The sequence below is a fragment of the Pseudomonas mangiferae genome (assembly GCF_007109405.1).
In the GTDB taxonomy this organism is placed as follows: Bacteria; Pseudomonadota; Gammaproteobacteria; order Pseudomonadales; family Pseudomonadaceae; genus Pseudomonas_T; species Pseudomonas_T mangiferae.
Genome location: NZ_VJOY01000010.1, coordinates 169,021 through 217,961, shown reverse-complemented (window position 1 = coordinate 217,961; position 48,941 = coordinate 169,021). Strand labels below are relative to the sequence as shown.

The 48,941-nt window shown below is 67.8% G+C and carries 40 protein-coding genes (1 of these 40 running past the window's edge); 30 read left to right on the top strand and 10 right to left on the bottom strand.

Annotation, left to right across the window (positions count from 1 at the left end):
* From FM069_RS21715 to FM069_RS15145, 19 genes are all read left to right on the top strand, one after another.
* On the top strand, positions 1 to 524 hold a 524-nt coding region (locus tag FM069_RS21715), incomplete at its 5' end, for a hypothetical protein (protein ID WP_218570304.1).
* A 130-nt stretch (positions 525 to 654) separates the two neighbouring features.
* Positions 655 to 1,500, top strand: a complete 846-nt coding sequence (locus tag FM069_RS15230) for a foldase protein PrsA (RefSeq protein WP_143489220.1) — start codon at positions 655 to 657, stop codon at positions 1,498 to 1,500.
* Positions 1,501 to 1,538: 38 nt separating this feature from the next.
* On the top strand, positions 1,539 to 2,465 hold the full coding sequence (locus tag FM069_RS15225) for an LpxL/LpxP family acyltransferase (RefSeq protein WP_143489219.1): 927 nt from the start codon (positions 1,539 to 1,541) through the stop codon (positions 2,463 to 2,465).
* A 42-nt stretch (positions 2,466 to 2,507) separates the two neighbouring features.
* Positions 2,508 to 3,284, top strand: a complete 777-nt coding sequence (locus tag FM069_RS15220; RefSeq protein WP_143489218.1) for an ABC transporter permease — start codon at positions 2,508 to 2,510, stop codon at positions 3,282 to 3,284.
* Entirely contained in the window at positions 3,274 to 4,533 is a 1,260-nt protein-coding gene (locus FM069_RS15215; protein WP_143489217.1) for an ABC transporter ATP-binding protein, read from the top strand. Before FM069_RS15220 ends, FM069_RS15215 begins: the two co-directional genes overlap by 11 nt.
* A gap of 125 nt (positions 4,534 to 4,658) precedes the next feature.
* Positions 4,659 to 7,988: a class I SAM-dependent methyltransferase gene (locus tag FM069_RS15210; protein ID WP_178106766.1), complete on the top strand. Its 3,330-nt coding sequence runs from the start codon at positions 4,659 to 4,661 to the stop codon at positions 7,986 to 7,988.
* A gap of 37 nt (positions 7,989 to 8,025) precedes the next feature.
* Complete coding sequence (gene gspE, locus FM069_RS15205) at positions 8,026 to 9,714, top strand: type II secretion system ATPase GspE (protein WP_143489215.1); 1,689 nt, start codon at positions 8,026 to 8,028, stop codon at positions 9,712 to 9,714.
* A gap of 15 nt (positions 9,715 to 9,729) precedes the next feature.
* Positions 9,730 to 10,956 (top strand): type II secretion system F family protein, encoded by a 1,227-nt coding sequence (locus FM069_RS15200; protein ID WP_143489214.1) that lies wholly within the window; start codon positions 9,730 to 9,732, stop codon positions 10,954 to 10,956.
* A 104-nt stretch (positions 10,957 to 11,060) separates the two neighbouring features.
* Complete coding sequence (gspG, locus tag FM069_RS15195; RefSeq protein ID WP_143489213.1) at positions 11,061 to 11,489, top strand: type II secretion system major pseudopilin GspG; 429 nt, start codon at positions 11,061 to 11,063, stop codon at positions 11,487 to 11,489.
* A gap of 1 nt (position 11,490) precedes the next feature.
* Positions 11,491 to 11,940, top strand: coding sequence for a GspH/FimT family pseudopilin (locus FM069_RS15190; RefSeq protein ID WP_143489212.1), 450 nt, complete (start codon positions 11,491 to 11,493; stop codon positions 11,938 to 11,940).
* On the top strand, positions 11,937 to 12,380 hold the full coding sequence (locus tag FM069_RS15185) for a prepilin-type N-terminal cleavage/methylation domain-containing protein (protein WP_143489211.1): 444 nt from the start codon (positions 11,937 to 11,939) through the stop codon (positions 12,378 to 12,380). The genes FM069_RS15190 and FM069_RS15185 overlap by 4 nt, the downstream gene beginning before the upstream one ends.
* Positions 12,377 to 12,991, top strand: coding sequence for a prepilin-type N-terminal cleavage/methylation domain-containing protein (locus FM069_RS15180; protein WP_178106764.1), 615 nt, complete (start codon positions 12,377 to 12,379; stop codon positions 12,989 to 12,991). The genes FM069_RS15185 and FM069_RS15180 overlap by 4 nt, the downstream gene beginning before the upstream one ends.
* A gap of 22 nt (positions 12,992 to 13,013) precedes the next feature.
* Positions 13,014 to 13,847 (top strand): type II secretion system protein GspK, encoded by an 834-nt coding sequence (locus FM069_RS15175; protein ID WP_178106762.1) that lies wholly within the window; start codon positions 13,014 to 13,016, stop codon positions 13,845 to 13,847.
* A gap of 41 nt (positions 13,848 to 13,888) precedes the next feature.
* Positions 13,889 to 14,962 (top strand): PilN domain-containing protein, encoded by a 1,074-nt coding sequence (locus tag FM069_RS15170; RefSeq protein ID WP_178106760.1) that lies wholly within the window; start codon positions 13,889 to 13,891, stop codon positions 14,960 to 14,962.
* Between the two features lie 8 nt (positions 14,963 to 14,970).
* Entirely contained in the window at positions 14,971 to 15,546 is a 576-nt protein-coding gene (gene gspM, locus FM069_RS15165) for a type II secretion system protein GspM (protein WP_178106758.1), read from the top strand.
* A complete protein-coding gene (locus FM069_RS15160) occupies positions 15,543 to 16,049 on the top strand; it encodes a hypothetical protein (protein ID WP_143489206.1) in 507 nt (168 codons plus the stop codon). Before gspM ends, FM069_RS15160 begins: the two co-directional genes overlap by 4 nt.
* A gap of 102 nt (positions 16,050 to 16,151) precedes the next feature.
* Positions 16,152 to 18,344 carry a type II secretion system secretin GspD gene (gene gspD / locus FM069_RS15155; protein WP_178106756.1) on the top strand — a complete coding sequence of 731 codons (2,193 nt, stop codon included), beginning with the start codon at positions 16,152 to 16,154 and terminating at the stop codon, positions 18,342 to 18,344.
* An 85-nt stretch (positions 18,345 to 18,429) separates the two neighbouring features.
* Positions 18,430 to 18,843 (top strand): DUF4864 domain-containing protein, encoded by a 414-nt coding sequence (locus FM069_RS15150; protein ID WP_143489204.1) that lies wholly within the window; start codon positions 18,430 to 18,432, stop codon positions 18,841 to 18,843.
* Between the two features lie 151 nt (positions 18,844 to 18,994).
* Positions 18,995 to 19,708 carry a substrate-binding periplasmic protein gene (locus tag FM069_RS15145; protein WP_233282052.1) on the top strand — a complete coding sequence of 238 codons (714 nt, stop codon included), beginning with the start codon at positions 18,995 to 18,997 and terminating at the stop codon, positions 19,706 to 19,708.
* Here the strand turns inward: FM069_RS15145 and yccS are convergent.
* From yccS to betB, 7 genes are all read right to left on the bottom strand, one after another.
* The gene (gene yccS / locus FM069_RS15140; RefSeq protein ID WP_143489202.1) at positions 19,680 to 21,869 is read right to left on the bottom strand and encodes a YccS family putative transporter; all 2,190 of its coding nucleotides are present in this window, start codon (positions 21,867 to 21,869) and stop codon (positions 19,680 to 19,682) included. The two genes, FM069_RS15145 and yccS, sit on opposite strands and share 29 nt — an antisense overlap.
* Before the next feature lie 82 nt (positions 21,870 to 21,951).
* Positions 21,952 to 23,187 carry a diguanylate cyclase gene (locus tag FM069_RS15135; RefSeq protein ID WP_143489201.1) on the bottom strand — a complete coding sequence of 412 codons (1,236 nt, stop codon included), beginning with the start codon at positions 23,185 to 23,187 and terminating at the stop codon, positions 21,952 to 21,954.
* Between the two features lie 92 nt (positions 23,188 to 23,279).
* Positions 23,280 to 24,656 carry an ATP-dependent RNA helicase DbpA gene (dbpA, locus tag FM069_RS15130; RefSeq protein ID WP_143489200.1) on the bottom strand — a complete coding sequence of 459 codons (1,377 nt, stop codon included), beginning with the start codon at positions 24,654 to 24,656 and terminating at the stop codon, positions 23,280 to 23,282.
* 123 nt (positions 24,657 to 24,779) lie between these two features.
* The gene (gene mdtD / locus FM069_RS15125; RefSeq protein WP_143489199.1) at positions 24,780 to 26,213 is read right to left on the bottom strand and encodes a multidrug transporter subunit MdtD; all 1,434 of its coding nucleotides are present in this window, start codon (positions 26,211 to 26,213) and stop codon (positions 24,780 to 24,782) included.
* 123 nt (positions 26,214 to 26,336) lie between these two features.
* Positions 26,337 to 27,032, bottom strand: a complete 696-nt coding sequence (locus tag FM069_RS15120) for an RraA family protein (protein ID WP_143489198.1) — start codon at positions 27,030 to 27,032, stop codon at positions 26,337 to 26,339.
* 157 nt (positions 27,033 to 27,189) lie between these two features.
* A complete protein-coding gene (gene betA / locus FM069_RS15115; protein WP_143489197.1) occupies positions 27,190 to 28,881 on the bottom strand; it encodes a choline dehydrogenase in 1,692 nt (563 codons plus the stop codon).
* A gap of 99 nt (positions 28,882 to 28,980) precedes the next feature.
* Complete coding sequence (gene betB / locus FM069_RS15110) at positions 28,981 to 30,453, bottom strand: betaine-aldehyde dehydrogenase (RefSeq protein WP_143489196.1); 1,473 nt, start codon at positions 30,451 to 30,453, stop codon at positions 28,981 to 28,983.
* 311 nt (positions 30,454 to 30,764) lie between these two features.
* Here betB and FM069_RS15105 point away from each other — a divergent pair, with 311 nt between their 5' ends.
* Positions 30,765 to 32,357, top strand: coding sequence for a BCCT family transporter (locus tag FM069_RS15105; RefSeq protein ID WP_143489195.1), 1,593 nt, complete (start codon positions 30,765 to 30,767; stop codon positions 32,355 to 32,357).
* 6 nt (positions 32,358 to 32,363) lie between these two features.
* Here the strand turns inward: FM069_RS15105 and betI are convergent, their stop codons facing one another.
* Positions 32,364 to 32,954: a transcriptional regulator BetI gene (gene betI, locus FM069_RS15100; RefSeq protein ID WP_143489194.1), complete on the bottom strand. Its 591-nt coding sequence runs from the start codon at positions 32,952 to 32,954 to the stop codon at positions 32,364 to 32,366.
* Between the two features lie 391 nt (positions 32,955 to 33,345).
* Between betI and FM069_RS15095 the strand changes: the two genes are divergently transcribed.
* Both FM069_RS15095 and FM069_RS15090 read left to right on the top strand, forming a co-directional pair.
* The gene (locus FM069_RS15095; RefSeq protein WP_143489193.1) at positions 33,346 to 34,335 is read left to right on the top strand and encodes a GlxA family transcriptional regulator; all 990 of its coding nucleotides are present in this window, start codon (positions 33,346 to 33,348) and stop codon (positions 34,333 to 34,335) included.
* A gap of 105 nt (positions 34,336 to 34,440) precedes the next feature.
* Positions 34,441 to 34,881 (top strand): hypothetical protein, encoded by a 441-nt coding sequence (locus FM069_RS15090; RefSeq protein WP_143489192.1) that lies wholly within the window; start codon positions 34,441 to 34,443, stop codon positions 34,879 to 34,881.
* Positions 34,882 to 35,007: 126 nt separating this feature from the next.
* On the opposite strand, the gene aceF is transcribed toward FM069_RS15090, so the two are convergent.
* Positions 35,008 to 36,675 carry a dihydrolipoyllysine-residue acetyltransferase gene (gene aceF, locus FM069_RS15085; RefSeq protein ID WP_143489191.1) on the bottom strand — a complete coding sequence of 556 codons (1,668 nt, stop codon included), beginning with the start codon at positions 36,673 to 36,675 and terminating at the stop codon, positions 35,008 to 35,010.
* 164 nt (positions 36,676 to 36,839) lie between these two features.
* A complete protein-coding gene (gene aceE, locus FM069_RS15080; RefSeq protein WP_143489190.1) occupies positions 36,840 to 39,488 on the bottom strand; it encodes a pyruvate dehydrogenase (acetyl-transferring), homodimeric type in 2,649 nt (882 codons plus the stop codon).
* A 285-nt stretch (positions 39,489 to 39,773) separates the two neighbouring features.
* Between aceE and glnE the strand changes: the two genes are divergently transcribed.
* From glnE to FM069_RS15040, 8 genes are all read left to right on the top strand, one after another.
* Complete coding sequence (gene glnE, locus FM069_RS15075) at positions 39,774 to 42,716, top strand: bifunctional [glutamate--ammonia ligase]-adenylyl-L-tyrosine phosphorylase/[glutamate--ammonia-ligase] adenylyltransferase (RefSeq protein ID WP_143489189.1); 2,943 nt, start codon at positions 39,774 to 39,776, stop codon at positions 42,714 to 42,716.
* A gap of 118 nt (positions 42,717 to 42,834) precedes the next feature.
* On the top strand, positions 42,835 to 43,758 hold the full coding sequence (locus FM069_RS15070) for a branched-chain-amino-acid transaminase (protein WP_143489188.1): 924 nt from the start codon (positions 42,835 to 42,837) through the stop codon (positions 43,756 to 43,758).
* Positions 43,759 to 43,840: 82 nt separating this feature from the next.
* Positions 43,841 to 44,878: a lipopolysaccharide heptosyltransferase II gene (gene waaF, locus FM069_RS15065; protein WP_143489187.1), complete on the top strand. Its 1,038-nt coding sequence runs from the start codon at positions 43,841 to 43,843 to the stop codon at positions 44,876 to 44,878.
* Positions 44,875 to 45,885 carry a lipopolysaccharide heptosyltransferase I gene (gene waaC, locus FM069_RS15060; RefSeq protein ID WP_143489186.1) on the top strand — a complete coding sequence of 337 codons (1,011 nt, stop codon included), beginning with the start codon at positions 44,875 to 44,877 and terminating at the stop codon, positions 45,883 to 45,885. Before waaF ends, waaC begins: the two co-directional genes overlap by 4 nt.
* Positions 45,876 to 47,024 (top strand): glycosyltransferase family 4 protein, encoded by a 1,149-nt coding sequence (locus FM069_RS15055; RefSeq protein WP_143489185.1) that lies wholly within the window; start codon positions 45,876 to 45,878, stop codon positions 47,022 to 47,024. Before waaC ends, FM069_RS15055 begins: the two co-directional genes overlap by 10 nt.
* Positions 47,021 to 47,842 carry a lipopolysaccharide core heptose(I) kinase RfaP gene (gene rfaP, locus FM069_RS15050; RefSeq protein WP_143489184.1) on the top strand — a complete coding sequence of 274 codons (822 nt, stop codon included), beginning with the start codon at positions 47,021 to 47,023 and terminating at the stop codon, positions 47,840 to 47,842. The genes FM069_RS15055 and rfaP overlap by 4 nt, the downstream gene beginning before the upstream one ends.
* The gene (locus FM069_RS15045) at positions 47,842 to 48,576 is read left to right on the top strand and encodes a lipopolysaccharide kinase InaA family protein (RefSeq protein ID WP_143489183.1); all 735 of its coding nucleotides are present in this window, start codon (positions 47,842 to 47,844) and stop codon (positions 48,574 to 48,576) included. The genes rfaP and FM069_RS15045 overlap by 1 nt, the downstream gene beginning before the upstream one ends.
* A protein-coding gene (locus FM069_RS15040) for a lipopolysaccharide kinase InaA family protein (RefSeq protein ID WP_143489182.1) crosses the window boundary here: on the top strand, positions 48,573 to 48,941 show its 5' portion. It continues 378 nt past the right edge of the window; only the first 369 of its 747 coding nucleotides appear in the window; its start codon is at positions 48,573 to 48,575; the stop codon falls past the right edge of the window. The genes FM069_RS15045 and FM069_RS15040 overlap by 4 nt, the downstream gene beginning before the upstream one ends.

The following is a 48,941-nucleotide window of genomic DNA, read 5'->3' as shown; positions in this document are numbered from 1 at the left end:
CTCCCACTCCGACCCCCACGCCGACCCCGACTCCCACGCCGGGATGTACCGCTCCAGAAAATGACAACGTGGTAACCCGTCTCTGGGGCAACCTGACGACGACGACGGCAAGCACTACTACGGGTGGTACTTCGGATAAAAGCTATTATTCGATCAAAATCGATGCAAGTAAGATTTCCGGCGCAACGTACCCTGTAAATCTTGCTTACTTCGGTGCCTTTACCACTGTCCGTAATACGTCCAACCCCTCTAACCGTCGGGTTGCTATTTCTCGTTGCCCGGGTGATTTCACCAATGTGGGTAATTACTGTTCCTCGACGTATGCTCAAGATACAACCATACGTTGGACTCAGGAGGCTAACCCGACTGGTGCGCGCAGCTATTATTGTCAGTTGGAGAAGACGGGTACGTACTACATTAACGTATCTCACATTCCTGCTACCGGCTCCGCGCCTACCAACTGCGCCAGCGGCAAGCTCTGCTACTTCAACTACAGCAACTCTGTGAGTAGCGTTATTGAATAATTGATTGAACGTTTTTGCGAGCACCCTGTCAGTGACGGGGTGTTTTGCATTTCTGGGTGTCGAAAAGAGGTGTTCAGTGATACGTAAAACAGTTCTGCAGTGGGCTGCAGTCGGGTTCGCGAGTTCGTTGATGGTCAATGTGTATGCTGATGAGGCTATTATTTCGAGCTCATCGGCTACGGTAACGAAAGAAGAGTATCAGCAACTTCTGGATGTCATGTTTACGCCGGAACAACGGGCAGACATCTTTGCAAACGAAAGGAAGTTGCGTGAATTGCTGGCCGATGTCTATGTCAGTAAGGTGCTCGCCAATCAAGCCAAGGCGCAAGGCCTGGATAAAACCAAGGAGTTCAAACTTCGCCAAGAATATGATACCGAGCGCTTGCTCTCTCAGAGTATGTTGGAGAAAGCAGTAGACGAGGTCAAGAAGCCGAACTTTGAAACGGCCGCTCGTGAAAAATACTTGGCTAACAAGGAGCAGTTCAAGGTTCCGGAGCAGGTGCATGCGGAGCATATTTTGATCGCGACTGGAAACGTGCGTGATGAAAATGAAGCCAAAGCTCGGGCAGAAGACGTATACAAGAAAGCCCTGAAAACCCCTGAAGCTTTCAAGAAGCTTGCGCAGGAGTATTCGGACGATCCTTCGGTCAAGAATAACTCGGGTGACCTAGGGTTCTTCTCTAAGGATAAGATGGTCAAGCCCTTCGCTGACGCGGCCTTCACCTTGAAGGCGGGCCAGATCAGCTCTCCCGTGAAAACCCAGTTTGGCTACCACATCATCCATCTGGTGGAAAAGAAAGCGGCTGGCCAGCAGACTTTCGATGAAGTGAAAGAGCCATTGATTGAGCAAGCAAAGGCGGACTTCATGGGCGACATCCGTCGGCAGAAGGTCGAATCCATCCGGGCTGCTAGCGATGTGAAATTCAATCCAGATGCACTGCGCACTTTCATCGAAAAGAATGTAGAGAAAAAGTGAAGTATGGACCTGGCCAGTGATGGTCAGGTCTTTTTCCTATGACAGCAGAAATTTTCTGGCGTGGATTCCGAAGCGAGTGCAAGGCTTTAACCGAAGTTCTCTGCATTGCTTTTTTAGTTTGGGTATTGCCATGGCGCTTGGCGTTCCGGGCGCTTCGCTTCATGACTCGCTTCACGTTCTTCAGTGCTCCAGCAACTCATTCTGCCGGCACTCAACTGCTCAAGCACGGCTATACCACGCCTAACGCAGAAAGACTTTTCTCTCTCCATCGTCTAGTCGACATGGCGGATTATTTCCTGACACTCAAGTACGGCGATGGCTGGTCAGGCAAGTACTGTCAGGTATCGGGCCTGGTGCCGGCCGAAAGTACGGTGGGCAGCAAAGGTATTCTGTTCATCACCTTTCACTATGGTCAGGGTTTCTGGGCGCTGCGTTATTTGCGTGACAGAGGCCTTCCGGTGGCGTGGCTTCATGCGCCTCCGCCGAAGAACGCACCGTTTGGGCAGAAGTTTGCGGGCTGGATGGGGCGCAGACGTATTCACCAAGTCACTACGTTATGTGGCTCTCCCGCCATTCCTGTGGGCGGAAGTGTGGCCCGAATGAAGGCGCGCTTGCTGGACGAGCGGTTGCCGGTGATGGCGATGCCCGACGCGCCGCTTCAAGCAGGCCAGTCGAGCGTGCCGGTCGTATTCCTGGGCAAGCCGGCTCGAATTCCCGCGGGTACCATTCGCATGGCGATTCAGGTAGGGGCGCCGGTTGTGGTGTACACCATGGCCGTTGACCCAGTGGATGGACATCGTCGCTTACATTTCGAGCCCCCTTTGCGGGAGTCCACGCCCGAAGCGCTTGCCCAGCGTTTGTGCGATCATCTGCAGTCGGCCATCGAGCGGGATCCGACGGCCTGGCATGTGTGGCCATGGGCGGATGGATTCTTCGACACCCAGCCTCAGGCCGCTCCTGAATAGCGCCGCCCATAGCGAGCGCCTCCACGTTGTAGTAGGGCCTTCATGAAGCATTACCTCTACCTGATCCTGCAGCTCGGCAGGCGCGAAGTGTTGTCGCGCTATCGGGGTACGGTGATGGGCATTTTTTGGTCGTTCATCTCACCCGTGGTCATGCTGGTGGTGTACACCTTTGTGTTCAGCGAGGTGTTCAAGGCGCGCTGGGGCGTGGGTGGCACCGACAAAACGGCGTTCGCCGTTAACCTGTTCGCCGGGATCATCGTCCATGGATTCTTCGCCGAATGCCTGAGCCGCTCGCCCACCCTGATGCCCCAATACGTCAGCTACGTGAAGCGCGTGGTGTTCCCCCTGGCGATCTTGCCGCCAGTGGTGGTGGTGTCCGCGCTGTTCCACACCTTCATCAGCGTGCTGGTGCTGCTGATCGCTCACTTCGTTCTCTACGGCTTCGTGCACTGGCAGGCGCTGTTCCTGCCCCTGCTGATGCTGCCCCTGGTCTTCGTGGCACTGGGCTGCACCTGGCTGCTCGCCGCCCTGGGCGTTTTTCTGCGGGACATCGGGCAGATCATGCCCGTGGTGATCACGATATTGATGTTCATGGCGCCGGTGTTCTACCCGGTGTCCGCACTGCCCGAGGCGTACCAGGGCTGGCTGTACCTGAATCCGCTGACCCCTGCCATCGAGAGCGCGCGGGCCTTGCTGCTGCAGGGTGAGTTGCCCGGTTGGCAGGGGTATTTCCTCTACCTGGCGGCTGGGCTGGCCAGTGCCGCACTGGGCTGGGCGTTCTTCGAACGCGCGCGCAAGGGGTTCGCCGATGTCCTCTGATATCGCCATTTCCCTGCAAGGGGTGAGCAAGACCTACCACCTCTTCGATTCGCCGGCGCAACGCCTGATGCATTTGCTGTTCGGCCTTCGGCGCGGTCAGCAGGCGGCGTTCCACGCGGTGGCCGACGTGTCCTTCGAGGTGCGCCGGGGCGAGACCCTGGGCATCATCGGCCGCAACGGCGCTGGCAAGTCGACCCTGTTGCAGATGATCTGCGGCACCCTGACCCCCAGTGCCGGGCAGATCCAGGTCAACGGCCGGATCGCGGCGCTGCTGGAACTGGGCGCCGGGTTCAGCCCGGATTTCACCGGGCGTGAGAACGTCTATATGAGCGCGGCGATCCATGGGCTGGGTCGCGCCGAGATCGACGCCCGCCTGGACGACATCCTCGCTTTCGCCGAGATCGGCGAGTTCATCGACCAGCCGGTGAAGACATACTCCAGCGGCATGTTCGTGCGGCTCGCCTTCGCCGTCATTGCTCACCTGGATGCCGATATCCTGGTCATCGACGAGGCCCTGGCGGTAGGCGACGTCTACTTCACCCAGAAGTGCATCCGTTTCCTTCGCCAGTTCGCCGAGCGCAATACGCTGCTGTTCGTCAGCCACGATACCAACTCGGTGGTCAACCTCTGCCAGCGCGCGTTGTGGCTGGAAAAGGGACGAACCCGGCTGTTCGGCGAGGCGCGGGTGGTGAGCGACGCTTACCTCGGGTCGTTCTACGAGAACCGCCTGGGGGCCGACGAGCCGGAGCCCCGGGCCGATGAGGCGGTGGAGTCGGAAAAGGAAGAGGTGCGCAACGAGTTCGGCCTGGGGGGCGGACGCATCGAGCGTTGCGAACTGCTGGGAGAGGATGGCCAGCCCCTGCGCCTGCTCGACCGGGCCCAGCCGGTGCGGCTCAAGGTCCGCTGCGTGGCGCGGGACAGTATCGAGGCACCGATCCTGGGCTTCTTCGTGAAGGATCGCCTGAGCCAGGCCCTGTGCGGCGAGAACACCCTGAAGTGGCTGCCCGGCTGGCAGCGGATGGCGGCCGGCGAGACCTGCGAGCTGGCGTTCGACTTCTGGCTGCCGCACCTGGCAACCGGCGAATACACCGTCAGCGTCGCCCTGGGGGCCGGTACCCAGCAGCAGCACGTGCAGCACCACTGGATCCACGACGTCCTGGCGTTCAAGGCCCAGGCGGATGTCAGCCTCACCGGCCTGTTCGAACTGGAGCGCTTCGCCTGCCGGCTCGCCGAGCCTGCCGCGGAGTGAGGCCGCCACCCGACGCGCCAGGGCGCCGTCGGTGAAATTTTCGAGCGAGCCGCGTCCATCGGACGGATAATGCGCGCGCTCAGCGCCGCCTCGGTGGCCCATAACGATATGAACAGATGATTAGCATGTCCCAACCGTTCGACATCCTGGATTACCTCGCCAAGGTGGAAATGCCCGACCGGCTGACGCCCATCGAGTCGTGGCACCGTCACATCCCGTTCGCGTTCGCCGTACTGGCCATGACCCGCCCGCGTATCTTCGTGGAGCTGGGGACCCACCGGGGCGACTCCTACAGCGCCTTTTGCCAGGGCGTCGCTCACCAGGAGCTGGGCACCCGCTGCTTCGCCGTGGACACCTGGCAGGGAGACAGCCAGGCAGGCCGCTACGACGATGAGATCTATCGCGACCTGAGCGCCTACCACGACCCACGCTACGCCGGCTTTTCCTCGCTGCTGCGGATGACCTTCGACGAGGCTCTGGTTCACTTCGTCGACGGCAGCGTCGACCTGCTGCACATCGACGGGCTGCACACCTACGACGCGGTCCGCCACGATTTCGAGTCCTGGCTGCCGAAGATGAGCGAGCGGGGGGTCGTGCTGTTCCACGACACCAACGTGCGCCGGGGCGACTTCGCCGTCTGGCAACTGTGGGACGAGCTTACCCAGCGCTATCCCGGTTTCGAATTTCCCTTTGGCTTCGGCCTTGGCGTGCTGCTGGTGGGGGCGCAACCGCCGGCGCCCATCGTCCGGTTCATCGAGATGGCCCAGGCCGATCCGCACCTGGCGATCCAGCTGTTCCACGGCCTGGGCGATGCCATCGCCTACCGCAAGGCCCAGGCGGGCCTGGAGCAGGGCCGCGAGCAGATCGACTCCCTCGGCGGCCAGTTGACCCAGGCGCGCCAGGTGGTGGAGGAGCGGGATACTCAACTGCAGGCCTTGAACGGCGTGCGCGAGCAACTGGAGCAGCGTGTCCACGCCATCACCCAGCAAGCGGCCGAGCTCCACCAGGCGCTGGACGAGCGGGCTCGTCAATTGAGCGACAAGGATCACCAGCTGGACCTCAAGCAGCGGGCGCTGAGCATCGCCGAGCAGCGTGGCCAGGTCCTGCAACAGGGCGTGGTGGAGTGGAGCGCCACCAGTCGCGAACTGGAGCGTCGCCTCGACTGGCTGCTGGGCAGCCGCCTGTGGCGCACCCGCAACCGGATGATGCGCCTGGCCGGCCTCGGTCATCGGGTGGTGGAACCCACTCGGGTGACGGTCGAGCCGACATGGCCGCCGGCGAGCCCGCGCAAGATCGACATCATCGTGCCGGTCTACCGCGGCCTCGACGATACCCGCCGCTGCATCGAAAGCGTGCTGGCCAGCGAGTACCGTGCCGAGGCGGAGGTCGTGGTGATCAACGACGCCAGCCCCGATCCGGACCTGGTGACCTGGCTGGGTACCCTGGGCGATCGCGTGACCCTGCTGCACAACCCGCAGAACCTGGGGTTCGTCGGCACGGTGAACCGCGGCATGTCCCTGCACCCCGACCGCGACGTGGTCTTGGTCAACAGCGATGCGATGGTCGCCAACGACTGGCTGGACCGCCTGCAGCGGGCGGTCTACCGCGACGCGAAGATCGGCTCGGCGACGCCGTTCTCCAACAACGCCACCATCTGCAGCTACCCGGCCACCTGCCAGGACAACCCGCTGCCCGATGGCTATGACGTGGCGCGCCTGGATGCCTTGTTCAGCCAGGTGAACGCCGCGCAGAGCGTGGATATCCCCACTGCGGTGGGGTTCTGCATGTTCATCCGCCGCGATTGCCTGGATGCCTGCGGGCTGTTCGACGCCCAGCTGTTCGGCCGCGGCTACGGTGAGGAAAACGAGTTCTGCATGCGCTCCGCCGAGCGCGGCTGGCGGCACGTGCTGTGTGGCGACACCTTCGCCTACCACAAGGGCGGCGTGAGCTTCGCCGAGACCCAGAGCGAGCACCAGCAGATCGGCTATCGCGCGCTGATCCGGCTGTACCCCGGCTACGACCGGCTGGTCCAGCAGCACATCGCCGCCGACCCCGCTGCCCACTTGCGTTTCGCGGTGGATGCCGCGCGCACCCGCGAGAGCGGCCTGCCGGTGGTATTGATGATCAACCATCGTCGGGGCGGCGGCACCGAGCGGCACCTGCGCAGCCTGGCGGAAGAGCTGGCCGGCAGCGCCGAGGTGTACGTCCTGCGCCCGGATGTGGAGGGAGGCGCTGCCACCCTCGGTTCCCTCGACCCGGACAAGCCGGCACGCCTGCTGTTCGAGCCGGAGCGGGACTTCGAGCTGCTGCTCGCCACCCTGCGCAGCCTGGGCGTGACGCGCCTGCATTTCCATCACACCATCGGCGTGCACCTGCAGTTCCTGCTGCTGGCGGAGCGCCTTGGCGTGCCCTATGACGTGACCGTGCACGACTTCTACCTGGCCTGCCCCCAGGTAACCCTGGCGGATGCCGCCGGGCGCTACTGTGGCGCGCCGGACGAGGCGGGCTGCAACGCTTGCCTGGCGCAGCGGCCGGCCCCGGGGGGCGCCGACATCGCCACCTGGCGGCGCTTCGGCGAGCAACTGTTGTACGGCGCCGAGCGGGTGTTCACCCCGTCGGAAGATACCCTGGAGCGCATGCGCCGCTATTTCCCCGACGCCGCCCTGCGCTGCGTGCCCCATGAGCGTGACCTCGCCGTGGCGGAAGCGGCGCCCGCGGCGCTGACGGACGCCCGGCCCCTGCGTATCGTGGTGATCGGCGCGCTCAGTCCGTTCAAGGGCGCGGATGCCCTGGAGGGAGCCGCCCTGGAGGCCCGCCGCCTGCGGTTGCCGCTGGAGTTCCACCTGCTGGGCTTCGCCTACCGGCACCTGCGCAGCCACCCGGTGAGTACCCTGCACGTGCATGGCGCCTACCAGGAGGACGAGCTGCGGGAGCGCCTGCTGGCGCTGGAGGCCGATCTGGTGTGGTTCCCTGGCAGTTGCCCGGAGACCTACAGCTATACCCTGTCCACCTGCCTGGAGCTGGGCCTGCCGGTGATCGCGCCGCGCATCGGCGCCTTCCCCGAGCGGCTTGCCGGTCGCAGCTGGACCTGGCTGGTGGAGCCGGACCGGCCGGTGGCCGTTATCGTCGAGCACCTGCTGGATGTTCGCCAGCGCCTGCTGGACAGGCAGGCCCCGGTCCCGGTGGAGACCCGCCCGCTCTCGGCACCTTACTGCTACCGCGGCGATTACCTGCCGGCGGTGGACGTGGCCGATGAACAGGGCCCGTCCCCCGCGGAACTGGTCGCCGCCTGGGGCCATCTCAGACACCCCCGCCCGCCGGAACGCATCGACAATCCGCCGCTACTGCGGATGGCGCGTCGGGTGCTGGGGATGCCGCTGATCCGTCCGATCCTGCTGCGCGTGCCGCAGTCCTGGAAGCTGGGCGTCAAGCGTTTGATAGTGCGCCGCGCGTGAGCCCTCGCGGTTCACGGCGGTTCGAGACGAGGTAACGATGAATCGACTGGGTGATTGGCTGGTCGCCGCGGGCAAGCTGTCGGACGCGGACCTGCAGCGCGCCATTCAGGTGCAAAAGCTTTCCGGCGGCAAGCTGGGTAGCATTCTGATCCGGCTCGGCATGGTTGCCGAGCGGGACATCGCCTCGATTCAGGTGGAGCGCTTCGGCTACCGCCTGGTCACCCCGGACGATTACCCGGAAGTGCCGGTGCTGGACGAGGGCCTGGTCTCGCCGCTGTTCCTGCGCGAGCAGCACGTGGTGCCCCTGACCGATGACGGCGAGCGCCTGCAGGTGGCGATGCTCGACCCCTCCGACGACTACGTGCTGCGCTCCCTGGAGCTGGCCACGGGGCGGCGGGTGGAGGCGTCCCTGGCGTTGTCCTCGGAACTGGAAAATGCCTACGAGCGCCTCTATGGCGCGGGGGCAAGCAAGGCCAACGAGGACTCCGTGGAGGCCGAGGAGGCCGGTCTCGGCGCCAACCTCGACGACGTCGAGCGGCTGCGGGACATGGCCAGCGAGGCGCCGGTCATCCGCCTGGTCAACACCATCTTCTCCCGGGCGCTGGAAAGCCGCGCCTCGGACATCCATATCGAGCCTTTCGAGCACACCCTGATGATCCGCTTCCGGATCGACGGCGTGCTGCAGGAGATCGAGGCGCCGTCGGCGCAGATCGCCCCGGCGGTGATCTCCCGCCTGAAGATCCTCTCGCGGCTGAACATCGCCGAGCGGCGCCTGCCCCAGGACGGTCGCATCCAGCTGCGCATGCAGGGCCGCGCCATCGACCTGCGGGTGTCCACCGTGCCCACCCTGCACGGCGAAAGCGTGGTGATGCGGATCCTCGACAAGCAGAGCATGAGCCTCGAACTGGAGACCATCGGCCTCTCCGAGCGCGTGCTCAAAGACTTCAAGACGGTGCTGGAGCGTCCCAACGGCATCTTCCTGGTGACCGGCCCCACCGGTAGCGGCAAGACCACCACCCTCTACGCGGCCCTCAACCGGCTGAACACCGTCGATCGCAAGATCCTCACGGTGGAAGACCCGGTCGAGTACCAGATCCAGGGCGTCAACCAGATCCAGACCGCCAGCAAGGTGGGCCTGGACTTCGCCAGCGCGCTGCGGTCGATCCTGCGCCAGGACCCGGACGTGGTGATGATCGGCGAGATGCGCGACAAGGAGACCGCCGGTATCGCCATCCAGGCGGCGCTGACCGGCCACATCGTGCTGTCCACCCTGCACACCAACGACGCCCCCAGCGGGGTCACGCGGTTGCTGGACATGGGCATGGAGGACTATCTTCTGACCTCCACCATCAACGCCATCATGGCCCAGCGCCTGGTCCGCGTGCTCTGCCCCCACTGCAAGCAGCCGGAGACCCTGGGCGACGACGAGATCGAGCACATGGGCGTGCGCGCGTTCTGTCCGGCGGGTGCGGTGCAGGTCTGGCGCGCGGTGGGCTGCGACGCCTGCGCCCACACCGGCTACCGTGGCCGGATGGGCATCCACGAACTGCTGGTGATGAACGACGAGGTGCGCAACCTGGTCCTGCAGCACGCCAGCAGCGAGCAGATCTACCGCACCGCCCGCCAGCATGGCATGCGCACCATGTTCGAAGACGGATTCCTCAAGGCGCTGGACGGGTTGACCTCGGTGCCCGAGGTGCTGCGCGTCGCCCAGTTGGCCCGCTGACAGACAGGTCGTTCCATGCCGCATTTCAAATACCGCGCCGTCGACCGCAACGGCAAGACCAGCGACGGCGTCGTCGAACAGCCGTCGATCGAGCGGGTCGCCGACTTCCTCGCCCGGGAAGGGATGACGGCCCTGAGCATCCAGCCCCTCGGGCGTGCCGCCACCAAGGCTTCCGTGGCTGCGGCGGGTCCCGGCAAGGTACGGCGCCGGCGGGTCAACGACCGTGACCGGGTCCTGCACTTCACCCGCGAAATGGCGGTGATGCTGTCCTCCGGCCTGCCCCTGGACCGCAGCCTGCACATCCTCGAGGACCTGAGCGACCCCCATGGCCGGGAGATGATCAGCGAGATCCGCGGCGCGGTGCGCAAGGGGCGCACCCTGGCCGACTCGTTCGCCGAGCGCTCCGAATTCACTCCGTTCTACATCAACATGATCCGCGCCGGCGAGGCCAGCGGCTCCCTCGAGGGCTCCATGCAGCGCATGGCCGAGTACCTGGAGCGGAGCAAGGCGCTGCGGCAGATGATCGTCTCGGCGCTGACCTACCCGACCATCCTGTTCACCGTGGCCATCCTGTCCCTGGTGTTCCTGCTGGCCTACGTGGTGCCCAGTTTCTCCGACCTGTTCTCGGACATGGGCGCCCAGCTGCCGGCGCCCACCCGCTTCGTCATGAACCTGGGCGATTTCATGGCCCACTGGTGGTGGCTGGTGCTGGGCATGATGGGCGGGATGTACTGGCTGCTGGGGCGCCTGTGGCGCGACGAGGGCTTCCGGGTCAAGCTGGATCGCCGCTGCCTGGACTGGCCGCTGATCGGCGAACTGGTGAAGAACGTCGAGACCACCCGGTTCTCCCGCACCCTGGGGGTACTGCTGCAGGGCGGGGTCTCCCTGGTCAATGCCCTGGCCATCGCCCGGGAGACGGTCAGCAACCGGACCCTGCGAAACGAGCTGGACATCGCCAGCGCTGCGCTGCGGGAAGGGCGCTCCCTGAGCGCGGTGCTGCTGGAAGGCAACCGCTTTCCCAACCTGGCCCTGCACATGGTCCAGGTGGGCGAGGAAACCGGGCGCCTGGAGGAGATGCTGCTCAAGGTGGCGAACATCTACGAGGACGAGGTGGGCTCGGTGACCAAGCGCCTGCTGGCACTGCTGGAGCCGGCGCTGATCCTGAGCCTGGGCGTGCTCATCGCCGCGATCATCATGTCCATCCTGCTGGGCATCCTGGGTGTGAACGAATTGGTGGGGTAGCGGTCAAAAGCCGCTATTATCCGGCCCGCCCGCATTTCGCCGCGCCCGCCAACCTTCCTTCGCGATCACCGTCACGCATCAACGAATCATTCGAGGTAGTCACTATGAAATCGTCCCGGCGTCGCCAGCATGGCTTCACCCTCATCGAACTGCTGGTGGTCCTGGTCATCCTGGGCCTGCTGATGTCCGTGGTGGGGCCACGGGTGATGAAATACGTCGGCGGTGCCAAGAGCGACACCGCTCGCATGCAGATCCAGGAACTGGCGTCTTCCCTGGACATGTACCACCTGGAGGTGGGCCGCTATCCCACCCAGGACCAGGGCCTGAAGGCACTGATCGAGAAGCCGTCTGGCAGCGCCGACCGCTGGAATGGGCCGTACCTGCGCAAATCCGCCATTCCGAAGGACCCCTGGGGTAACGACTACCAGTACCGCTTCCCCGGCCAGCACGGCCCCTTCGACCTGATCTCCAACGGGGCCGACGGTCAGCCCGGCGGCGAGGGCGAAGACGCCGATATCGTGAGCTGGGAATAACTTGTCCGCACGCCTGCGCACCGGCTTCACCCTCCTGGAGATGCTGGTGGTGCTGGTCATCCTCGGGCTGTCGCTGGCGGTGGTGGTGCCGGCGATCAACAAGGGGCTGGGCGGCTCCCTCGACGACGCTGCCCGCGATGTTCAGGTGGGCCTGCGCAAGGCCCGATCCGAAGCGGTCCTGAACAAGCGCAACGTCGCCCTGTGGGTAGACGTGCAGGCGAAGACCTTCGGCCTGGACAGCGGCCGCGGCAAACGCTCGCTACCCCGTGGGCTGGAGGTGTCGGCCCGGGTCGCCGACAGCGAGAAGCAGGGGGCGCGGGCCGCCGTGCGCTTCTTTCCCGATGGATCGTCCACGGGCGGTCGCATCCGCCTGAGCAAGGGCGACGGCGCCGTGGCGGTGGACGTGGACTGGCTGACCGGGCGCGTATCGATCCGTAACGGTGCCCGATGAACGCTTCCTTCCGGCCGCAGCGCGGCTTCACCATCCTCGAAGTCCTGGTGGCCTTCATGGTCGCGGCGCTGCTGCTGACCGTGATCCTCAGCACCTTCACCACCGGCATGAGCAGCCTGGCGAAAACCGATGGCCTGAGCGTTGCGGCGCTGGTGGCCCAGTCGCGTCTGGAAGAGCTGGGGGTCTCGGTTCCCCTGGAGGAGGGCATCACCGAGGGGCAGGACGAGTCGGCGCCGGACTATCGCTGGCGGATCAATGTGGCGCCCCTCGCCTGGGATTTCGCCGAGCCGTTGAAAGCGGCGGGTGGCATCGTCTACAGGGTTGACGTCACCGTGACCTGGCCGGGCACCAAGCGCCGCGGCAGCTTCACCCTGACCAGCCTGCGCACGGTCTTCCCCGACGAGGCCGCCGGCCAGAATGGCCAGGGAGGCAACCTGTGACGCGCGCCCGCGGTTTCACCCTGCTGGAAGTGCTGGTGGCGCTGACCCTCACCAGCCTGCTGGTGGTCGCCCTGTTCGGTGGCTTCCGCGCCGGCATTCGCAGTTGGCATACGGTGGAGCGGCACACCGCTCAAGTAGAGGAACCACGTCAGTTGAACAGCCTGCTCTACCGCCACTTGGGGCAGATGGTGCCGGCCGCCTTCGGTGATCGGGAAGATGGTGGCCACGAAGCCGCCTTCTTCGGCGAAGCGCAGCGGGTCCGGTATGTGGCGCCCCTGGCCATGTCCGCCAACGGGTTGCCCTATGTCTTCGAGCTGACCAGCAACCAGCAGGGGCGACCCGGCGTCTGGGTGCGTTTCGGTCCGTACCAGGAGGGCAAGTCCGCCGAGGCGGTCCTGGCCGATGCCGAGTACCAGCAGGTGAGCAAGACTCTGGGGGTGACCTTCGCCTACTACGGTGCCGGCGATGACTTCAGCCAGATCGAACGCTGGACCGATACCTACAAGTCCGATCAATTGCCACGGTTGGTGTCGCTGCGCATCGCGGGGAGCGATCGCGCCTGGCCGGCGATGACGTTCGCCGTCACGCAGGTGGGGAAGCCCCGTGACTGAGCGGCCAATCAACCAGCGGGGCGTGGTGCTGATCGTGGTGCTGTGGATCGTCGCGCTGCTCACGGTGCTGCTGGTGGCGTTCAGCGCCAGCGTCAAGGTGGACCGGAACATCGCCTCGGAAATCGTCTACCGGGCGCGCACCCGGGCGGCTGCCGAGGCTGCGTTGCACTATCTGGTGGCGGTGCAGCGGATCGGTAACGATACCTGGACGACCCTTCCCGGCCAGGTACTGATCCTGCCATTCGCCCAGGGGGCGCGCTTTCGGCTAGTGCCGGAGGAGGCCTACGTCAGCCTGATCGGCGCGCCGCCGGCGCTGTTGAGTCAGGTGATCGGCCAGGTCGCCAAGGGCGATACGGACGTGGAGAAGGTGGTTGAGGCCATTGTGGCGCGCCGGGAAGGTGCGCTGGCGCAGAATGGCGGTCCGCTGCAGGCGCCCGCCGATGGCAGCGCCGCGCCACCGACGCCGCAACTGGCCTCGATCGACGAGCTGATGCTGCTGCCCGGCGTCAGTCGAACCTGGCTCGATCGCCTGGCACCGTTGGTGACCGTCGATGGGGAACAGACCGGGGTGGATGTCCTGCATGCCTCGTTGCCCGTCCTGCGCGCGGTGACGGGCGATGAAGGCAAGGCCGCGGCTCTCTACGAGAAGCGCGGCGACGCCGATGTGAACCCTGCGGACTACATCGATCCGGCGCTCTACAGCCCGCCCGAAGGCAGCCTGTACCGGCTGCAGGTGGAGGTTCGCGCGGCGGGAAAACCCCAGCAGGTCGAGGTGACCGTCATGTTCGGCGACGGACCGGACGGGTATCGGATCGTTCGCTGGAACGAGTATACTGCTCGCTTTAACTTGGATTGACCCGCATGCGGATCGATGTCGGTAATCTGAATCTTTTCGGTGTGGATCTGAACAGGGCCTTCCGCTGGTGGGTCCAGGGTATCCGAGAAAGTTTCCCCCCGGGTTTCGAGACCCTGTTCCTGCGGCCCTCGCCGAAGATCAAGGCCGTCATCGACGGTGATTTCCTGTATTTCCAGCGCATCGACAACCTGCGTTCCCGCGAGGCGGTACGCATCGCGCTGGAAGACCTGGCGCTGAGTCCCGACGGTAACCTGCGCGGTGACCTGCTCAGCGGCAGCTCGCTGAAGCTGGATCTGGTGCAGCTGGAACTGGTGTTGCCCGATTCCCGCGTGCTGCACAAGACCCTGCGCCTGCCCCAGGAAGTGCGCAACGAAGTGCGCGATGTGGTCGGCTACCAGCTCTCCCGTCTGACCCCGTTCCCCGCGGAGAAGTTGTATTACGATGCCTGCGCCTTCGGCAGCGTGGGCAGCGACGGAATGCTGGACGTGGACCTGGCCGCGGTGCCCAAGGCGTATGCCGACCCGCTGATCGAGCAGGTCGAGCGTCTCACCGGCTTTCGCGTGTCGCGACTGGGCGTCGACGGCGAGCGTCCGTTCAACCTGTTCGGCCGGCCGCGGGTACCGGGGCGTTGGTGGAAGCGCCTGAGCCTGAACAGCTGGCTGCTCGCCGCCTTGCTGATTTCCCTGCTGGCCTGCATCGCCGCGCCGTTGGTGAAGGAGCGGCAACTGGTGATCGAGCGCAAGCAGCAGATCGCCGCCCTGCAGGGCGAAGTCACTGGCCTGATGGCCACCAGCGACATGCTGGAGAAGAACCTCGCCTCCCTGAATTACCTCATCGAGCAACGCTCCAAGCTGCCGCTGACCACGGCGGTGGTGGCGGAAATGAGCCAGGTGGTGCCTGACAACATCTACATGGCCGACCTGCGTGTCCAAGGCGATACGGTGACCATGACCGGCTACGGTACCGATGTGGTCAACCTCATCGACCTGATCAATGATTCCCCGTTGTTCGACGGTGCGCGGTTCACCTCGCCGGTCAGCCGCAACGCCCGGACCGGGTTGGATCAGTTCACCGTCAGCGCTCGGCTGACCCCCTCCACGGGGGCCAGCGAATGAATACGTTCATGAACAAGCATCGGCGCCTGGCCAGTTGGGGCCTGCTCGTCGGCGTGGTGCTCCTGTTGGGCAGTCTCGTGGCCGGTCCTTTGCTCGACCATCACGACAAATACCGTTTCGAGTTGCTCCGCGACGGTCGGACGCTGCAGCGATTCCAGAGCATCGCGGCCTCCCGCGGCCTGCTGGAAGCCACGAATCAACAGTTCCAGGAGCGTGGCCTGAGTCAGTGGGTGTTTCCCGTCGGCACCGAGCCCTCGGTGATCGAGCTGGATATCCAGCGCCGGGTGTCCGAGGCCATTTCCGCCGCCAAGGCCCAGGTCCGCTCCATTGCTCCACTGGGCGCCCAGGCTCGCAGCGGCTATGCAGTGATCGGTGTCCGGGCCAATTTCAGTGGCAGCATGCCGGCAGTGATGGAGAGCATCGATCGACTGGAAGTGAACATGCCGGTGCTGGTGATCCAGGATTTCCGCATCAGCCCGAGCCTGATCCGCAGCCGTCCCAACGCGCCCGATGAGCAACTTGCCGAAGTGCAGATGTCGGTGGTCACCTTCGTCCCGGTCAATACCGAAGGGAGCGCCCAATGAGCCGCTCCCTGGCCTTGCGGGTACGTCTGGGACTGATCCTGGCGACTGCCGTTTTCGCCGCGTTGGCGGCGTTCCTCTGGTTGACCACCACCGCCGAGCCCTTGCGGGTGGCGCACTTGCCGGACTTCCACCTGCCCAGCGACAAGCTGCTGGCGGGCCGCGGCCAGAGCCTGGTGAAAGGACCGGCCAGCGAGCGCCCGCTGTTCTGGCCGAGTCGCCGGCCACCCAGCGAAACCGAAGAGGCACCGCAGGTGGCCGCCAGCGCCGAGGGCATTCAATTGCTGGGCATCGTGGTGCAGGGCGGCGTGCGGATGGCGCTGCTGGGTACCAAGGGCGGTGTCATGCGGGTCCGCGATGCGGATCAGGTAATGGGATGGAAGGTCGATCAGATCCGCCCGGAGGGTGTGCGTCTGGTCAATGGGCAGCAGAAGGTCGAGCTGCTGGTGACGCCGAAGCGTCGGGAAGGCATTCGTATCGAGCCCGCCGGACCTGCCAGGTCATGACGGTCGGCCGTATTTCCACAGTTCAAGCCTGTAGGCCCTGGCCAGACGCCCCGGGTCGACTGATAGAGAGCGTGCGTTATGACATTTAGAAGAACGGCCGGCGTGGCGTTTCGTTTTCCGCTGACCCTGCTCTGTACCGCAGTGCTGCTGTCGGCGTGCAGTGCGTTGCCCCAGGCCGAGAAGAAACCGGCCGAACCCGCCCCGTCCATCGTCCGGCTGAATTCGCAGGCGGCGGATGCCTACATCGAGCCGAAGAAGACCGACGACCGCCAGGGACGTACCTTGCTGGAGCAACGCGGCAGCGGGCGGTTCGTCGGCAACGCGGGGGCTCCCAAGGCGCCTGGGCAGGCCCAGGCTCAGGCCCCTGCCGACGGCGTGAACGTGAACTTCGAGAACGCCCCCCTCGGCGACGTGCTGGCGGCGATCCTCGGCGACATGCTCAAGGTCCCCTATTCCCTGGAGGGCAATGTCGGCGGCAACGTCACCCTGGTGTCCAGCAAGCCCGTGCCCCAGAGCGCCCTGCTGGACATGCTGGAGTCGATGCTCGAGGCCCAGGGCATCGCCATGGTGCGCGGCGAGAACGGCATCTACCGCATCGGCCCGTCGGCCCAGTTGCGCCGCGACGTGCCGGTGGCCCAGCGCGACGCCAGCAACGCCCGCGGCTACAGCGTGCAGATCATCCCGTTGCAGTTCCTGTCGGCGGAAGAGGCGGTGAAGATCCTCGAGCCCCTGGGCATGAAAGACAGCGTGCTGCGGGTCGACCCGGTTCGCAACATCCTGATGCTCGGCGCCTCAGGCCCGCAGATGCAGAATGCCATCCGCACCCTGCAGATGTTCGACGTGGACGTGCTCAGGGGCATGTCCTATGGCATCTACGAGGTCACCAACCTGGATGCCAAGGTCATCGTCGAGCGCTTCAATTCCATGCTGGGCAACCCGCAGCTGAGCCCGCTGGCCAGCGTTGCCAAGCTGGTGGCGATGGACGAGATCAACAGCGTGATGGTGATCACCCCCAACGCCAACCAACTGGACTCGGTACGCGGATGGCTCAAGCGCCTGGACAGTGTCGGCCTGGACGACAAGGACCAGGCCAGCTCGCAGCTTTACGTCTATGACGTGCAGAACGGCGAAGCCAAGGTCATGGCGGAACTGCTGGGGCAGATCTTCGGCGGCACCGCCACCGGCAGCAACACCCCCAGCACCAGCGGCAGCACCGCGCCGGGCCTCAGCCAGACTGAGACCAGCAGCGACAGCCTGGGCGGCGACACCATGGGCTCGTCCTCGCTGGGTTCGTCCAGCACCGGAAGCAGTTCCAGTACCGGCAAGTCCAAGGGCGTCGGCAGCGTGACCACGCCGGACGGCACCCGCATCGTCGCCGACGAAAGCAACAACAGCCTGCTGGTGATGGCTGCTCCGAAGGAATGGCGCAGCATCCGCTCCGCGCTGGACAAGCTGGACAAGACGCCGTCCCAGGTACTGGTGGAGGTCTCCATCTGGGAGGTCACCCTCACCGACGCCTTGAAATACGGCGTGGAATGGTTCTTCAACACCCATCCAGGGGTCGGCAGCACGGCGGACCCGACCACCATCGGGGGCGGAAGCCTGAACGTGGGGGGCGATAACCTGAACGCCACCACGGGGCGGATCGGACGGGGCTTCTCCTATATGTTCACCGGTGCCGATTGGCGTGCGGTGATCAACATGCTGTCCAGCGAAGCCCGCGTGAAGTCGCTGTCCTCACCGTCGATCCTGGTGCTGGACAACCGCGAGGCGAAGATCCAGGTCGGCAAGCAGCAACCCATTTCCACCGGCACCACCACCTATCCCACCAGTGGCACTGCCACCACCACCCAGAACTTCACCCTGAAAGACACCGGCGTGCTGCTGAAGGTGAAGCCGCGGGTCAACCCGGGCGGCCTGGTGGTGATGGAAATCAGCCAGGAAGTGACCGACGTGGGCGATCGTGACGTGGTCACCGGCCAGAACACCTTTCTCAAGCGCAGCATCGAGAGTTCGGTGGCCATCAAGGGCGGCGATACCATCATCCTGGGCGGTCTGATCCAGGACAACAACAACAGCAGCAATGCCGGCATCCCCTATCTGCGGCGTATTCCGCTGATCGGGCCGCTGTTCGGCTTTACCGACACCACGGGTACCCGCACCGAGCTGCTGGTGACCATCAGCCCGCGGGCCGTCAACCAGTACAAGGACTTCGAGCGGATCGGCGACGAGTTCCGCGAGAAGATGCGTGGCGTGACGGATGCCTTCCGCCAGGAGCTGAAGGAGCGTCCGTGACGATCGGCGTTTGGATGTGTCTGATGCTTCCGTCCGGCGCGCTGTGCCGGCGGAATGCCTGATTGTGTACCTCGAGGAGGAAACGATGAAATTGAAGACGGGCCTGGCCTGTGCGGCGCTGATGCTGCTCACTGCGTGCGGTACGTTCAAACCCAAGTCGGACGATCAGATCGTGACCGACCGTGGCGAACAGCGCCTGCAGGCTCTGAAACAGGGTGATTACGAGAAGGCCTATTCCTTCATGTCGCCTACCTACCGTGCGACCAGTTCGCTCGATCGCTTCAAGGCCACCGTGGGCCGTGGCGCGGCCATGATGCAGGACTACAAGGTCGGCGAGGCGAAGTGTGAAGTAGACACCTGCACCTTGCAGGTCAGCGCCAACTATCATTTTCTCGACAAGGGTGCCCGGGTACCGACCAAACCCATGACCGTGCCGCGTACCAACCTGGAACGCTGGATCAAGGTCGATGGCGACTGGTGGTTCGTCAAGATCGACTGACGTCACCCCGCGGCCGGTTCTACCGGCCGCACCCCTCTCCCGATCTCTCCTCCGCATTCACAGACCCGCCCGCGGTCCGACGTACTAGACTCACGTTTCGGTGACCCGGGGGCGCAGCATGCGGTTTGCACGAACGATCCTTCTGTCGATCATGGCGTTCGGTTGGGCGAACCTCGGCACGGCCGAGACCCTGCGCCTGGTGAACGACCTGTGGCCGCCATTCACCGATACCAGCCTGCCCCACGGGGGGCTCGCCACCGACCTGGTCAGCCATGCGCTGCAGCGCGCCGGCTACACCACGGAAGCCATCCAGGTGCCCTGGGCCCGGGTGCTACGGGGCCTGCAGGCCGGCGACTACGACGTGGTGATCGCCGCCTGGAAGGACAGCGAACGGGCTCGCTACGGCCTGTTTTCCGCGCCCTACATGACCAACCGCATCCGGTTCTACCAGCGTCGCAACGGCGGTATCGCCTTCGACCAGCTGGCCGACCTGCGTACCTACAGCATCGCCGTGGTGCGGGGGTATGCCTACCGGGAGGACTTCGATCGCGACGACAGCCTGCTCAAGGTGCCGGTGGTGGATTTCGCCATGGGCGCGCGGATGCTGGCGGCCGGGCGCCTGGAGCTGGCCCTGGAGGACGAGCAGGTGGCGCGCTACCACCTGGGGCGCGAGCTGCGGGGCATCGGCGACCAGCTGGAGCCCCTGCCCAAGCCCCTGAGCGAGAACGGTCTGCACATCCTGGTGCGCAACAGCCATCCCCAGGCGCGGCGAATCGTCGAGCGTTTCGACCAGGCATTGCAGGACATGCGCGCCGACGGCTCCTACGCCGCCATCTTCAAGGCCCATGGCCTGACGCCCGACTGACCGGCGTCGCCAGCAGGTGCGCCACCATGCCCCGCAGCGGCGCCAGCTGCCGACAGATCAGGCCCAGCTCGGTCTGCACCAGGCGGCGGGTGTCGTCGAGGTCGTCCGGCAGTTGCTCCAGCTGTCGTGCCAGGGCCTCTTCCTCGTCGCTCTGCACCGCCACGGGCGTCCCGTGGAGCAGGGCGGCGGCCAGCGCCTCCAGGGTCTCCACCACCTGCGTGCCGGCCCGTTGCAGCAGGCCATCCTCGCCGTCGAGGGACAGCCGCTCGCGGTGGGCGCCGAGGGCGGATAGGTAGCCCAGCAGGGTGTGGGACAGCACCAGGAAGCGGAAGCCGGTCTCGGCGTCCTTGCGGAAGTGTCCGGGCTCCAGAAGCATGTTGGACAGCGCCGTGGACAGTGCCGCATCGGCGTTGTGGGCATTGCGCCGGGCCAGGCGATAGGCCAGGTCGTCGCGCTTGCCGGTGGCGTACTGCAGCATGATCTGCCGCAGATACTGGCCGCTGCAGCCGAGGGTGTTGGCCACCACCGCGTTCAGCCGCCGGCCCTGCCAGTCCGGCAGCACCAGGAATACCGCCAGGGCGGCGATCAGGCTGCCCAGCAGGGTATCCACCAAGCGCGGCCAGATCAGCCCATAGCCGTCGCCGACCTGGTTGAAGCAGAACAGCACCATCAGGGTGATCGCCGCGGTGGCCAGGGTGTAGCGGCTGCTGCGGGTGGCGAAGAACAGCACCCCGGCGACCACCGCGAACACCGACTGCAGCTGCGGGTTGGGGAACAGGTCGAACAGCGCCCAGCCGGCCACCAGGCCGATGCCGGTGCCGACGATCCGCTGCACCAGCTTGGTCCGGGTGGCGCCGTAGTTGGGCTGGCAGACGAACACCGTGGTCAGCAGGATCCAGTAGCCCTGGTCCGGGTGGATCGCGTGCAGGACGCCGTAGCCGGCGGTCAGCGCCACTGCCATGCGCAGGGCGTGGCGGAACAGCAGCGAGGTGGGGGTGAGCTGCAGGCGGATGCGCTCCAGGGCCTCGCCCAGGGAGCGGGGCGAACGGTTGAGCAGGCTGCTGTCCTGCTCCTCGGCGAGGGCGTCGGGGTTGTCGGCGCCGGCCAGTTGCCGTTCCAGGGTGGTGAGGTTGTTGGACAGCGCTCGCAGGGCCCGCAGCAGGCCGCGCCACGCCGGGTTGTCCTGCCGTTGCAGATAGTCCAGGGACGCCTGCAGGTCCAGCATGGCCTGGGCGCTGGCCTCGCCATAGTCGAAGGGCTGGCGCAGCTGGATCGCCTGGCCCAGCTCCCGGCAGGCGTTGGCCTGCAGCTTCAGCAGGCGCTGGCAGCGGTACAGCACGTCGCTGTGGAAGAAGGCTTCCGCCAGGGCGTTGTAGGGCGAGTGGGAGGAGCTGGCGCGCTCGTGGATGTCCTGGGCCATGAAGTACAGCTTCAGGTAGCGGTTCACCTTGGGCCCGGGGCGGCCGTTGCCGATGCGGTTGAGCAGGGTCTCCTTGGCCACGTTCAGCGCCGAGACCACCTTGCCGTTCTGCCGCGCCAGTTCCAGCCGGCGGCCTTCCACGTCCAGCTGGCGCAACGGTTCCAGCAGCCGGGACTTCAGCTTCAGGTACAGCCCCAGCTCGCGGTACAGGCGCGCCAGGTTCTGCTGCACCGGCTGGTGGGCGAACAGCGCGCTCCACAGGACCGACAGCACGCCGTACCAGGCGGCGCCGGCGAGCAGCATCAGCGGCTCGTGCCAGAGGTCGGCCGGGGCGCCGCCGCGCTGGTCGACGCCGATCATGGTGTAGATGGAAAGGATCAGCGTGGCCGAGGCCATGGCCGCATAGCGCTCGCCCACCGCGCCCAGCATCACCAGGGCGAAGGCGGCGCAGGCGAGGCCGACCCCGAACAGCCAGGGATAGGGAATCAGCAACTCCACGGCGAACGCTGCGACGGCGAAGCAGGGCAGGATCACCGCCAGCGCGCTGAGCCGGCCGAGCCAGTTGTCGTCGGTCTCCGCCAGGGCGCTGGCGATGATCCCGAGGAACAGCGGGATCACCAGGACCGGGCGCTCCAGCCCGGCGCTCAGGCCCATCACCCCGGCCAGGGCGATGAACACCCGCAGGCTGTAGCCGAACGTGTTCAGGGCCCACAGGCGGCGCAAGGCGTGGCGAAAAGGCATGGCGTCGGTCCGGGCGGTGCGTGGTGGGGCGGATTCTCGGGCCGGGTGGCGGCAGGGCGCCGCCGGTGTCAGCGGCGGCCGGTCAGTCGGAAACGGTGCGGCCGCGGCCGCTGCGCTTGGCCTTGTACAGGCGTGTGTCGGCCTGGTGCAACAGGCTCTCCAGGTCCTCCGGGGCGCCGTGGTAGACGCCGGCGCTGAACGACAGCGGCGGAGCGCCGACGGCGTACTTGAGCTTGGCGCAGGTCTGCCGCAACTGGTCGAGGGTGGTGTGCAGGATGGTCGCATCCTGCTTGCTTACCAGAGCGAATTCCTCGCCCCCCAGGCGGCCCACCAGGGCGTCCGGGAAAGTCGCCCGCAGCGCCCGGGAAAAGCCTACCAGGGCCGCGTCGCCACTGGCATGGCCGAACTCGTCGTTGATGGACTTGAACAGGTCCAGGTCGAGCATTGCTACGCTGAGGGGCTGGCCACCGCGCTGGGCTTGCTGGAACAGCTGCAGGCCCTGCTCGTAGAAGGCGCGTCGGTTGTACAGGTTGGTCAGCGAGTCGAACTGCGCCGACTGCTTCAGGGCGCGCATCAGATCGCGGCGCTCCAGGCTGGACATCACCCGGCAGTTCAGCTCCTCCGGGCAGAACGGCTTGCGCAGGAAGTCGTCGGCACCGTGCTTGATGAACATGGCGCTCAGGGAGCCCTTGTTGTCCGCGGACAGGCCGAGAATGATCAGTTCGTTGCGCTTGTACTTCTGCCGCAGCAGCTTCACCAGCTCGAAGCCGCTGAGGCCCGGCATGCTGTGGTCCACCAGAAACAGGTCGATGTCCGGCTGTTCCTGGAGGATGCGCAGGGCCTCCCGGCCATCCGAGGCCTCGATCACCTGATAGAGGTGGGGCGTCAGCACCCGGTGGATGAAGTGCCGGGTGGCGTCGGAATCCTCGGCCACGAGGATCTTCACGTTGCAGTTGCTTTCCAGGCGGTGGATCAGGCGGAAGGCGAATTCGTAGGAGTGCTGACTCTCCTTGAGTACGTAGTCCACCACCCCCTTGAGCAGCAGCTCGTCACGCCGCTGCTCGTTGTAGGAGCCGGAGAGCACGATGCACGGCAGCTTGTGGCGCAGCACCAGGTCGACGATCTCTCCGTTGGGCCCGTCCGGCAGGTTGAGGTCGACGATGGCGGCGAACAGCAGGTCGGCGGAGGTGTCCAGGAGCACCTCCGCCTCGCCCAGGGAGGCGCAGAACACCGGTTGCAACCCCGGCTCCTGGCGGAACAGGTGCTCGAGGATCTTCAGCACCAGCGGACTGTCTTCGACGACCAGAATATTGCGCACAGCGGTCTCCCTGGGTTCCGTTGCCGATCATCGCACAGGCCCCGCGACCGATCATCCCCCGCGGTGGCCGATCGCCCGGGCTTTCCGCCCGTTCAGAGGGTGCGCACCTTGAACGCGCGGCCCTTGATCCTGCCTTCGACGAGGCGTTTCAGGGCCTGGCGGGCGACGCCGCGTTCCACCGCCACGTAGGCCTGGAAGTCGAAGATGGCGATCTTGCCCACCTGGGTCCCGGGGATGCCGGCGTCGCCGGTGAGCGCGCCGAGGATATCGCCGGGGCGCAGTTTGTCCTTGCGCCCGCCGGCGATGCACAGGGTGACCATCGGCGGCTGCAGGGGACCATTGCCGCTGGGCGCGTCGTCCAGCTCGCACCAGCGCAGGGGCCGTCCCTGGAGGGTTTCGATGGCCTGGGCACGGGCCGCCTCGGCCGGCGCCACCAGGCTCAGGGCCAGGCCCTTCTCGCCGGCACGGCCGCTGCGGCCGACCCGGTGCACGTGCACCTCGGGGTCCCGGGACAACTCGACGTTGAGCACCGCCTCCAGGCCGGCGATGTCCAGCCCGCGGGCGGCCACGTCGGTGGCCACCAGCACGCTCAGGCTGCGGTTGGCGAACATCGCCAGGACCTGGTCACGGTCCCGCTGCTCCAGGTCGCCATGCAGTGCGTCGGCGGCCATGCCCAGGCCCTGCAGGTGCGCCGCCACGTCCTGGCACTGCTGGCGGGTCTGGCAGAAGGCCACGCAGGACGCCGGGCGTACCTGCAGCAGCAGGCGGCCCACCGCATCCAGGCGCTGGCGGGGGTCGATTTCGTAGAAACGCTGCTCGATCTGCGCGTCATCGTGCTGGCTTTCCACGGTCACCCGTTGCGGCGTGCGCAGGAAGGCGGCGGCCAATTGCTCGATGGCGGCGGGGTAGGTGGCGGAGAACAGCAGGGTCTGGCGGCGCGCCGGGGCCTGGCCGAGGATGTCGGCGATGCTGTCGTAGAAGCCCATGTCCAGCATGCGGTCGGCTTCGTCCAGCACCAGGGTGTTCAGGCCGTCCAGGTTCAGGCTGCCCTTGCGCAGGTGCTCCTGGATGCGCCCCGGGGTACCGACGACGATGTGCGCGCCGTGCTCCAGGGAGCCGATCTGCGGGCCCAGCGGCACGCCGCCGCAGAGGGTGAGCACCTTGATGTTGTCGGCGGCCCGGGCCAGCCGGCGGATTTCCTTGGCCACCTGGTCGGCCAGTTCCCGGGTCGGGCACAGCACCAGTGCCTGGCACCCGAAGAAGCGCGGGTTGAGCGGCGCCAGCAGGCCGATGCCGAAGGCCGCGGTCTTGCCGCTGCCGGTCTTGGCCTGGGCGATCAGGTCGCGGCCGGCGAGGATCACCGGCAGGGCCGCCGCCTGGATCGGCGTCATGGCGTGGTAGCCCAGGCTGTCGAGATTCGCCAGCAGGGCGGGGGGCAGCGACAGGGTGGAAAAGGCGGTGGCGGACACGGAGTAGGCCTTCGGCACGACAAAAAGGGTGCGCAGTGTAGCAGCCGGCGCGCGGGCGCCTGGCGCGGACGGTCGTCGCCAGGCGGATAGCGACGACCCGGCGGCGATCACGCCCCTTTGAGCCTAGCCTTCCACTTCGCCTTCCACCGGCTCGGTGCGACGGGCACTGCGCCCGTCCTCCCGGGACAGCTGCAGGAAGATCGTCGCCGCCAGCATGGACAGCACGCCGATGCAGAGAAAGGTGAGGCTGAACGCCTGGTGCAGGTCGTCCACCCCGTCGGCGCCGGTGGTGGAGGTAAAGCCCCCCAGCAGCGCCGCGGCGGTGGCCACGCCGAGGCTCATGGCCAGTTGCACCACCACCGAGAGCAGGCCGTTGCCGCTGCTGGCGTCGGCGTCCCGCAGGTCGATCAGGGTCACGGTGTTCATGGCGGTGAACTGCAGGGAGTTCACCGCACCGATCAGTCCCAGCTGCACCAGCAGCACGGCACGGGGCAGCTCGTTGGAGGCCAGCGCCAGGCTGGCGATGAGGATGCCCAGCAGCAGGGTGTTGCCGGTCAGCACGTTGCGGTAGCCGAGGCGCTCGATCAGCGGCCGCGCCAGGGGCTTCATGGCCATGGCCGCCAGGGCGAGGGGGATCATGCTCATGCCGGCCTCGGCCGGCGAGTAGCCCATGGCCACCTGCAGCAGCAGCGGGGTGAGGAACGGCAGCGCGCCGCTGCCCAGGCGGGCGAACAGGTTGCCGAGGATGCCCACGGCGAAGGTGCGGGTAAGGAACAGCGACGGGGCGAACAGCGGCGCCTCGATCCGCGCCGCCCGCAGCCAGTAGGCCGCCAGGCAGGCCAGGCCGCCCATGAGCAGCAGCATCACCCGCACGTGGGGCATGCGCAGTTCGCCAAGCCCTTCCAGGGCGATGCTGATGAGCACCATGGCCGCGCCGAATAGCAGGAAGCCGATGCCGTCGAAGCGGGTGCGCAGGGCCCCGCGCATGTCCGGCAGCAGCTTCCACACCGCGTAGCCGCCCAGCAGGCCCACCGGCAGGTTGATCAGGAAGATCCAGTGCCAGCTGGCGAACTCCACCAGCCAGCCGCCCAGGGTCGGGCCGATCAGCGGGCCCACCAGGCCGGGCAGAGTGATGAAGCTCATGATCCGCACCAGTTCCGTGCGCGGGTAGGCGCGCAGCACCACCAGCCGGCCCACCGGCATCATCAGGGCGCCGCCCAGGCCCTGGATCACCCGCGCCGCCACCAGCATGCCCAGGCTCTGGGACAGGGCGCAGAGCAGCGACCCCAGGCTGAACAGCAGGATCGCCCCGAAGAAGATCTTGCGGGTGCCGAAGCGGTCGGCGATCCAGCCGGAGGCGGGTATGAGCAGGGCCACGGTGAGCATGTAGGCGATCACCACGCTCTGCATGCGCAGCGGGTCCTCGGCCAGGTCCCGGGCCATGCTCGGCAGCGCGGTGTTGAGGATGGTGCCGTCCAGGGTCTGCATGAAGAACGCGATCGCCACGATCCAGGGCAGCAGGCGGGCGGTGCGGGCATCGAGCAGGACACTGGGCATGGGGGCGCTCCGATAGGACGATGTGTGACTACAGACCCGCGTCGTGCCCGTGGGTTGCCCCGGATTGCCCGCGGCGTCGGGGTGGCGGGCGTGGACGCCGGGCCGCGCCCTGGCCGCGGCCGGTCAGATCGGGCAGCCCTTGGCGCGCAGGATGGCGTCGAAGCGCGCCGGGTCGAGGGTGCCGGCGCGGATCGCCGCCAAGGTGTCGGCCTCCCGCTGCAGCAGCTCGCGGCAGCGCATCAGCAGTTCCGGCAGTTCCGAGCGCGGCGCGGCCACCACGCCGTCGGCGTCGCCCACCACCAGGTCGCCCGGGGCCACCAGCATGCCGGCGCAGGACACCGGTACGTTGATCTCGCCGGGGCCGTCGGTGCTTGGGCCGCGGTGCACGCAGCCCAGGGCATAGGCCGGCAGCTCGCCGGTCTGCCATTCCTCGAAGTCCCGCAGCGCACCGTTGATCACCACGCCGACGATGCCGGCCTTGAGGGCCATGGCGCGCATGATCCCGCCGAACACCGCGCGGGTCAGGTCGCCGCTGCCGTCGATCACCAGCACGTCGCCGGGCCGCGCCATCTGCATGGCCTTGAGGATCATCAGGTTGTCGCCGGGGCGCACCCGCACGGTGAGGGCGCTGCCGAGCATGGTGCCGTTGCCGTGGTAGGGCTTGAGGCCCAGGCCGCCGACGTTACGGCCCAGGCAGTCGCTCACGGCGGCCGCGGGGATGCGGCTGAAGGCTTCCAGCCAGTGGGGGTCGAGTTGCTCGACGTTGGAATTGATCAGGTAGCCTGCCGGCCACTTGCCGGACGATGTGATCGCGAACATGCAAAGCCTCGCAGAAACGGCGGACGCCGCGTGCGTGATGGGAGGACGGGGGACCGGGACCCTGACCGGGCGGTCAGGCGTCAGGGTAGCACCGCGCGCCGCGTTTGTCGGCGCGGCGCGGGCCTGCCACGGGACGGACCCGTGGCCGGGCGGGCGGTCAGGGGTGCGCCGAGGGGCGCAGTGCCGGGCCACGCACCGGGGCGTCGCCGGCCACGTGGTAGGCCGTCGTGCTGCGCGGCAGCGGGGCGCGGCCGCGGATACGGTCGGCGAGCTTCTCGGCCAGCATGATGGTGGTGGCGTTGAGGTTGCCGGTGATGATCTCCGGCATGATCGAGGCATCGATCACCCGCAGGCTCTGCAGGCCGTGGACCCGGCCCTGGCCATCCACCACCGCCTGGTCGTGCTCGCCCATCTGGCAGGAGCAGGACGGGTGGAACGCGGTCTCCGCGTGCTGGCGGACGAAGGCGTCCAGCTCGGCGTCGCTCTGCAACCCGGCGCCCGGGCTCAGCTCGCGCCCGCGGTACGGGTCGAGGGCTGGCTGCGCCATGATCTCCCGGGTGAGGCGGATGGCGTCGCGGAATTCCTGCCAGTCCTGCTCGTGGGACATGTAGTTGAAGAGGATGCTCGGGTGCTGGCGCGGGTCCCTGGATTTCAGGTGCACGCGGCCGCGGCTCGGGGAGCGCATGGAGCCCACGTGGGCCTGGAAGCCGTGTTCCTTCACCGCGTTGCTGCCGTTGTAGTTGATCGCCACCGGCAGGAAGTGGAACTGGATGTTCGGCCAGGCGAAGTCCGGGCGGGTGCGGATGAAGCCGCCCGCCTCGAAGTGGTTGCTGGCGCCCAGGCCGGTGCCGGCGAACAGCCATTCGGCGCCGATGGCCGGCTGGTTCCACCACTGCAGCGCGGGGTACAGGGAGACGGGCTGCTTGCAGGCGTATTGCAGGTACATCTCCAGGTGGTCCTGCAGGTTCGCGCCGACCCCCGGCAGATCGTGCACCAGCGGCACGTCCTGCTCCCGCAGCAGCGCCGCCGGGCCGACCCCGGAGCGCTGGAGGATCTGCGGCGAGGCGATGGCCCCGGCGCACAGCAGCACTTCGCGGCGGGCGCGGACGGTCTGGGCGCTGACTTCGTTGCCGTGCAGGTAGGCCACGCCCACGGCGCGCTTGCCGGCGAACAGGATGCGTTCGGTGAGGGCGTGGGTGACGATGGTCAGATTGCTGCGCCCGCGGGCCTGGTCCAGGTAGCCGCGGGCGGTGCTGGCGCGGCGGCCATTGACGGTTACCGTGCGGTCCATGGGGCCGAAGCCTTCCTGCTGGTAGCCGTTGAGGTCGTCGGTGCGCGGATAGCCGGCCTGCACGCCGGCTTCCACCATGGCGTGGAACAGCGGGTTGTTGCCGGGGCGCGGGGTGGTCACGCTGACCGGGCCGTCGCCGCCATGGAAGTCGTTGGCGCCGATGTCGCGGGTTTCCGCCTTGCGGAAGTACGGCAGGCAATCCAGGTAGCTCCAGTCCTCGAGGCCGGGGCGCTTGGCCCAGTGGTCGAAGTCCAGGGCGTTGCCGCGGATGTAGCACATGCCGTTGATCAGCGACGAGCCGCCCAGGCCCTTGCCGCGGCCGCATTCCATGCGCCGGTTGTCCATGTGCGGCTCCGGGTCGGTCTCGTAGGCCCAGTTGTAGCGGCGGCCCTGCAGCGGGTAGGCGAGGGCGGCGGGCATCTGGGTGCGGAAGTCCAGGCGGTAGTCGGGGCCGCCGGCCTCCAGCAGCAGCACGCTGACGTCGCTGTCCTCGGTCAGGCGGGTGGCCAGCACGTTACCGGCGGAGCCGGCACCGATGATGATGTAGTCGTATTCCATGGGGCATCCTTCGAAAGGCAACGGCGCGGCGGCGACGGCGGGTCACCGTCGCGCGGCCGTGGGCGGCAGGAGGGGAACGGGGGCGGGACGGCGCGGCCGTCAGAACACCGAGGCGTAGTCGCCCAGTTCCACCTGCACCGACTTGACCCGGGTGTAGTGGGCCAGGGTGGTCAGGCCGTTCTCGCGGCCGACCCCGGACTGCTTGTAGCCGCCCACCGGCATCTCGGCGGGGGACTCGCCCCAGGTGTTGATCCAGCAGATGCCGGCTTCCAGGCGGTGGATGACCCGGTGCGCGCGGGCCAGGTCGCGGGTCACCACGCCGGCGGCGAGGCCGTAGTCGGTGGCGTTGGCGCGGCGCACGGCTTCCTCCTCGCTGTCATAGGCGAGCAGGCTCATCACCGGGCCGAAGATCTCCTCACGGACGATGCGCATGTCGTCGCGGCAGTCGCTGAACACCGTGGGGGCGACGTAGGCGCCCTGGCCGTACGCGCCCTCGGTGACCCGCTCGCCGCCGATCAGCAGGCGCGCGCCTTCCTCGCGGCCGGACGCGATGTAGCCCAGCACGTTTTCCAGATGGGCGAAGCTCACCAGGGGGCCGAAGTTGGTGGCCTCGGCCTGGGGGTCGCCCAGGCGGATGCGTTTCACCCGCTCCACCACCTTGGCTTCGAACGCCGCCTGCAGCGCACGGGGGATGAACACCCGGGTGCCGTTGGTGCAGACCTGGCCGGAGCTGAAGAAGTTGGCCATCACCGCGATGTCCGCGGCGCGGTCCAGGTCGGCGTCCTCGAAGACGATCAGCGGCGACTTGCCGCCCAGTTCCATGGTGACTTCCTTGAGGGAGGAGCTGGAGGCGCTGGCCATGACCTTCTTGCCGGTGGCGGTGCCGCCGGTGAAGGAAATCTTCTCGATCCCCGGGTGCTCGGTAAGGGCCTGGCCCACGTCGCGGCCGCTGCCGGTGAGCACGTTGAATACGCCGTCCGGGACGCCGGCCTCGGTGTAGATCTCGGCCAGCTTCAAGGCACTCAGGGGGGTGACTTCGCTGGGCTTGAAGATCATGGCGTTGCCGGCCGCCAGGGCCGGCGCGGATTTCCACAGGGCGATCTGGATCGGGTAGTTCCACGCGCCGATGCCGGCGACCACCCCCAGGGGCTCACGGCGGGTGTAGACGAAGCTGGTCTCGCGCAGCGGGATCTGCTCGCCTTCGATGGCCGGCACCAGCCCGGCGTAGTATTCCAGCACGTCGGCGCCGGTGACGATGTCCACGGCGCGGGTTTCGCTCAGGGGCTTGCCGGTGTCCAGGGTTTCCAGCGCGGCCAGCTCGTCGTTGCGCGCGCGCAGGATTTCCACGGCGCGGCGCAGGATGCGCGAGCGCTGCATGGCGGTGAGCGCTGCCCAGGTTTTCTGGCCCTCGGCGGCGCTGGCGACGGCGCGCTCGACGTCTTCGCGGCCGGCGCGGTGGACCCGCGCCAGGACTTCGCCGTTGGCCGGGTTGATGGTCTCGAAGGTTTCGCCGCTGGCGGCTGGCACGTAGCGGCCGCCGATATAAAGTAGCTGGTCGTCGAAGCGGGGCATGTGATTCCTCCAGAGGGGCGGGCACCGGGCGGGCCGTGAAGGCCGGGCGCGGTGCCGAGGGCTGGGGCCGGCAAGGCCGGCGCGACGCGGTGGCCGCTCGCTGCCCGGAAGACGGGCACGGCGAAACGGGCCGATGGGAATGAGCCTACTTTATTTTTATTGAACGTTCAAACAACTAAGCATAAGCTCCACGCCACGGCACGGTATGCGGCAGTTCGCCGCACCCGTCCGGCCCCCTCGCGCCGCGAGGGCTGCGTGTCTGTCGTCGCACCGCCCGGTGCCTGCTTTCACTGCCTTGGAGTGCTCTGTCCATGAGTGCCGCATCCCCGCTCACCCCCGCACCGGCAAGCGTGCGCCTGAACCCGGTCGTCTTCGCCGGTTCGACTGCCCTCATCCTGGTCCTGACCCTCATCCTCATCGCCTTCCCCGAGGCCGCCGGTCTCTGGCTGGGACGCGCCCAGGCCTGGCTGTCCCGCAGCTTCGGCTGGTACTACATGCTGGTGATCGGCGCCTACCTGTTCTTCGTGCTGTACATCGCCGCCTCGCGCTACGGCGACCTGCGCCTGGGGGACGATCACGAGCGGCCGGAATTCAGCTACGGGGCCTGGGCCGGCATGCTGTTCTCCTCGGGCATCGGCATCTCGCTGCTGTACTTTGCGGCCTCCGAACCCCTCGATCACTTCTACAACCCGCCCGAGGGCGAACCCGGCAGCGCCTTCGCCGCGCGCCAGGCGCTGCAGCTGACGTTCCTCCACTGGGGCGTGCACGGCTGGGCGATCTATGCGCTGGTGGGGCTCGCCGTGGGCTACTTCGCCTACCGGCACAAGCAGCCCCTGGCCTTGCGCTCGGCGCTGCTGCCGCTGGTGGGCGAACGAGCGATGCGCGGCTGGGCCGGCAACGCGGTGGACTGCTTCGGCATCTTCGTCACCCTGCTGGGCCTGGTGACCAACCTGGGCATCGGATCGTTGCAGGTGTCGTCCGGGCTGGAGTACCTGTTCGGCCTGCCCCACAGCCGCGCCGCGTTGCTGGCGGTGATCCTGGCCATGAGCGCGGTGGCTACGGTAGCGGCGGTGTCCGGGGTGGAGAAGGGTATCCGCCGGCTGTCCAACCTGAACATCCTGCTGTTCAGCGGCCTGCTGCTGTTCGTGCTGTTCGCCGGGCAGACCCTGCACCTGCTCAACGGCCTGGTGCAGAACATTGGCGACTACCTCAACGGCCTGGTGCTGAAGACCTTCGACCTCTACGTCTACACCGGCGCGGGCACCCGCAGCGAGGCCTGGATGGGCCTGTGGACCCTGTTCTACTGGGCCTGGTGGATCTCCTGGGCGCCCTTCGTCGGCATGTTCATCGCGCGGATCTCCCGGGGCCGCACGGTGCGCGAGCTGGTCTGCGGAGTGCTGCTGATTCCCCTGGGCTTCACCCTGGTGTGGCTGTCGGTGTTCGGCAACAGCGCCCTGGAACTGGTGACCGTGCACGCCGCCGCGGACCTGGGCAAGGCCGCCCTGGAGCAGCCGGCCATGTCCATCTACCTGCTGCTGGAACACTACCCCTGGTCGAAGCTGGTGATCGGCGTGTCGATCTGCGTCGGCTTCGTGCTGTTCCTGACCCCGGCGGATTCCGGCTCGGTGATGCTCGCCAACCTGTCCCGCCAGGGCGGCGAACTGGACGAGGACGCGCCCCACTGGCTGCGGATCTTCTGGTCGGCGTTGATCACCCTGGTGACCATCGGCCTGCTGTTCGCCGGCAACTTCACCGCCATGCAGACCGTGGTGGTGCTGGCCGGCCTGCCGTTCTCGGTGGTGCTGGTGCTGTACATGGTGGCCCTGCTCCGGGCCATGCGCCTGGACGTGGAGACCCGGGCCATCGTCCGCGCTGCCCCGGTGCCGGTGCCCGGACCCCACTGAGGCGGCTCAGCGGGCCGCGGTTTCCAGGCTGCGGTCCAGATAGTCGTAGGCGATGTGCAGGGCCTGGTCGATGTCGAAGCGGTCCGACAGCGCCCCGCGCAGCCACAGGCCGTCGATCAGCGCCGCCAGCCCACGGGCGGCGCGCCGGGCCTCGGGAACCGCCAGTACGCGGCGGAACTGGCAGCACAGGTTGCTGTACAGGCGGTGGTCGTTGACCCGCTGCAGGCGGCGCAGGGCGGGGCGGTGCATGCTGCTGCACCAGAACGCCAGCCAGGTCTTCATGGCCGGTCCGTTGACTTGGCTGTCGTCGAAGTTGCCGTCGATGATCGCCCGCAGGTGGGCGCGGGGCGTGTCCTCGGCGAGGGCGGCGCGGCGTTCGCGCACCGCGTTGCTCAGGGCCAGCATCAGGTGCCGCATGGTGGCGTCCAGCAAGCCGTCCTTGTCCTGGAAGTAGTGGCTGATGATGCCGTTGGAGACCCCGGCGAGGCGCGCGATGTAGGCGATGCTGGCATCGCCCATGCCGACCTGGTCCACCGCCTGCAGCGTGGCGGCGATCAGTTGAGAGCGGCGTATCGGTTGCATTCCCACCTTGGGCATCGGTGACTCCACGAATTCTGTGTGGTTAATCGAAAGCGCGGAGTCTAGGGCGGTTCTGATCGATCGATCAATCGACGCAGCGCCTGTCGCCGCTCTCCCTCGGGCCGCTGCGCGCGTCGTGGGTCCGGGATTCTCCGGCGCTGGCGCCCTATACGCAGCCATCGTACGTCATCGTCCGACGCAGGCTGCCCGCTCCTGGTGCGCGGCGTTTCGTCGGGTGGCGGTGATTGCTACCCGACACCCCAGGCCGAGATGCCCCCGTTGGCCGCGCGCGCGGCCGGGCGCGCCGGTGCACAGGCTCTGGGCCGGGCCTTTCGATCACGCCGGATGGTTCGGGCACGGGCCTTGCGTGAGGCCGTACCGATGTTCACGTCCGACCCGAGGAACCGCCATGAGCCCATCCGACCCGCGTCCCTGCACCTTTGGCTTCGTGCTGCTGGACGGGTATTCCCTGGCGGCCCTCACCGCGGCCCTGGAGCCCCTGCGCGAGGCCAACCAGGCGGCCGGGCGCCCCCTTTATGCCTGGCACGTGCTCGGCGACGACGGCGCGGCGAGTGAGGAGGGCTTGCGGCTGGTGAACGACGGCAGCCTGGCCGGCGCCCCGGCCTTGGATGCACTGATCCTCTGCGGAGGGCGGCAGGTCCCCCGTGCGCATCGCCCCGAGTTCATCCAGGACCTGCAGCGCCGGGCGCGGCAGGCCCGGCTGATGGGGGCCCTCGGCGCCGGCTACGCGGCGCTGGCGGAAGCCGGCCTGCTGGATGATTTCTCCTGCGCCAGCCCGGCGGCGCCGGTGCGCTTCCCGCGGGTGTCCTTCCTGGCACGACCCTGGGTGCTGGACCGCCAGCGGGGGACCGCGGTCGACGGCGACGGGGCCGCCGCGCTGCTGCGCCACTGGGTGGCCCGAGACCAGGGGCAGGCGGACGGCGCGCCGTGGAGCGGACTCCCCGCCGTCGAGCCGGCTGGCCATCTGCCGGGGCTCTACCCGCCGAAACTGCAGGAAATCGTCGCGCTGATGGAGGCGAACCTGGAGGAGCCCCTCGAACTGGATGCCCTGGCCCGCTACGTGGAGGTGTCGCGTCGGCAACTGGAGCGGCTGTTCCAGAAGTACCTGCAGGGCTCGCCCTCGCGCCATTATCTGCGGCTGCGGCTGATGCGCGCCCGGCAGCTGTTGCGGCAGACGACCCTGCCGATCCTGGAGATCGCCACCGATTGCGGCTTCGTGTCCACCCCGCATTTCTCCAAGTGCTACCGGGAGTGCTTCGGCCGTTCGCCGCGGGACGAGCGCACCGGCAGCAATGTATTCGCGCTGCCTGCCTCGACGGATGAGCGAGTCCGTGCTTCGGTTAGGAGTGGGCGCGGCTGGGCGGGGGTACGCGCCTGAGGGGCGGATGATTCTCGTGGAGAGCCGGACGGCGTCACGGGCCTGACGCCCGCTCGTTCCCGTGAACAGCGGGATCAGGCCCGCGTCACCCAGAGGATCTTCACCATGAAGGGACACACCACGACCCGGCGTCCGGGTCTCGTCATCGCCGCCCTGTGCCTGGCTGCTGTGCCAGCTCTCGCCACCCGCAGCGCCTGGGCCTCACCGCCCTGTCCGTACGCGTTCACCCTGAGCGGCAAGACCGATCAGCTCTGGAAGCAGGTGACCAACTCCGCCTGGAAATCCATGCTCGGTACGTCGGGCTGGACCGACAACGGCTTCCACTTCTACAGCCGTGTCCGGGAGCGGGGGCCGGAAAGCGGCATCAACACGCCGTCCGACCTGGAGTCGGAAATCCGCAAGAAAGTGCGGGACACCCCGCTGACCGGCAACCGCCACGAGATCGTGCTGCCCATTACCAGCTCCAGCGGGCAGCCCCTGAAAGTGCTCTACGACTACGACGGGGGCAAGGCCTCCAAGTGTGAGCTGGTCACCCTGACCTACTGAGCGGGGCCCTTTCGGCGGGCAAAAAAAACCCGCCGGAAGGGCGGGGTCGAGGTACGAGCGCGGTGTGGCAGCTCGAAGAAAAAGGGTGCGGGGCCGGTGGCGTGGAGCAGGCCACCGGCCGCGTCGTTACAGCAGCAGGGTGCGGATGTCCGCCAGCACCTCGCCCAGGCGGCGGGTATAGCGCGCCGCCGCGGCGCCGTTGATTACCCGGTGGTCGTAGGACAGGGACAGCGGCAGCATCAGGCGCGGCTGGAATGCCTTGCCATCCCAGACCGGCTGCATGGATGCCTTGGAGACGCCGAGGATCGCCACTTCCGGGGCGTTGACGATGGGCGTGAAGCCGGTCCCGCCGATGTGTCCGAGGCTGGAGATGGTGAAGCAGGCGCCCTGCATCGCGTCGGCCGAGAGCTTCTTGGTGCGGGCCTTCTCGGCCAGCTCCGCGGCCTCGGCGGCCAGTTGCAGCAGGCTCTTGCGGTCCACGTCCTTGATCACCGGCACCAGAAGGCCATCCGGGGTGTCCACGGCGAAACCGATGTTCACGTACTTCTTGCGAATCAGCGCCTTGCCGCTGGGGGCCAGGGAGCTGTTGAAGTCCGGCAGTTCGCGCTGCAGGTAGGCACAGGCCTTGAGCAGCAGCGGCAGCAGGGTGAGCTTGACGCCAGCCTTCTCGGCCACCGCTTTCTGGGCGACCCGGAAGGCTTCCAGTTCAGTGATGTCGGCCTGCTCGAACTGGGTGACGTGGGGCACGTTCAGCCAGCTGCGGTGCAGGTTGGCCGCGCCCACCTGCATCAGGCGGGTGAGCGGCACGTCCTCGACTTCGCCGAAGCGGCTGAAGTCGATCTCCGGCACCGCCGGGATACCCGCGCCGCCGGTGACGCCGGCGGGGGCGTCCTTGACCTTCTGCAGACCGGCCTTGACGAAGGCCTGGACGTCTTCCTTGAGGATGCGGCCGTGGGGCCCGCTGGCACTCACCAGGGCCAGGTCGACGCCGAATTCGCGGGCCAGCTGGCGCACCGCCGGGCCGGCGTGGACCTTGCCACTGGGACGTTCGGCCGGGCTGGCGGTTTCCGCCTTGGCCTTGGCCTGGGGCGCAGCGGCCTGCTGGGCAGCCTCGGCCTTCGGCGCGGCGGATGCGGCGGGCTTGTCGGCGGCAGGGGCGGCCGGGGCCGCGGGCGCGGCGCCCGCCACCTTGAGGGACAGGATCAGGTCGCCGGTACCCACCTCGGCATCCAGCTTCACGCTGATCTGTTCCACCACGCCGGCGGCCGGCGAGGGGATTTCCATGCTGGCCTTGTCCGACTCCAGGGTGATCAGCGACTGGTCGGCTTCAATGCGGTCGCCGGCCTTCACCAGCACCTCGATGACCTTGGCCTTGCCGGCCGAGCCGATGTCCGGCACGCGAATATCCTGGGTGGTCTCGCCACCCTGGGGCGCATCGGCGGATTCAGCCCTGGCCTCGGCGTTGGAGGCTGGCTGGTCTTCTTCGGCCTCGTCCACCGCCTGGCTCGGTTTGCCGGCTTCCGGCTGGGGCGCGGCGGCGGGCTCGGCGCCCTGGGCGCCGTCCTCGCTTTCCAGCTCCAGCAGTTCGTCGCCTTCCTTCAGGCGGTCGCCCAGCTTCACCTTCAGGCTCTTCACCACGCCGGCCTTGGGCGCCGGGATTTCCATGCTGGCCTTGTCGGACTCCAGGGTCAGCAGGCTCTGGTCGGCCTCGATGCGGTCACCGACCTTCACCATCAGCTCGATGACTTCGCCTTCGCCACTGCCGATGTCGGGTACGCGAATCAGTTCACTCATTTGCTAGCTCCTCGAACGGGCTGGGCGCGCTCGGCACGCCCGGAGCGCAGGGATGCGCCGCCCGTGGAACGAAGACCCCGGTCTTCGGTTTCGTCGTGAGTCGCCTGCGCACCTGCGGTGCGGGCGACGGGCCATGGAACGCTCAGAAACACGTCGTCCATGGCTCAACAGTCCAGCGGATTGCGCTTTTCAGGGTCGATGCCGAAGGTGGCGATGGCCTCGGCCACCACCTTCGCCTCGATCTCGCCGCGGTCGGCCAGGGCTTCCAGCGCCGCCAGCACGACCCAGTAACGATCGACTTCGAAGAAGTGGCGCAGTTTCTTGCGGGTATCGCTGCGGCCGAAGCCGTCGGTACCGAGCACCTTGTACTCGCGCCCCGGAATCCACTGGCGAACCTGATCGGCGTACAGCTTGATGTAGTCGGTGGAGGCGATCACCGGGCCCTTGCGGCCGCCCAGGCACTGCTCGACGTAGGTCTGCTGGGGCTTCTGGCCGGGGTGCAGACGGTTGTGGCGCTCCACTGCCAGGCCGTCGCGGCGCAGTTCGTTGAAGCTGGTAACGCTCCAGACGTCGGCGCCGACGCCGTACTGCTCTCGGAGGATCTTCGCCGCCTCGCGGACTTCCCGCAGGATGGTGCCGGACCCCAGCAACTGCACGTGCTGCGCGGTGTCCTTCTGCTCCTCTTCCAGCAGGTACATGCCCTTGATGATGCCTTCCTCAGCGTCCTTGGGCAGGGCCGGCTGGACGTAGGCCTCGTTCATCACGGTGATGTAGTAGAAGACGTTCTGCTGCTCTTCCATCATCTGCCGGATGCCTTCGCGGATGATCACCGCCAGCTCGTAGCCGTAGGTGGGGTCATAGGTGCGGCAGTTGGGGATGGTGGCGGCCATGATGTGGCTGTGGCCATCCTCATGCTGCAGGCCCTCGCCGTTCAGGGTGGTACGCCCCGAGGTGCCCCCCACCAGGAAGCCGCGGGTGCGGCTGTCGCCAGCGGCCCAGGCCAGGTCGCCGATGCGCTGGAAGCCGAACATCGAATAGAAGGTGTAGAACGGCAGCATCGGCTGGTTGTGGTTGCTGTAAGAGGTGCCGGCGGCGATGAACGAGCTCATGGCGCCGGCCTCGTTGATGCCTTCCTCGAGGATCTGGCCCTTCTTGTCCTCGCGGTAGAACATCACCTGGTCCTTGTCTACCGGCTCGTAGAGCTGGCCGACCGAGGAGTAGATGCCCAGCTGGCGGAACATGCCTTCCATGCCGAAGGTGCGTGCCTCGTCGGGGATGATCGGCACGATGCGCTGGCCCAGCTCCTTGTCCTTCACCAGCTGCGAGAGGATCCGCACGAAGGCCATGGTGGTGGAGATTTCACGGTCGCCGGTGCCGTCGAGGATCGCCTTGAGGGTATCCAGGGGCGGGGTCGGGATGCTGAAGCTCTGGCTGCGGCGTTGGGGCACGAAGCCGCCCAGGGCAGCGCGGCGCTCGGCCAGGTAGCGCGCCTCGGCGCTGCCTTCCTGGGGCCGGTAGAACGGCAGCTTCTCCAGGTCCTCGTCGCGGACCGGGACGTCGAAGCGGTCGCGGAATTTCTTCAGGCTCTCGACATCGACCTTCTTGGTGTTGTGGGCGGTGTTCTTCGCCTCGCCCGCGCCGGTGCCGTAGCCCTTGATGGTCTTGGCCAGGATCACGGTGGGCTGGCCCTTGTGGTTGACCGCCTGGTGGTAGGCCGCGTAGACCTTGTACGGGTCGTGGCCGCCACGGTTGAGCTTCCAGACTTCCTCGTCGGAGAGGTCCTTGACCATCTCCAGCAGCTCCGGGCGGGCGCCGAAGAAGTGCTGGCGCACGTAGGCCCCGTCCTTGGCCTTGTAGTTCTGGTATTCCCCGTCCACCACCTCGTCCATGCGCTGCTGAAGCAGGCCGTCGGTGTCCTTGGCGAACAGCGGGTCCCAGAAGCGGCCCCAGACCACCTTGTTGACGTTCCAGTTGGCGCCGCGGAAGTTGCCTTCCAGCTCCTGGATGATCTTGCCGTTGCCGCGCACCGGGCCGTCCAGGCGCTGCAGGTTGCAGTTGATGACGAAGATCAGGTTGTCCAGCTTCTCGCGGCCGGCCAGGGAGATGGCGCCCAGGGATTCCGGCTCGTCGCATTCTCCGTCGCCCATGAAGCACCAGACCTTCTGCTGGCCCTCGGGGATGTAGCCGCGGCTCTCCAGGTACTTCATGAAGCGGGCCTGGTAGATCGCCTGGATCGGGCCGAGACCCATGGACACCGTGGGGAATTGCCAGAAGTCCGGCATCAGCCACGGGTGCGGGTAGGAGGACAGGCCGTTGCCGTCCACTTCCTGGCGGAAGTTGGTCATCTGCTCTTCGCTGATGCGCCCTTCGAGGAAGGCCCGGGCGTAGATGCCGGGGGAGGCGTGGCCCTGGAAGTAGATGAGGTCGCCACCGTGCTCGTCGGTGGGGGCCTTGAAGAAGTAGTTGAAGCCGATGTCGTAGAGGGTGGCGCTGGAGGCGAAGCTGGAGATGTGGCCGCCGAGGTCCGGGTCGTGCAGGTTGGTACGCATCACCATGGCCAGGGCGTTCCAGCGCACCAGGGAGCGGATGCGGCGCTCCATGAACAGGTCGCCGGGCATCCGCGCCTCGTGGGTCACCGGGATGGTGTTGCGGTACGGCGTGGTGATGGCGTAGGGCAACTGGGTACCGCTGCGGGTGGCCAGTTCACCCATCCGGGTCATCAGGTAGTGGGCGCGCTCTTCGCCCTCCTTGTCGATGACGGATTCCAGGGCGTCCAGCCATTCCTGGGTTTCGACGGGATCGAGGTCTTGCATGGCTTGCTCCAGGGCGGAAAGGCTTCCAGAATCGGAGGCCTGTTTTTCGTGACCGGCCTCGTGGGCGGGCCGCGGCGAATTCTTGGATGGCCGGAAGGTTGGACCGGCTTTGTAGTTTTACTACAAACCGACGCCCGTTTCAGCATTTCCGACACATTATTTCGTAGTAAAACTACATTCAGGCGGTCGTCGACCGCAAGCGGCGGGCAGTTCGGGCATTGTCGACGGGGCGAGTCGCGCGCCGCCGGCACCGTCGCCGCACCGACGGCCCGGAAAGGATAGACCATGAGCCTGCCCCCGCTGGCCGACCTGCCGGCCTCCCTCGAGCCCTTGGGCGAACGCCTGCTGGCCGACCTCCGCGACCCTTCCCTGGACGATCCCGCGCGGGACAGCGCCCTGGCCGGCTGGCCCGAGGCCCGCTGGCAGGCGCTGCGGCGGGTCGGCGCGGCCAGCGACTTCGTCGCCGAGCAGGTCCGCCGCGACCCGGCCGGGTTCATCGCCTACGCGTCCAGCGGTGCGCTGGAGCAACCCCTGGCGCCTGGCGCCCTGCGGGATGCCCTGGTCGCCGCGCTGGAGGGGTGCGACGACGAGGACGAACTGGCGCGCCGGCTGCGGCGCTTCCGCAACCGCCAGCAACTGCGCATCGTCTGGCGCGACGTGACCCGCCAGGCCGACCTGCGGGAAACCTGCCGCGACCTCTCCGACCTGGCCGACGCCTGTATCGACCAGGCCTGCCACTGGCTCCACGGGCGCCTCGTCGCCCAGCTGGGCACGCCCACCGGCGGTCGCTCCGGGCAGCCGCAGCACCTGGTGATCCTCGGCATGGGCAAGCTGGGGGCAGGGGAGCTGAACCTGTCCTCGGACATCGACCTGATCTTCGGCTTCCCGGAGGGCGGCGAGACCGTCGGCGCGCGGCGACCGATGGACAACCAGGCGTTCTTCGTGCGCCTCGGCCAACGCCTGATCAAGGCGCTGGACACCATCACCGTGGACGGCTTCGTCTTCCGGGTCGACATGCGCCTGCGGCCCTATGGGTCGGTGGGGGGCTTGGCCCTGAGCTTCGCCGCCCTGGAGCAGTACTACCAGGACCAGGGCCGCGACTGGGAACGCTACGCCATGATCAAGGCGCGGGTGGTGGGCGGCGACCGCGAGGCCGGCCGGCAGCTGCTGGAGATGCTGCGACCCTTCGTCTACCGCCGCTACCTGGATTTCTCCGCCATCGAGGCGCTGCGCACCATGAAGCAGCTGATCCAGCAGGAAGTGCGGCGCAAGGGCATGGCCGACAACATCAAGCTGGGCGCCGGCGGCATCCGCGAGGTGGAGTTCATCGCCCAGGCCTTCCAGCTGATCCACGGCGGACGCGACCTCAGCCTGCAGCAGCGGCCGTTGCTGAAGGTGCTGGACACCCTGGAAGGGCAGGGTTACCTGCCGCCTGCGGTGGTGGCCGAGCTGCGCGACGGCTACGCCTTCCTGCGCTATGCCGAGCATGCGTTGCAGGCCATCGCCGACCGCCAGACTCAGATGCTTCCGGAAGACGCCGGCGAGCGGGCCCGGGTGGCGTTCATCATGGGCTTCGCCGACTGGCCGGCGTTCCTCGAACGCCTGCAGCACTGGCGCGAGCGCATCGACTGGCATTTCCGCCAGGTGATCGCCGACCCCGACGAGGACGAGGCGGGCACCGAGGACACGGTGATCGGCGCCCAGTGGCTGCCGCTGTGGGAAGAGGCGTTCGACCAGGAGGCGGTCTGCCGGCAACTGGAGGAGGCCGGCTTCAAGGCGCCGGCCGAGGCCTGGAAGCGCCTGGCGGACCTGCGTGATGGCGCCCAGGTACGGGCCATGCAGCGGCTCGGCCGGGAGCGCCTGGACGCCTTCGTGCCGCGCCTGCTGGCCCAGGTGGTGGAGCACGACGACCCGGACCTGGCCCTGGAGCGGGTGCTGCCCCTGGTGGAGCGGGTAGCGCGGCGCTCCGCCTACCTGGTACTGCTCAGCGAGAACCCCGGGGCGCTGCAGCGGCTGATCATGCTCTGCGCCAGCAGCCCGTGGATCGCCGAGCAGATCACCCGCTTCCCGCTGCTGCTGGACGAATTGCTCAACGAGGGCCGGCTGTTCAGCCCGCCCCAGGCACCGGAGCTGGCGGCCGAGCTGCGCGAGCGTCTGGCGCGCATTCCCGAGGAGGACCTGGAGCAGCAGATGGAGGCCCTGCGGCACTTCAAGCTGGCCCACAGTCTGCGGGTGGCGGCCTCGGAGATCGCCGGCACGCTGCCGCTGATGAAGGTCAGCGACTACCTGACCTGGCTCGCCGAGGCGATCCTCGACCAGGTGCTGGCCCTGGCCTGGCGCCACACCGTGGCCCGCCACGGCACTCCGCGGCGCCTCGACGGCGACCCCTGCGACCCGGACTTCATCATCGTCGGCTACGGCAAGGTGGGCGGCCTGGAGCTGGGCCACGGCTCCGACCTGGACCTGGTGTTCATCCACGACGGCGACCCCCAGGCGGAAACCGACGGCGCCAAGCCCATCGACGGCGCCCAGTTCTTCACCCGCCTGGGGCAGCGGATCATTCACCTGCTGACCACCCAGACCACCTCCGGCGCGTTGTACGAGGTGGACATGCGCCTGCGCCCGTCGGGGGCGGCGGGCCTGCTGGTCAGCTCCCTGGCGGCGTTCGGCCGCTACCAGCGCGGCGAGGCCTGGACCTGGGAGCATCAGGCCCTGGTGCGCGCGCGGGTGCTGGCCGGTTCGCCGCGGGTCGGCACGGCCTTCGAGGCGATCCGCGCCGAGGTGCTCGGCCGCGAGCGGGACGAGGCGGTGCTGCGCGGCGAGGTGAGCGAGATGCGCGCGAAGATGCGCGACAACCTCGGCACCCGCGCGACCGATGCCGGGCGTGCCCCGCAGGCCTTCGAGGCGGGCGCTCCGTTCGAGCTCAAGCAGGACGCCGGAGGTATCGTCGATATCGAATTTATGGTGCAATACGCGGCCTTGGCGTGGTCCCGGGCGCACCCCGCGCTGCTGCGCTACACCGACAACATCCGCATCCTGGATGGCCTGGCCGCGGCCGGCCTGCTCGCCGAGGCGGATGTCCACCTGCTGCAGGAAGCCTACAAGGCCTACCGCGCGGTGGCGCACCGACTGGCGCTGCAGAAGCAGCCGGCGGTGGTCGGCGGCGAGCAGTTCCACGACCAGCGGCGCGGTGTCATGCGCCTCTGGCAGGCACTCGGGCTGGCGTGACGCCGGCTCGGTTTCCCCGGCGATGAAAGACCCCCTGGCGGGACGCGGCCGGTCCGCGTTCCCCTCTCTCGCCCGGCGCGCGCCGGGCAGGACCTTCATTCTTTGAGGAGCAGGCAATATGTCGATGGCCGACCGTGATGGCGTGATCTGGTACGACGGCGAACTGGTGCAGTGGCGCGACGCGACCACCCACGTGCTGACCCACACCCTGCATTACGGGATGGGCGTGTTCGAGGGCGTGCGTGCCTACGACACCCCGGCCGGCACCGCGATCTTCCGCCTGCAGGCTCACACCGACCGCCTGTTCGACTCGGCGCACATCATGAACATGAAGCTGCCGTACTCGAAGGAACAGATCAACGAGGCGACCCGCGCCGCGGTGCGGGAGAACAACCTGGAAAGCGCCTACATCCGCCCCATGGTGTTCTACGGAAGCGAAGGCATGGGCCTGCGCGCCTCCGGCCTGAAGGTCCACGTCATCGTCGCTGCCTGGCACTGGGGCGCGTACATGGGCGAGGACGCGCTGAAGCAGGGCATCAAGGTCCGCACCAGCTCCTTCACCCGCCACCACGTGAACATCTCCATGACCCGCGCCAAGTCCAACGGCGCTTACATCAACTCCATGCTGGCCCTGCAGGAAGCCATTTCCGGCGGCGCCGACGAGGCGATGATGCTGGACCCGGAAGGCTACGTGGCCGAGGGCTCGGGGGAGAACATCTTCATCATCAAGGACGGTGTGATCTACACCCCGGAAGTCACCGCCTGCCTCAACGGCATCACCCGCCACACCGTGCTGACCCTGGCCGACAAGCTGGGCATCAAGGTGGTGGAGAAGCGCATCACCCGCGACGAGGTGTACATCGCCGACGAGGCCTTCTTCACCGGCACCGCCGCCGAAGTGACGCCGATCCGCGAGGTCGACGGCCGCCAGATCGGCGCCGGCAGCCGCGGCCCGGTGACCGAGAAACTGCAGACGGCCTACTTCGACCTGGTGTCCGGCAAGACCGACGCCCATGCCGAGTGGCGCACCCTGGTGAAGTGACCGGCCAGCCGTGGGTGGCGGGGGACGGACGGTTGATACCGCGCCGGCTCGCCGCCCATGGCCGGCGTCCGAGACTGTCCTGATGAGAATACTGATCGTAGGTCCGAGCTGGGTCGGCGACATGGTCATGGCGCAGACGCTGTTCGCCTGCCTGAAGCGCCGTCACCCCGACTGCCGGATCGACGTGCTGGCGCCCGACTGGAGCCGGCCGCTGCTGGAGCGCATGCCCGAGGTGAGCGAGGCGCTGAGCCTGCCCCTTGGCCATGGCGCCTTCGAACTGGCCACCCGACGACGGCTCGGTCGCGCGCTGAAGGGCCGCTACGATCAGGCGATCCTGCTGCCCAACTCGCTGAAGTCCGCGCTGATCCCGTTCTTCGCCGGCATCCCGACCCGCACCGGCTGGCGCGGCGAGATGCGCTACGGCCTGCTCAACGACCTGCGCACCCTGGACAAGCAGCGCTACCCGCTGATGATCGAGCGCTTCATGGCCCTGGCCTACCCGCCCGGGGCGGAGCTGCCGCAGCCCTACCCGCAGCCGTCGCTGCGCATCGAGGCCGCCAGCCGCGACGCGGCGCTGGACGCCTTCGGCCTGAGCCTGGACCGCCCGGTGCTGGCGCTGTGCCCCGGGGCCGAGTTCGGCGAGGCCAAGCGCTGGCCGTCCGAGCACTACGCCAAGGTGGCCGAGCTGAAGGTGCGCGCCGGCTGGCAGGTGTGGCTGTTCGGTTCGAAGAACGACCACCCGGTGGGCGAGGCCATCCGCTCGCGGCTGATCCCCGGCCTGCGCGAGGAAGTCACCAACCTCGCCGGGCAGACCAGCCTGGCCCAGGCCATCGACCTGCTGTCCTGTGCCGGCGCGGTGGTCTCCAACGACTCCGGGCTGATGCACGTGGCCGCCGCCCTGGACCGCCCGCTGGTGGCGGTCTACGGCTCCACCTCGCCGCTGTTCACCCCGCCGCTGGCCAGCCAGGTGGAGATCGTCCGCCTCGGCCTGGACTGCAGCCCCTGCTTCGACCGCACCTGCCGCTTCGGCCACTACGATTGCCTGCGCCAGCTCAAGCCGCGCCCGGTGATGGACGCCCTCGAGCGCCTGGTGGCAGACCCCGTCGAGGCCGTGGAATGAGAGTCTTGCTGGTCAAGACTTCCTCCCTGGGCGACGTCATCCACACGCTGCCGGCGTTGACCGACGCCGCCCGGGCAATTCCCGGCATCCGTTTCGACTGGGTGGTGGAGGAGGGCTTCGCCGAGATTCCCGCCTGGCATCCGGCGGTTGCCCAGGTCATCCCGGTGGCCATCCGCCGCTGGCGCAAGCACCCGCTGCAGACCCTGCGCAACGGCGAATGGGCGCGCTTCAAGCGCCGCCTGCGGGAAAACCGCTACGACCTGGTGATCGATGCCCAGGGCCTGCTCAAGAGCGCCTGGCTGACCCGCTACGCCCGTGGCCCGGTGGTCGGCCTGGACCGCGACTCGGCCCGCGAGCCCCTGGCCAGCCGCCTCTACACCCATGGCTACCCGGTGGCGTGGGACCAGCACGCGGTGGAACGGGTCCGCCAGCTGTTCGCCCAGGCCCTGGATTACCCGCTGCCCGCCGGCACCGGGGACTACGGCCTGCAGCGCGCGCCCCTGGCCGCCGGCGCCGAGGCGCCCTACCTGCTGTTCCTGCACGGCACCACCTGGCCCAGCAAGCATTGGCCGGAAGCCTACTGGCGACGCCTCGCCGAGCGCATGAGCGCCCGCGGCTGGGCGCTGCGCCTGCCCTGGGGCAACGACACCGAGAAGGCCCGCGCCGAGCGCATCGTCGCCGGCCTGGAGCAGGCCGCGGTGCTGCCGCGGCTGAACCTCGCCGGGATCGCCAAGGTGATCGCCGGCGCCCGCGCCTGTGTCGCCGTGGACACCGGCCTGGGCCACCTGGCCGCCGCCTTCGACGTGCCCACCGTCTCGCTGTACGGGCCAACCCTGCCGTCGCGGGTCGGTGCCTACGGCCGTGGCCAGGTCCACCTGTGCGCCCAGGGGCCGTACGCCGGCCAGGGCGACCGCCAGCGGCCGTGCTTCGACGAACTGCTGCCGGAGCAGGTGGCCACCGAACTGGACGCCCTGCTGCAGGCGTCGGAGCCTGTCCCATGCATCTAGCTTTCATCCTCTACAAGTACTTCCCGTTCGGCGGGCTGCAGCGGGACTTCCTGCGCATCGCCCTGGAGTGCCAGCGCCGCGGCCACGGCATCCGGGTCTACACGCCGATCTGGGAAGGCGAGGTCCCCGCGGGCTTCGACGTTCGGGTGGTGCCGGTGAAGGCGCTGTTCAACCACCGGCGCAACGAGAAGCTGCAGGCCTGGGTCGAGGCCGACCTGGCCCGGGACCCGGTGGACCGGGTGGTGGGCTTCAACAAAATGCCCGGGCTCGACGTCTACTACGCCGCCGACGGCTGCTTCGAGGACAAGGCCCAGACCCTGCGCAACGGCCTGTACCGCCAGTGGGGCCGCTACCGGCACTTCGCCGACTATGAGCGGGCGGTGTTCGACCCGGCGTCGAAGACCGAGATCCTGATGATCTCCGAGGTCCAGCAGCCGCTGTTCGTCAAGCACTACGGGACCCCCGCGGCGCGCTTCCACCTGCTGCCGCCGGGCATCGCCGCGGACCGCCGCGCGCCGGCCAACGCCGCCGAGATCCGCACCGCGTTCCGCCGCGAGTTCGGGCTGGGGGACGACGAGCGCCTGGTGGTGCAGATCGGCTCCGGCTTCAAGACCAAGGGCCTGGACCGCACCCTCAAGGCCGTCGCCGCACTGCCCCGTGCATTGCGCGGGCGCACCCGGCTGATCGCCATCGGCCAGGACGACCCCAAGCCGTTCCTGCTGCAGATGAAGGCCCTGGGCATCGCCGACCGGGTGAGCATCCTCAAGGGCCGCAGCGATATCCCGCGCTTCCTGCTGGGGGCCGACCTGCTGATCCACCCGGCCTACAACGAGAACACCGGCACCGTGCTGCTGGAGGCCCTGGTGGCCGGGCTGCCGGTGCTGGTCACCGATGTCTGCGGCTATGCCCACTACATCGCCGATGCCGACGCCGGCCAGGTGTTGCCCAGCCCCTTCGAGCAGCCGCGGCTGGACCGTGGCCTGGCCGACATGCTCGCCGACGACGAGGCCCGCGCCCGCTGGTCGCGCAACGGTCTGGCCTTCGCCGAACACGCCGACCTGTATTCCATGCCGGAGCGGGCGGCGGACGTGATCCTCGACGACGCCCGCCCGGTCGGCCACGAGGCCGCGCGCCGATGAAGCTGGTCCTCGCCGAACCCTTCAATACCCTCTGGGCCGGGCGCGACCCGTTCGCCGAGGTGGAGCGGCTGCAAGGCCAGGTCTACCGCGAGCTGGAGGGCCGCCGGACCCTGCGCACCGAAGTGGACGGGCGCGGCTACTTCGTCAAGATCCACCGCGGCATCGGCTGGGGCGAGATCGCCAAGAACCTGCTCAGCGCCAAGGCCCCGGTGCTGGGCGCCGGCCAGGAGTGGACCGCCCTGGAGCGCCTGCACCAGGCCGGCGTGCCCACCATGACCGCGGTAGCCTACGGCGAGCGGGGCGGCAACCCGGCGACCCAGCATTCCTTCATCGTCACCGAGGAACTGGCGCCCACCGTCAGCCTGGAGGACTTCAGCCTCGACTGGCCGCGCAACCCGCCGCCGCCGGCCCTCAAGCACGCGCTGATCGCCGAGGTGGCGCGGATGGTGGGCGACATGCACCGGGCCGGGGTCAACCACCGGGACTGCTACATCTGCCACTTCCTGCTGCACACCGACGCGCCGGTGCGCGCCGACGCGTTCCGTCTCTCGGTGATCGACCTGCACCGCGCCCAGACCCGCGCGGCGACGCCGCGCCGCTGGCGCGACAAGGACCTGGCCGCGCTGTACTTCTCCGCCCTGGACATCGGCCTGACCCGCCGCGACCGCCTGCGCTTCCTGCGCACCTACTTCCGCCACGCCGATGGCCGCGACGGGCTGCGCAGGGTCCTGCGCGAGGAAGCGCGCCTGCTGGCCTGGCTGGAGCGCAAGGCGGCCCGCCTGTACGCCCGCAAGCAGCGCTACGGGGACGCCCTCTAATGGCCGGCTGGAACCTGGCGCCGGAATACCGCGCCCTGGCCGAGGACTTCGGCAGCCTGGAAGCGGTGTTCGCCCTGCAGGGCGAGCGCCTGACCCGGGACCCGCTGTCGGAAGTGGTGCGGGTCCAGCGGGACGGCGTGCGCTACTACGTCAAGCGCTACTGGGGCGCCGGCAAGGGCCTGCGGCGCTACCTGGGGCGGCCGCGGGTGAAGGCCGAGTGGCAGAACCTGCGCCACTTCGCCCGCTGGGGCATCCCCACCGCGCCCATCGTCGGCTGGGGGCTGGAGCGCCAGGGCGGTGTGTTCACCCGCGGCGCGCTGATCACCCGGGAGCTGCCGGATACCCAGGACCTGGCCTTCCTCGCCAAGCACCATGACCCGCGGCTGGCCGACCGCCGCTGGGTCGACGGGGTCAGCCGCCAGCTGGCCGCCGCCACCCGCACCCTGCACCGCCACCACTTCGCCCACAACGACCTGAAGTGGCGCAACCTGCTGGTGGACGGCCAGGCGCAGCTGTTCCTCATCGACTGCCCCACCGGCTCGTTCTGGTGGGGGTTGCTGCTGCGTCGGCGCATCGTCAAGGACCTGGCCTGCCTGGACAAAGTGGCCAAGTACCAGCTGTCGCGCACCCAGCGCCTGCGCTTCTACCTGCATTACTGCGAGCGGCCACGTCTGGCGCCGGCGGACAAGGCGCACCTCGCGCAGATCCTGACGTACTTCGAGGGCCGCGAATGACCGATTTCATCGCCGAGGCCGACCGCGCGCTGCTGGAACGCCGCGGCTTGGCCGGCTACGACGCGCTGTGGGCCCTGGAGCTGGACGCGGTGGACGAGCCCAACGTCGAGCGCGGCGGCTGGAGCAGCGTCTACCGCCTGGACCTGGGGGACGCGGCGTTCTACCTCAAGCGGCAGAGCGACCACCTGACCCGCAGCCTGCGCCACCCCTTCGGCGAGCCCACCTTCGCCCGGGAATTCCGCAATATCCAGCGCTACCGGCGGCTGGGCATCCCGGCCCTGGAAGCGGTGTACTTTGGCGCTCGGCGGGTGCGGGGCGAGCAGCGCGCGCTGCTGCTGACCCGGGCCCTGGACGGCTGGACCGAA

Bases quoted from the DNA above. Each gene is read 5' to 3' on its own strand.
- FM069_RS15090 (WP_143489192.1), top strand. From the start codon at position 34,441: ATGAAGGGACACACCACGACCCGGCGTCCGGGTCTCGTCATCGCCGCC.
- gspM (WP_178106758.1), top strand. From the start codon at position 14,971: ATGAACAAGCATCGGCGCCTGGCCAGTTGGGGCCTGCTCGTCGGCGTG.
- gspG (WP_143489213.1), top strand. From the start codon at position 11,061: ATGAAATCGTCCCGGCGTCGCCAGCATGGCTTCACCCTCATCGAACTG.
- FM069_RS15220 (WP_143489218.1), top strand. From the start codon at position 2,508: ATGAAGCATTACCTCTACCTGATCCTGCAGCTCGGCAGGCGCGAAGTG.
- FM069_RS15185 (WP_143489211.1), top strand. From the start codon at position 11,937: ATGAACGCTTCCTTCCGGCCGCAGCGCGGCTTCACCATCCTCGAAGTC.
- FM069_RS15120 (WP_143489198.1), bottom strand. From the start codon at position 27,032: ATGTTCGCGATCACATCGTCCGGCAAGTGGCCGGCAGGCTACCTGATC.
- rfaP (WP_143489184.1), top strand. From the start codon at position 47,021: ATGAAGCTGGTCCTCGCCGAACCCTTCAATACCCTCTGGGCCGGGCGC.
- FM069_RS15200 (WP_143489214.1), top strand. From the start codon at position 9,730: ATGCCGCATTTCAAATACCGCGCCGTCGACCGCAACGGCAAGACCAGC.
- aceF (WP_143489191.1), bottom strand. From the start codon at position 36,675: ATGAGTGAACTGATTCGCGTACCCGACATCGGCAGTGGCGAAGGCGAA.
- waaF (WP_143489187.1), top strand. From the start codon at position 43,841: ATGAGAATACTGATCGTAGGTCCGAGCTGGGTCGGCGACATGGTCATG.
- betA (WP_143489197.1), bottom strand. From the start codon at position 28,881: ATGGAATACGACTACATCATCATCGGTGCCGGCTCCGCCGGTAACGTG.
- FM069_RS15145 (WP_233282052.1), top strand. From the start codon at position 18,995: ATGGCGTTCGGTTGGGCGAACCTCGGCACGGCCGAGACCCTGCGCCTG.
- FM069_RS15070 (WP_143489188.1), top strand. From the start codon at position 42,835: ATGTCGATGGCCGACCGTGATGGCGTGATCTGGTACGACGGCGAACTG.
- FM069_RS15215 (WP_143489217.1), top strand. From the start codon at position 3,274: ATGTCCTCTGATATCGCCATTTCCCTGCAAGGGGTGAGCAAGACCTAC.
- glnE (WP_143489189.1), top strand. From the start codon at position 39,774: ATGAGCCTGCCCCCGCTGGCCGACCTGCCGGCCTCCCTCGAGCCCTTG.
- FM069_RS15105 (WP_143489195.1), top strand. From the start codon at position 30,765: ATGAGTGCCGCATCCCCGCTCACCCCCGCACCGGCAAGCGTGCGCCTG.
- yccS (WP_143489202.1), bottom strand. From the start codon at position 21,869: ATGCCTTTTCGCCACGCCTTGCGCCGCCTGTGGGCCCTGAACACGTTC.
- betI (WP_143489194.1), bottom strand. From the start codon at position 32,954: ATGCCCAAGGTGGGAATGCAACCGATACGCCGCTCTCAACTGATCGCC.
- FM069_RS15210 (WP_178106766.1), top strand. From the start codon at position 4,659: ATGTCCCAACCGTTCGACATCCTGGATTACCTCGCCAAGGTGGAAATG.
- gspE (WP_143489215.1), top strand. From the start codon at position 8,026: ATGAATCGACTGGGTGATTGGCTGGTCGCCGCGGGCAAGCTGTCGGAC.
- FM069_RS15055 (WP_143489185.1), top strand. From the start codon at position 45,876: ATGCATCTAGCTTTCATCCTCTACAAGTACTTCCCGTTCGGCGGGCTG.
- FM069_RS15150 (WP_143489204.1), top strand. From the start codon at position 18,430: ATGAAATTGAAGACGGGCCTGGCCTGTGCGGCGCTGATGCTGCTCACT.
- aceE (WP_143489190.1), bottom strand. From the start codon at position 39,488: ATGCAAGACCTCGATCCCGTCGAAACCCAGGAATGGCTGGACGCCCTG.
- mdtD (WP_143489199.1), bottom strand. From the start codon at position 26,213: ATGCCCAGTGTCCTGCTCGATGCCCGCACCGCCCGCCTGCTGCCCTGG.
- FM069_RS15225 (WP_143489219.1), top strand. From the start codon at position 1,539: ATGACAGCAGAAATTTTCTGGCGTGGATTCCGAAGCGAGTGCAAGGCT.
- FM069_RS15230 (WP_143489220.1), top strand. From the start codon at position 655: ATGGTCAATGTGTATGCTGATGAGGCTATTATTTCGAGCTCATCGGCT.
- FM069_RS15045 (WP_143489183.1), top strand. From the start codon at position 47,842: ATGGCCGGCTGGAACCTGGCGCCGGAATACCGCGCCCTGGCCGAGGAC.
- FM069_RS15160 (WP_143489206.1), top strand. From the start codon at position 15,543: ATGAGCCGCTCCCTGGCCTTGCGGGTACGTCTGGGACTGATCCTGGCG.
- FM069_RS15095 (WP_143489193.1), top strand. From the start codon at position 33,346: ATGAGCCCATCCGACCCGCGTCCCTGCACCTTTGGCTTCGTGCTGCTG.
- betB (WP_143489196.1), bottom strand. From the start codon at position 30,453: ATGCCCCGCTTCGACGACCAGCTACTTTATATCGGCGGCCGCTACGTG.
- waaC (WP_143489186.1), top strand. From the start codon at position 44,875: ATGAGAGTCTTGCTGGTCAAGACTTCCTCCCTGGGCGACGTCATCCAC.